Source organism: Solirubrobacter phytolaccae (assembly GCF_027587195.1).
Classification (GTDB): Bacteria; Actinomycetota; Thermoleophilia; order Solirubrobacterales; family Solirubrobacteraceae; genus Solirubrobacter; species Solirubrobacter phytolaccae.
The window spans coordinates 1-43,825 of the sequence record NZ_JAPDDP010000068.1 but is presented as its reverse complement, the minus strand read 5'-3'; the positions used below and the strand labels follow the sequence as shown (position 1 = coordinate 43,825).

The 43,825-nt window shown below is 69.9% G+C and carries 51 protein-coding genes and 1 riboswitch; of the genes, 14 read left to right on the top strand and 37 right to left on the bottom strand.

Annotated elements, in window-relative coordinates; genetic code table 11:
• The 4 genes from OJ997_RS27705 to OJ997_RS27690 all read right to left on the bottom strand — a co-directional run.
• Nucleotides 1–387, bottom strand: a 387-nt coding sequence (locus OJ997_RS27705; RefSeq protein WP_270028552.1) for a fructosamine kinase family protein, incomplete at its 3' end; no start/stop codon positions are given.
• The gene (locus tag OJ997_RS27700) at nucleotides 371–850 is read right to left on the bottom strand and encodes a low molecular weight protein-tyrosine-phosphatase (RefSeq protein ID WP_270028551.1); all 480 of its coding nucleotides are present in this window, start codon (nucleotides 848–850) and stop codon (nucleotides 371–373) included. The genes OJ997_RS27700 and OJ997_RS27705, both read right to left, overlap by 17 nt.
• 78 nt (nucleotides 851–928) lie before the next feature.
• Complete coding sequence (locus OJ997_RS27695) at nucleotides 929–2,101, bottom strand: tyrosine-type recombinase/integrase (protein ID WP_270028550.1); 1,173 nt, start codon at nucleotides 2,099–2,101, stop codon at nucleotides 929–931.
• 1,095 nt (nucleotides 2,102–3,196) lie between these two features.
• Entirely contained in the window at nucleotides 3,197–3,778 is a 582-nt protein-coding gene (locus OJ997_RS27690) for a hypothetical protein (protein WP_270028549.1), read from the bottom strand.
• A 338-nt stretch (nucleotides 3,779–4,116) separates the two neighbouring features.
• Here OJ997_RS27690 and OJ997_RS27685 point away from each other — a divergent pair, with 338 nt between their 5' ends.
• Nucleotides 4,117–4,692, top strand: a complete 576-nt coding sequence (locus tag OJ997_RS27685; protein ID WP_270028548.1) for a hypothetical protein — start codon at nucleotides 4,117–4,119, stop codon at nucleotides 4,690–4,692.
• Nucleotides 4,693–4,710: 18 nt separating this feature from the next.
• On the opposite strand, the gene OJ997_RS27680 is transcribed toward OJ997_RS27685, so the two are convergent.
• Complete coding sequence (locus tag OJ997_RS27680; RefSeq protein WP_372517943.1) at nucleotides 4,711–5,406, bottom strand: LamG-like jellyroll fold domain-containing protein; 696 nt, start codon at nucleotides 5,404–5,406, stop codon at nucleotides 4,711–4,713.
• Nucleotides 5,407–5,525: 119 nt separating this feature from the next.
• Here OJ997_RS27680 and OJ997_RS27675 point away from each other — a divergent pair, with 119 nt between their 5' ends.
• Nucleotides 5,526–6,035: a hypothetical protein gene (locus OJ997_RS27675; RefSeq protein WP_270028546.1), complete on the top strand. Its 510-nt coding sequence runs from the start codon at nucleotides 5,526–5,528 to the stop codon at nucleotides 6,033–6,035.
• Here OJ997_RS27675 and OJ997_RS27670 read toward each other — a convergent pair.
• The 12 genes from OJ997_RS27670 to OJ997_RS38185 form a co-directional block, all read right to left on the bottom strand.
• Nucleotides 6,022–6,969: a hypothetical protein gene (locus OJ997_RS27670; protein ID WP_270028545.1), complete on the bottom strand. Its 948-nt coding sequence runs from the start codon at nucleotides 6,967–6,969 to the stop codon at nucleotides 6,022–6,024. The two genes, OJ997_RS27675 and OJ997_RS27670, sit on opposite strands and share 14 nt — an antisense overlap.
• Before the next feature lie 47 nt (nucleotides 6,970–7,016).
• A complete protein-coding gene (locus OJ997_RS27665; protein ID WP_270028544.1) occupies nucleotides 7,017–7,658 on the bottom strand; it encodes a phage tail protein in 642 nt (213 codons plus the stop codon).
• Nucleotides 7,655–7,834, bottom strand: a complete 180-nt coding sequence (locus OJ997_RS27660) for a hypothetical protein (RefSeq protein ID WP_270028543.1) — start codon at nucleotides 7,832–7,834, stop codon at nucleotides 7,655–7,657. The genes OJ997_RS27665 and OJ997_RS27660 overlap by 4 nt, the downstream gene beginning before the upstream one ends.
• Before the next feature lie 35 nt (nucleotides 7,835–7,869).
• Entirely contained in the window at nucleotides 7,870–8,271 is a 402-nt protein-coding gene (locus OJ997_RS27655; RefSeq protein WP_270028542.1) for a hypothetical protein, read from the bottom strand.
• Nucleotides 8,258–8,638, bottom strand: coding sequence for a hypothetical protein (locus tag OJ997_RS27650; RefSeq protein ID WP_270028541.1), 381 nt, complete (start codon nucleotides 8,636–8,638; stop codon nucleotides 8,258–8,260). Before OJ997_RS27650 ends, OJ997_RS27655 begins: the two co-directional genes overlap by 14 nt.
• Nucleotides 8,635–8,952, bottom strand: coding sequence for a hypothetical protein (locus OJ997_RS27645; RefSeq protein WP_270028540.1), 318 nt, complete (start codon nucleotides 8,950–8,952; stop codon nucleotides 8,635–8,637). The genes OJ997_RS27650 and OJ997_RS27645 overlap by 4 nt, the downstream gene beginning before the upstream one ends.
• The gene (locus OJ997_RS27640; RefSeq protein ID WP_270028539.1) at nucleotides 8,949–9,653 is read right to left on the bottom strand and encodes an HK97 family phage prohead protease; all 705 of its coding nucleotides are present in this window, start codon (nucleotides 9,651–9,653) and stop codon (nucleotides 8,949–8,951) included. The genes OJ997_RS27645 and OJ997_RS27640 overlap by 4 nt, the downstream gene beginning before the upstream one ends.
• Nucleotides 9,654–9,939: 286 nt before the next feature.
• Nucleotides 9,940–10,842, bottom strand: coding sequence for a hypothetical protein (locus OJ997_RS27635; RefSeq protein ID WP_270028538.1), 903 nt, complete (start codon nucleotides 10,840–10,842; stop codon nucleotides 9,940–9,942).
• Nucleotides 10,843–10,918: 76 nt separating this feature from the next.
• Nucleotides 10,919–11,176, bottom strand: coding sequence for a hypothetical protein (locus tag OJ997_RS27630; RefSeq protein ID WP_270028537.1), 258 nt, complete (start codon nucleotides 11,174–11,176; stop codon nucleotides 10,919–10,921).
• Nucleotides 11,173–12,246 (bottom strand): phage replication protein O, encoded by a 1,074-nt coding sequence (locus tag OJ997_RS27625; protein ID WP_270028536.1) that lies wholly within the window; start codon nucleotides 12,244–12,246, stop codon nucleotides 11,173–11,175. The genes OJ997_RS27630 and OJ997_RS27625 overlap by 4 nt, the downstream gene beginning before the upstream one ends.
• A 50-nt stretch (nucleotides 12,247–12,296) precedes the next feature.
• Complete coding sequence (locus OJ997_RS27620; protein WP_270028535.1) at nucleotides 12,297–12,512, bottom strand: hypothetical protein; 216 nt, start codon at nucleotides 12,510–12,512, stop codon at nucleotides 12,297–12,299.
• The gene (locus OJ997_RS38185; protein WP_372517942.1) at nucleotides 12,496–12,717 is read right to left on the bottom strand and encodes a helix-turn-helix domain-containing protein; all 222 of its coding nucleotides are present in this window, start codon (nucleotides 12,715–12,717) and stop codon (nucleotides 12,496–12,498) included. The genes OJ997_RS27620 and OJ997_RS38185 overlap by 17 nt, the downstream gene beginning before the upstream one ends.
• On the opposite strand from OJ997_RS38185, the gene OJ997_RS27615 reads away from it, so the two are divergent.
• Nucleotides 12,716–13,261, top strand: coding sequence for a hypothetical protein (locus OJ997_RS27615; RefSeq protein ID WP_270028534.1), 546 nt, complete (start codon nucleotides 12,716–12,718; stop codon nucleotides 13,259–13,261). The two genes, OJ997_RS38185 and OJ997_RS27615, sit on opposite strands and share 2 nt — an antisense overlap.
• A gap of 48 nt (nucleotides 13,262–13,309) precedes the next feature.
• On the opposite strand, the gene OJ997_RS27610 is transcribed toward OJ997_RS27615, so the two are convergent.
• Nucleotides 13,310–13,486 carry a hypothetical protein gene (locus tag OJ997_RS27610; protein ID WP_270028533.1) on the bottom strand — a complete coding sequence of 59 codons (177 nt, stop codon included), beginning with the start codon at nucleotides 13,484–13,486 and terminating at the stop codon, nucleotides 13,310–13,312.
• Between the two features lie 205 nt (nucleotides 13,487–13,691).
• Between OJ997_RS27610 and OJ997_RS27605 the strand changes: the two genes are divergently transcribed.
• Both OJ997_RS27605 and OJ997_RS27600 read left to right on the top strand, forming a co-directional pair.
• Nucleotides 13,692–14,291: a hypothetical protein gene (locus tag OJ997_RS27605; protein ID WP_270028532.1), complete on the top strand. Its 600-nt coding sequence runs from the start codon at nucleotides 13,692–13,694 to the stop codon at nucleotides 14,289–14,291.
• Nucleotides 14,292–14,350: 59 nt separating this feature from the next.
• The gene (locus OJ997_RS27600; protein WP_270028531.1) at nucleotides 14,351–14,683 is read left to right on the top strand and encodes a hypothetical protein; all 333 of its coding nucleotides are present in this window, start codon (nucleotides 14,351–14,353) and stop codon (nucleotides 14,681–14,683) included.
• 83 nt (nucleotides 14,684–14,766) lie between these two features.
• Here the strand turns inward: OJ997_RS27600 and OJ997_RS27595 are convergent, their stop codons facing one another.
• The 5 genes from OJ997_RS27595 to OJ997_RS27575 all read right to left on the bottom strand — a co-directional run bounded on the left by OJ997_RS27595 (nucleotide 14,767) and on the right by OJ997_RS27575 (nucleotide 18,406).
• On the bottom strand, nucleotides 14,767–15,009 hold the full coding sequence (locus tag OJ997_RS27595; RefSeq protein WP_270028530.1) for a hypothetical protein: 243 nt from the start codon (nucleotides 15,007–15,009) through the stop codon (nucleotides 14,767–14,769).
• A 19-nt stretch (nucleotides 15,010–15,028) separates the two neighbouring features.
• Nucleotides 15,029–15,736 (bottom strand): RelA/SpoT domain-containing protein, encoded by a 708-nt coding sequence (locus tag OJ997_RS27590; RefSeq protein WP_270028529.1) that lies wholly within the window; start codon nucleotides 15,734–15,736, stop codon nucleotides 15,029–15,031.
• Between the two features lie 237 nt (nucleotides 15,737–15,973).
• A complete protein-coding gene (locus OJ997_RS27585) occupies nucleotides 15,974–16,801 on the bottom strand; it encodes a carbohydrate kinase family protein (RefSeq protein ID WP_270028528.1) in 828 nt (275 codons plus the stop codon).
• Nucleotides 16,798–17,682: a pseudouridine-5'-phosphate glycosidase gene (locus OJ997_RS27580; protein ID WP_270028527.1), complete on the bottom strand. Its 885-nt coding sequence runs from the start codon at nucleotides 17,680–17,682 to the stop codon at nucleotides 16,798–16,800. The genes OJ997_RS27585 and OJ997_RS27580 overlap by 4 nt, the downstream gene beginning before the upstream one ends.
• A 43-nt stretch (nucleotides 17,683–17,725) precedes the next feature.
• Nucleotides 17,726–18,406: a PadR family transcriptional regulator gene (locus tag OJ997_RS27575; protein ID WP_270028526.1), complete on the bottom strand. Its 681-nt coding sequence runs from the start codon at nucleotides 18,404–18,406 to the stop codon at nucleotides 17,726–17,728.
• A gap of 111 nt (nucleotides 18,407–18,517) precedes the next feature.
• Between OJ997_RS27575 and OJ997_RS27570 the strand changes: the two genes are divergently transcribed.
• Nucleotides 18,518–19,888 (top strand): ABC1 kinase family protein, encoded by a 1,371-nt coding sequence (locus tag OJ997_RS27570; protein ID WP_270028525.1) that lies wholly within the window; start codon nucleotides 18,518–18,520, stop codon nucleotides 19,886–19,888.
• Here OJ997_RS27570 and OJ997_RS27565 read toward each other — a convergent pair.
• Genes OJ997_RS27565 through OJ997_RS27555 form a run of 3 tightly spaced genes read right to left on the bottom strand, consistent with a single transcriptional unit; the run spans nucleotide 19,885 to nucleotide 22,052 of the window.
• Nucleotides 19,885–20,214, bottom strand: a complete 330-nt coding sequence (locus OJ997_RS27565) for an ArsR/SmtB family transcription factor (protein WP_270028524.1) — start codon at nucleotides 20,212–20,214, stop codon at nucleotides 19,885–19,887. The two genes, OJ997_RS27570 and OJ997_RS27565, sit on opposite strands and share 4 nt — an antisense overlap.
• 28 nt (nucleotides 20,215–20,242) lie before the next feature.
• Complete coding sequence (locus tag OJ997_RS27560) at nucleotides 20,243–20,881, bottom strand: metallopeptidase family protein (RefSeq protein WP_270028523.1); 639 nt, start codon at nucleotides 20,879–20,881, stop codon at nucleotides 20,243–20,245.
• A 10-nt stretch (nucleotides 20,882–20,891) separates the two neighbouring features.
• Complete coding sequence (locus OJ997_RS27555) at nucleotides 20,892–22,052, bottom strand: acyl-CoA dehydrogenase family protein (RefSeq protein ID WP_270028522.1); 1,161 nt, start codon at nucleotides 22,050–22,052, stop codon at nucleotides 20,892–20,894.
• A 47-nt stretch (nucleotides 22,053–22,099) separates the two neighbouring features.
• Here OJ997_RS27555 and OJ997_RS27550 point away from each other — a divergent pair, with 47 nt between their 5' ends.
• Nucleotides 22,100–22,321, top strand: a complete 222-nt coding sequence (locus tag OJ997_RS27550; protein WP_270028521.1) for a DUF6458 family protein — start codon at nucleotides 22,100–22,102, stop codon at nucleotides 22,319–22,321.
• A gap of 6 nt (nucleotides 22,322–22,327) precedes the next feature.
• Here OJ997_RS27550 and OJ997_RS27545 read toward each other — a convergent pair whose 3' ends face one another.
• Nucleotides 22,328–22,972, bottom strand: coding sequence for a peptidoglycan-binding domain-containing protein (locus OJ997_RS27545; protein WP_270028520.1), 645 nt, complete (start codon nucleotides 22,970–22,972; stop codon nucleotides 22,328–22,330).
• A gap of 118 nt (nucleotides 22,973–23,090) precedes the next feature.
• Nucleotides 23,091–23,260: riboswitch (cyclic di-AMP (ydaO/yuaA leader) on the bottom strand.
• Nucleotides 23,261–23,313: 53 nt separating this feature from the next.
• Here OJ997_RS27545 and OJ997_RS27540 point away from each other — a divergent pair.
• Nucleotides 23,314–24,507 carry an amino acid deaminase/aldolase gene (locus OJ997_RS27540; protein WP_308213593.1) on the top strand — a complete coding sequence of 398 codons (1,194 nt, stop codon included), beginning with the start codon at nucleotides 23,314–23,316 and terminating at the stop codon, nucleotides 24,505–24,507.
• A 111-nt stretch (nucleotides 24,508–24,618) separates the two neighbouring features.
• Nucleotides 24,619–26,415: a glycerophosphodiester phosphodiesterase family protein gene (locus OJ997_RS27535; protein WP_270028518.1), complete on the top strand. Its 1,797-nt coding sequence runs from the start codon at nucleotides 24,619–24,621 to the stop codon at nucleotides 26,413–26,415.
• 1 nt (nucleotide 26,416) lies between these two features.
• Here the strand turns inward: OJ997_RS27535 and OJ997_RS27530 are convergent, their stop codons facing one another.
• Together OJ997_RS27530 and OJ997_RS27525 are read right to left on the bottom strand one after the other, a co-directional pair.
• The gene (locus OJ997_RS27530; protein ID WP_270028517.1) at nucleotides 26,417–26,881 is read right to left on the bottom strand and encodes a cupin domain-containing protein; all 465 of its coding nucleotides are present in this window, start codon (nucleotides 26,879–26,881) and stop codon (nucleotides 26,417–26,419) included.
• 4 nt (nucleotides 26,882–26,885) lie between these two features.
• Complete coding sequence (locus OJ997_RS27525; RefSeq protein ID WP_270028516.1) at nucleotides 26,886–28,151, bottom strand: D-arabinono-1,4-lactone oxidase; 1,266 nt, start codon at nucleotides 28,149–28,151, stop codon at nucleotides 26,886–26,888.
• A 25-nt stretch (nucleotides 28,152–28,176) separates the two neighbouring features.
• Between OJ997_RS27525 and OJ997_RS27520 the strand changes: the two genes are divergently transcribed.
• The 3 genes from OJ997_RS27520 to OJ997_RS27510 are packed head-to-tail and all read left to right on the top strand — an operon-like array spanning nucleotide 28,177 to nucleotide 31,429.
• Nucleotides 28,177–28,503 carry a rhodanese-like domain-containing protein gene (locus OJ997_RS27520; RefSeq protein WP_270028515.1) on the top strand — a complete coding sequence of 109 codons (327 nt, stop codon included), beginning with the start codon at nucleotides 28,177–28,179 and terminating at the stop codon, nucleotides 28,501–28,503.
• On the top strand, nucleotides 28,446–29,903 hold the full coding sequence (locus OJ997_RS27515; protein ID WP_270028514.1) for a PQQ-dependent sugar dehydrogenase: 1,458 nt from the start codon (nucleotides 28,446–28,448) through the stop codon (nucleotides 29,901–29,903). The genes OJ997_RS27520 and OJ997_RS27515 overlap by 58 nt, the downstream gene beginning before the upstream one ends.
• On the top strand, nucleotides 29,900–31,429 hold the full coding sequence (locus OJ997_RS27510; RefSeq protein ID WP_270028513.1) for a PQQ-dependent sugar dehydrogenase: 1,530 nt from the start codon (nucleotides 29,900–29,902) through the stop codon (nucleotides 31,427–31,429). The genes OJ997_RS27515 and OJ997_RS27510 overlap by 4 nt, the downstream gene beginning before the upstream one ends.
• On the opposite strand, the gene OJ997_RS27505 is transcribed toward OJ997_RS27510, so the two are convergent.
• Both OJ997_RS27505 and OJ997_RS27500 read right to left on the bottom strand, forming a co-directional pair.
• On the bottom strand, nucleotides 31,426–32,760 hold the full coding sequence (locus tag OJ997_RS27505) for a DUF2252 domain-containing protein (RefSeq protein ID WP_270028512.1): 1,335 nt from the start codon (nucleotides 32,758–32,760) through the stop codon (nucleotides 31,426–31,428). The genes OJ997_RS27510 and OJ997_RS27505 overlap by 4 nt on opposite strands.
• 167 nt (nucleotides 32,761–32,927) lie before the next feature.
• Nucleotides 32,928–34,454 carry an NAD(P)/FAD-dependent oxidoreductase gene (locus OJ997_RS27500; RefSeq protein ID WP_270028511.1) on the bottom strand — a complete coding sequence of 509 codons (1,527 nt, stop codon included), beginning with the start codon at nucleotides 34,452–34,454 and terminating at the stop codon, nucleotides 32,928–32,930.
• A 90-nt stretch (nucleotides 34,455–34,544) separates the two neighbouring features.
• Between OJ997_RS27500 and OJ997_RS27495 the strand changes: the two genes are divergently transcribed.
• Both OJ997_RS27495 and OJ997_RS27490 read left to right on the top strand, forming a co-directional pair.
• Complete coding sequence (locus OJ997_RS27495; RefSeq protein WP_270028510.1) at nucleotides 34,545–35,243, top strand: response regulator transcription factor; 699 nt, start codon at nucleotides 34,545–34,547, stop codon at nucleotides 35,241–35,243.
• Nucleotides 35,240–36,745, top strand: coding sequence for a sensor histidine kinase (locus OJ997_RS27490; RefSeq protein ID WP_270028509.1), 1,506 nt, complete (start codon nucleotides 35,240–35,242; stop codon nucleotides 36,743–36,745). Before OJ997_RS27495 ends, OJ997_RS27490 begins: the two co-directional genes overlap by 4 nt.
• Here the strand turns inward: OJ997_RS27490 and OJ997_RS27485 are convergent.
• From OJ997_RS27485 to OJ997_RS27460, 6 genes are read right to left on the bottom strand one after another with little or no spacing between them, the layout of a single operon-like run.
• Nucleotides 36,690–38,270, bottom strand: coding sequence for a glycosyltransferase family 39 protein (locus OJ997_RS27485; RefSeq protein ID WP_270028508.1), 1,581 nt, complete (start codon nucleotides 38,268–38,270; stop codon nucleotides 36,690–36,692). The genes OJ997_RS27490 and OJ997_RS27485 overlap by 56 nt on opposite strands.
• Before the next feature lie 3 nt (nucleotides 38,271–38,273).
• The gene (locus OJ997_RS27480) at nucleotides 38,274–39,662 is read right to left on the bottom strand and encodes a hypothetical protein (protein WP_270028507.1); all 1,389 of its coding nucleotides are present in this window, start codon (nucleotides 39,660–39,662) and stop codon (nucleotides 38,274–38,276) included.
• A gap of 45 nt (nucleotides 39,663–39,707) precedes the next feature.
• Complete coding sequence (locus OJ997_RS27475) at nucleotides 39,708–40,634, bottom strand: alpha-glutamyl/putrescinyl thymine pyrophosphorylase clade 3 protein (protein ID WP_270028506.1); 927 nt, start codon at nucleotides 40,632–40,634, stop codon at nucleotides 39,708–39,710.
• Nucleotides 40,635–40,643: 9 nt separating this feature from the next.
• On the bottom strand, nucleotides 40,644–41,792 hold the full coding sequence (locus OJ997_RS27470) for a cytochrome P450 (RefSeq protein WP_270028505.1): 1,149 nt from the start codon (nucleotides 41,790–41,792) through the stop codon (nucleotides 40,644–40,646).
• 26 nt (nucleotides 41,793–41,818) lie between these two features.
• Nucleotides 41,819–42,985: an ABC transporter permease gene (locus OJ997_RS27465; RefSeq protein ID WP_270028504.1), complete on the bottom strand. Its 1,167-nt coding sequence runs from the start codon at nucleotides 42,983–42,985 to the stop codon at nucleotides 41,819–41,821.
• Complete coding sequence (locus OJ997_RS27460) at nucleotides 42,982–43,728, bottom strand: ABC transporter ATP-binding protein (RefSeq protein ID WP_270028553.1); 747 nt, start codon at nucleotides 43,726–43,728, stop codon at nucleotides 42,982–42,984. The genes OJ997_RS27465 and OJ997_RS27460 overlap by 4 nt, the downstream gene beginning before the upstream one ends.
• Nucleotides 43,729–43,825 lie beyond the last annotated feature (97 nt).

Here is a 43,825-nt window from a genome sequence, read left to right as displayed (position 1 = left end):
CGACCCGTCGCCGCCCCGCGCGGCTTCCCCGGCCGTCGCCGGCGGCGGCGTGCCCCAGTCGTCGGCACCCGCCGCGTGGATCGCCGCGAGGCCGGCGCCGAACGCGGCCGCGTCACCGCGGCGCCCCTCGTCGACCCAGTCGAGCACGAGCAGCTCGTCGGAGACCCCGAGCACGTCCGGGACGCGCAACGTGCCGGGCTCGGCGAGCCAGCGCAGGCCGGCGGCCTCGGCGGCGTACTCGCCCGGGTGCACGTCCGGCCGCGTCTTCACGAACGCGAACGACTCGTCCGCGAACTGGACCTTGAAGGCCTCGTTGATGTCGCCGCCGCCCACCCGCCGCAGGTCGCGGACGGCGCGACCGGTCAGCTGCTCAACCGCGGATCTCATCCAGCAGGCCGCGGCACGCGGCCTCGACCTGATCCAGCACGGTCTCGAAGCCGTCCGGGCCGCCGTAGTACGGGTCGGGCACGTCGAGGTCCGGCGCGCCCGCCGAAGCGGGGTCGAACTCGCGCAGCAGCCGCGCCTTCCCGGCCGCCTCCTCGTCGGGCGCGATCGACCGGATGCCCTCGAGGTTGTCGCGATCCATCGCCAGCAGGTAGTCGAAGTCCTCGAAGTCGTCGACCGTGATCTGCCGCGCCGCGCCCTCCAGCACGACGCCACGGGCCCGAGCGGCCTGGGTCGCGCGCCGGTCGGGCGGATCGCCGGCGTGCCAGTCGCCGGTGCCGGCGCTGTCGATGACGATCTCGTCCTCTAGCCCGGCCTCGCCAACGAGGTGGCGCATCACGCCCTCGGCCGTGGGCGAGCGGCAGATGTTGCCCATGCAGACGAACAGGATCGTGGTTGGCTTCACAGCGTGGATTCCTGGCGGGTCGCGATTCTCACGGGACACTAAACGGGACAGAAGGCCCGCGAGAACGGTATCCAGTGATTAGGCCGCGCCGCCGAGCTGCGCGACACGAGCGGCCGTGTCGGCACGCGCAAGGTAGGCGTCGAGCAGCCCCGCCGCTTCGTCCTCATTGCCGGGCATCAGGTGCCCGTACAGGTCGAGCGTGATGACGATGCTGTGGTGCCCCATGTACCGGCTGAGCGCTTTCGCGTTCACGCCTGCGGCGATCATCATCGACGCGAACGTGTGACGGCACTCGTGCAGCGTGATCGGCGCGAGCCCGGCCGCCTTCCATGCCTTCGCCGCGCGCTTGCTCAGCGTGTCGGACACGAACGGGTCGCTCGCAGTCCGGCCGAACACGAACCCGCGGTCGCGGCCCTCGCGCATCCGATGCTCGACGAGCACGTCGCGCAAGACCCCCGCCACAGGGACCGTCCGCCGGCCCTCGCGGCTCTTGGGTGCGATCTCGCCCTCGACATCATCCCAGCCGCTCTCCACGCGCAGAACGCCAGCCGCGAGGTTCACGTTCTCCCACCTCAAGGCACGCAACTCTCCTCGGCGCAGGCCCGCGTACATCGCCGTCGCCCAGGTCGCGCGCTCGGTGGCCGGGAGTGCGGCGAGCAGGGCAGCCGCTTCAGTCGGGTCGGCGATCCGGTCGCGGCGAGACCGCACGGCGGGCAGGTCCAGGCCGGTGCACGGGTTGACCGCGACTTCGCCTCGCTGGATCGCGCGCCGGTAGATCGCCCGCAGCGGCAGCAGGGAGCACTGCACGCTGCTCGCGCTCAGCCCGTCCCGCCCGAGGCGGTCGACAAAGTCCTGGACGTCGTTGCGGGCGAGATCAGACAGGCGCCGCGACCCGAACGCGGGCAAGACCCGCAGCCGGAGCTCCTTCTCGTACGCGCGGATCGCGCTGGGCTTGTATGGACTTCCGGACCGGTTGCGGATCGATCCCTCGCGCGCGCCCTCTAGCCACGCCGCGGCTGCCTCCTTGACCGTGACGGTCTTGACCGCGCGGAGCTCGCCCTGCCGGAGGGCGACGAGCGCGTCCTGTCGCCAGGACTTCGCCGCGGCGCGTGTCGGGAACGACTTGCGAAGTCGTCGGCGATCTCGGTTGCTCCACACGCTCGCGCGGTACGTCGGCTTGCAGTTGCACCGTCCGCCGTCGTGCGAGCGGCACGCCTTCTCGTGGCGGACTTCGATCCCTTCGTCGGCCATCAGTTCATTCTCCTACGGCTAGATGGGATTGCGTCTGCCATCGCGCTTGAGTTCTCGTCGAGCCAGCGCTCGAGTTCGCGGATCGAGACGATCCTGCGCCGGCCCCGGCGGACGATCTTGATCTCGGGAGCGATGTGCTCAGACCAGAAGTCCCAGCTGACCCCGAGAGCTGCACAGGCCTCCTCGACGTTGAGCGCCAGGCGCCCTCCGCCGACTGCACGGCCGCTAGACGCCATCCGACGACGAGATCGACGCCAACGCTCGCTCTCCCCGCGCTGGCAATTGCCATGCCCTCCGCATGCTGCTCCTCCGCTCCGCAACGGCCACTTCCCTCCATAGGCCGTCCCCGCCAAAGTTCGCCCCCTCCCCCTGCTCCCGCACCACATGCTCGTCAACACGCCAGCCCTCGTCCGTAGCGCTCGCCTCCGCCTCCGTACCCAGTCCTCTCTCTGCTCTCCCGCCTCGCCCCGTTCCCTCCAACCGACACTCCACTCGATTCCGTCCCTGTCTTGGTCCACCACCACTCTCCGCGCCTCCGTCCTGACCCCACCTTCTCGGTTTTTTCGCGTTGGGAAGGTGGGGTCAGGACGGAGGCGCGGAGACGAACTGCCACCAACCCCTGCCGTACAGCCAAATCAGAGCGTGGAGCGTTCGCGCCGTGCCCGCACGCCATGCGAGGCCGCTCGCGAACCCGTTCGCTAACGACGTGTCGTTGTGAGCGCCGTCGGCCCTGCGCGGGCGGCGGTTGCCCGTAAGCCGAATTGGATAGTCCGGCCGTAGCGGATCGACCATGCCCGGCAGTGCCGCTCCAACCGCCACGGAGTGCCGTGGCGGTTGGACGTCTGCCTTTGAGGTGAGGGATCAGCGCAAGCTCCGACGGCTAAGGGCCTCTTCGTATGTCATTGCGTTAGGTCGGACTCCGCTCGACCGCTGCTATGGCGGCCACCCGGTCGAGGCAAGTGGAATCCGAGACGCGCGGCGGAAGCCCTTGGGCAAGGCGACTGCGCTCCACTGCCTCGCGCGCCATGTCCCGCATTGACGGTCGGAGGGACCGCTCTGCCTGACCCGGTCGCGGTTCAGGCCCTTGTCTCTCAGTCACGGGGCTTCGCCTGCGTGCCGCTGTTCGAACAGCTCAGGACGCCCTTCCCTAAGGAGTGCGTCGACGGCGTCGAGGTCCGCGCGCATCGTTTCGATGTAGCCCCTGAGGTCTGCGCGCTGAATCTCGTCCAGCTCGTCACCTCCGTCGCGTGCGTCCTCGAGCTTCGGGCGGCCAACGTCGAGGGAGCCGAGGGCCTGTGTCAGCTGCGCGTATCGCAACGTTGCGAGAGTCGTGCTCTTAACGACACCGACGAGACCGCCTCGCGGTGGAGAGGTGGAGGACATCGGAGCCAGCGTGGGTGCGCTGGCGTTGACCGGCCGCAGGGCCTCGATCTCAGCGTCCGTCGCGGTGCGAATCTTCGCCAGCGAGGGGCCTGCTCCCCTGGCCAGCTTGACCGCGCCGGCGACCTTGTCGTAGCAGCCGTGCTCGTCGTCAGTGTGGTAGTGACCATCCACCCAGTCGAACGTTCCGGCGCCATCGCGGCGGGACTCGTCCGGGAAGCGGCCATGGACGCGGACCGTGGCCCTCAGGTCATCGAGCGGTTCGCCACAGTAGTCGCAGACGTATGTGAGGCTCATGACGTCGCCCCGGTGGCACGGCGCCCGTCCTTGATTGCTTTCAGCACCGCGTCGCGGTTACGATCGCTACTGGCCATGGAGCTGTACCTCCTGGTCTGGGCCCGGGGGCGTTGGAGCGCTGCCGGGCCCGCTTTCTTTGGCTTGTCGCTCGCATTGTTACCGCCGAAGTCCGCGGGTTGCAAGCCCATTGAGGAGACTTTCCTTTGCGTTACGCAACATGACGCGCTACTTCGCGTTACGCAAATCCTGAACACGCAAACCGGACCTCCCCCGGGCGCCCCTCCCCATTCGATCAGGGATCGATTGACGATCCTGAAGCGGTGCGTGAAGCTCGCGTCATGGGTGTCTGCAACGGCTGTCTCCGACCGATAGATCCCGCGTTCGATGCGGTGACCCGCGATGACCGCGAGCGCGAATGGCACACCCCGTGCTTCACGGCCAAGTACTCCGGTTCCGGCCCTCACGCCACCGCGTTCGACGTCGTGCTGTGGCTCATCTGCTGGCCGTGGGCGCTGGCGCGACTCGTCGGCCGTCGGCGCCGATGGACGGCGCTCAAAGCGAACGGAATCGGCGTCCTTGTCGCGTTCCTGGTTGTTGGAGCCGCGGCCGGCGTGTTCGCAACGATCGACTCGGCTGCGATCCCCCCGGATGCTGGATCTCTCGCCGCATCCGTGAGCACCGAGGTCGTGGCCAATCTCGAGGCCGCACTCCCGCTCGGCACCACCCTGGCCGCGACCGGCGCGCACTGCGGTGACATCGCGACGGGCTCGGCGCGATGCGTCGTGAACCTCGACATCACCGACGGGGCGGAACATCAAGCAGGAGCCGTATACGTCACGGTCTCGGAGTACCAACGCGACGGCACGTTCCGTTGGCTGCAGACGGGCACGACTGGCCCGGCATTCGAGCAGTAAGCCGTCCATTGCCTTCGCCTAGTAGTTCGCCGCGCGATTGACGGCGTAGGACGGACCGAATGTCTGGAGCGGGGACAAGATCGGAGGCGCCCCCCCTGGGCCGGGGACGAACGAGCCGCCCGTGAACGTCATCGTGTTGCCGTTGACGCCGTTCCCGTTGGAGATGAGCGCCCAGAAGTCGTACAGGTCCGCGGTGCGGATCGTCGCTGGGCCGACGCCGGCGAAGAAGTCGGAGCGCTCCCCAGAGGAGAGTGGCGCATCCCAGAGCGCGAGGCCTTCGACGTCGACCTCGGCGTAGCCGGTGCCGGTCGCGCCGCGACCGAGCACAAGCTCCGGCGTGCCGTACCCGAGGTGAGCGGTCGTTACGGCGACGGGCGTGCTAGCTGTTCCGTCCCGGTAGAGCGTGAGGTTCGTGCCGTCACCGACGAGAAGCCACCGTTCGTACGTGTTCACGGTGGCCGCGAGAGAGCCCGTCTCCACCTCGGAACCGATGTAGACCATGCCGGTCGTGCCCGAGCTCGGATAGAGCCTCACGGAGTGGTCCTGGGTGCCTGAGCCGGGATCTTCGGCGAACGTGACGACTTCGCGAAAAGGGCCGCTCGAGGGGAGCGCCGGGGCGCGCATGGTGAACCCGAGCGAAAACTGCGCCATGTTGGCGACGGGGGCCGCACTGTGGTCGCCGGTTCCGCCTCCTGGATTGTGTCGTCGAGCCATTAGGTCACCTCGTCGTCGTGCAGCACGTACCGTGCCACAGGTTTAGTTCTACGTGGATGATCAAGATTTCTCCAAAGTAGAGTGTTTATGGTTCGCTCATGGTTCGAGCGACCCTTGTTGTGTCCGTAGTGCTGTCGTTGACCGGCACGGCGAGCGCGTCCGTCCGTGCTGACTGGGGCGGCCACGCTGCAGCGGCGGCTGCTCTTGATGTGCCGCTCCCGCCGTCGGTCTACATCCACCTGGGCGGATGCCCGGAGGCGGGCGCGGAGCAGCTCGCCTGCTCGTCGCCCGTGTCCGATCAGGTCTGGATTCCGCGCGAGGACGCGACGGACTGGTTCACGCTCGGGCACGAGATTGGCCACCAGTTCGACCGGCAGGTCCTCACCGAGGACCTCCGTTGGTGGCTGCGCGGGCTCATGCGCGCGGACGGTCGCGGCGAGTGGTTTCGCGAGAAGGGTCCGAACGAGTGGTTCGCCGACTTCTACGCCCTCTGCGCCATGGGGTTCGACCGCCGGCCACGCAACGAGGCGCACATGGCGTACCTCACGGAGGACCCGTCGCCGCGGCGCCTTCGACGCGTGTGCACCGCGATCCGCATGATCGGGCTCGCCACCTCTACGCGCTCGTAGCATTGTTCTGCGCGCTGGGCCGGAGGTCTTCTTCTATCGAGACGAAGAGCGGCTTGTCGCTGCTCCCGTAGATGAACGAGGTCGAGCCCGAGGCTTGGGCGACGGCGAAGCCGAGCACATGGCTCCCTGCCGAGGGCGTGAACGTCATCTCGAAGTTGAGGATGGTGCTGCCCGTCGTTTGCTCGGTCTGCCCGGCGACCGTCGCGTCGCCAACGCTGGGCATGCCGTTCACACCGACACCATCGACCACCGCGGAGACGTAGAGGAAGCTCCCCGAGAGCACGCGCCACGTCCCGGACACCCGCATCCGCACCGGGGCGCCGGAGCACTCGATCCGTGGGGTCAGCGCGGAGTCGAGAAGCCCGAACACGCTCCCCGACGGGGTGACGCTGCCGGCAGTCCGGACCCCGCTGAAGTGGGCGCCGCGCGCCCACTTGCGCCGGTCTCGAATCTGCGCGTTCGCGATGGTCGTATCGATCGCGGGCACGTGCACGTCTGCGAGGTGCAGCGCGTCCGAAGGAATCGCCGCGCCGCCGTGGGAGCCGTCACGCGCGTTGTCGATCGTCGCGCCCGAAGTTGCCGTGCCGGTGATGATGCTCACCACGCCGGCCATGCTCACAACGACGGCGTCAACGCGCGGGAGCGTGGCATGCGCAGTCGCGACCGTGACGGTGGTCTTCGCGGCGGTCGGCGGGACGTAGTAGCGGGCGATCCGCGCGGGACTGAGTCCGTCGTCGTCGACGAACGCGCCGCCGCCAACGTTGCTCGCGACGTCGAGGATCATGCCGGCTCCGCCAGAAGCCTGCGTGACCGCGAAGCTGCCGGCGTCGATGACGCCTTCTTGAAGTGGCGCCGCGGTGCTGGCGATCTCTCGCTGCGCATCCTCGGCGAGGTAGCCGATGTCGCGTGGGGGGTTCGGCGTGACACCTGTCATGGGCGGGATGCGCAACCCGAGTGGTGTGGTGGCTGGCATTCGGCCTCCTAGAGGTCAGGGTCGTTGTCTTCGAGGTGCTGGTAGTCGCTGAACGCGGCGACGATGGACGCGTAGTCCGGGTAGGTCGGAGTGCCGATCGTGTACTCGTCACCGACGCGCGTAGCGATCAGCGTCGGGCCGAGCACGAGGTAGGACCATTCGGAGGTGAGCGCGCGGGACCAGAGCGTGAACGCGGGGTTCTGCCGTTCGATCGCGGCGTCAATCGCGGCCGTGTCAGAAGTCTCGGCGTCGATCGTGCCGACGGCGTAGGACCACCGGTCCGGGGACTGGAACGCCATGATCACGGTCTTCGTGCCCGTGAGCTCGAGCTGGACCTCCTCGACGAGCGCGCGTGGCGTGCCTCGGTAGCGGCCGGCGGCTTGCTTGATCCGGTAGCGCTTGTCCGCTGGGGTGATCGCGCTTGGTGGGAGCACGATGCCGTTCGCGATGGCGAGCCAATCGAGGAGGTCTTCGGGGCACGTGTCGGGGTCCCAGAGCGCTTCCCACGCGATCAGTTCGCCTTGGTCGCGGGAGATCTCCGCGATCTCGACCGGGTGCATGAACGCGACGCTGAGGTTCTCGAGGGTGCCGTCCCCGTCGTCACCTTCCAGCGGCGCTAGCCGCGCGTAGAACCGGGCGCCCGCGGTCACCCGGTTCCTTCCTCTTCGAGAAGGTCGGCGTAGGAACTGTGCGTCGCGGCGAGGTCGCCGTAATTGCCGTGCCGCGCAAGCACATCGGCATAGGCCTCGACCGGCCCGCCGGCAAGCTGTTCGCACGACTCCACGCTCCCTGCGACGTCCGCACACGTGGCGTGCTCAGCGAGCACGTCCGCGCACGTTCGCGTTGGCTTGTCGGCGCCCATCACACGGTCCCGGGGTCGGCGGAGAAGGAACGCCGGGCCGCGACGGCACCGTCGAACGCCTGCCGGACCGCGCCGATCGCCCGGCTCATCTGCTGAGCCGTGTCGTCGACCGGGTTCGCGAGCCGGTACGCGTTGACGAGCGCTTCCATCTCGGCGAGGGCAGGGCCCATCGTCGCGAACAGCTCGTCCAACACGGCCGGCGCGCCTTCGTTGACCTCGCGCAGGATGCCCTCGGCGAACTGCTGCAGATCCGTGGCCGCCCACTGGGCGATGACGTAGAGCAAGCTGGAGGCCGCGACTTTGGTGTCGTGACGCATCTTCGGACCGGCGTGGTAGATCGTGTCAGCGATCTCGGAGGGCGCCTGGTCCCCGATCGGTCGCAGGTGGTCAAGCACTGACATCGAGGTCCGTGCCTTGTTCGAGGTGAGCCAGCTTGTTGCTGAGTTGCCGTCGGGTGTCGTCGATCTGCTGACGGGCGTCTCTGATCTGTTCGAACGCCGCGTCAGCGTCCGCGTAGGCGCGCTCGGCCTCCTCCAGCTCGCGTCGCATCCGCTTCGCTTTGGGCGCGAGTTGCTTGACTCGCTGGAGTCGAGCCTGCTCGGCCTGTTCGGTCGCCTGCTGGCGCGCCGCACGCTTGAGGTCCTGCTGCTCGGCGAGTTCCCGCCAGGTGGGTACGGGCCGCGGCTGGAGTCGCTCGGCGCGATCGCGCGCGATCTCCTGCCGCACCAGATCGAGCACCCGCTCGGACTCGGCGTCTTGAACGCTCATGTGTTCCTTCCGGTGTTGGTGGCGGACGCGTCCGCGGGCGGGTCGGGGTCGTATTCGGGTAGGTCGTGGATCGCGTTGAACTGCCGGTCCGTCGCCAGCAGGTCCTCGAAGTACGCGAGTGCCGCGTCGACCGACATGCCCTCGTCGTCGATCAAGACGACGACCGCGAGCATCTGGCCGGCTTGCGCACGGGCCACGATCGGGAGCGTCTCGTCGTCGACCATCCGCTTCGCTTGTTCGCGAAACGCGCTGCGAGCGGGATCGTCGGTTGGGAACTGCGCGACGCGCTCGCGAAGGTCGAACGGCTCGCTCATCGTGCCCCCCTCAGGGCCTCGATCTCGAGCCGGGCTCGCACGAGCGGGTCGCTCGACGGCGCCGCCGGACGCGTGCGGCCGCCCAGTCGGAGCAGGTCGAGTTCCTGCCGTGCGCGGGTCGTGAAGTCCGGGATCTCCCCAGCGCGACGTGCGTTCTGCGCGCGCATCTCTGCGGTGGCCGCCGGATTGGCGCCCTGATTGACCACGCTCACGTCACCGCGGTGCAGGTCGACCGTTTTCACGACGCGTTCGCTGTAGTCGTCGTTCCAGGCGTCACCGCCGGACGGAACACGGAACGCGAAGCTCATCTGGTCGATGTCGCCGCGCTTCATCTTGCCCCTCAGCGAGCGTGCGTCCGGGTCTTCGGGATCGAGGCGCGCCTCGATCCACAGGCCTCGCTGGCGCTCTTCGAGAGTGAGCGTGTTGGAGCGTGTTCTGGCGAGCGGCATGCCGCTGTGGTTGATGAGCAGCTGGACGTCCGGGTCCGCGCTGAGGGTGTCGCGGAATGCACCGCGAGCGATGCGCTCGCGGTACCAGCCGACGGTGTACCAGCGCTCGACGATCGACGCGTATCCGGTCAAGAGCCATGTGCCGTCGCCGGTCTCCCGGATCTCCAGGTCGCCGGCCGCGAACTCGCGGTGCTCGACCGTTGATCCGAGTTCGTGCGCCTTGCTGCGCCGCCATGCCGTGGTTCCGCTCATTGTCGAACTCCGTTCGTCGTCCCGCCGCCAGGCGGGCCTGATGTGGTCGCAAGGGGGGTGGCCTGGCCTGTCGCGACGACCGACCGTCGGGCCTCTGAGGCGGTTCGAACGGCGCCCAGGGCCACTGTGGGCCCGATCACCGTGAAAGGCCTGCAAATCGCCTTGAAATGGACCGGAGAGGGAAATGCCGTGACAGTGCCGCGCCTTCTGAGTTCCGTCAGACTTTTGAAGGGCACGCCCCCTAAGTCCTGGACCATGAGTCCTCCGCTCTCACGTGGGTCTCGGCTCATGCGTCTTCCGCCGTCGCCGTGACCTGCGTCCCCTGGGTCACACGGGAGTAGTAGGCCCGACCCCGGGCGCGATCGCACACCTTGCATCGATTCATCCGGCCGTCTCGGCGGCTCCGGTCGATCCCGAAGTCGTCGACGGGCTTGGTGGCACCGCATGGACGACAAAACTTCGTCGGCTCAGTCTCATCGCTCGGGACGCTCGCTGGGCGGCGTAAGACGGACCGATCAGCGTGGCTCGAAGCGGCAAGACTACGCCCGGATCCGCGCCCGTTCAGCGTGAGGACCCCGCACGTCCACGCGTCAGCCGCGGACGCGGTTGCCGTGTACTGCAACGCGGTTGTTGCGCTCACGATCTGGTACGCCGTCTGCAGCGTCACGGAGCCTTGCGCGAAGTCGGACAGCTCGGTCCAGCCAGCACCTGGCACGTATGTCGCCGTGGCCGCGCCGGCCACGATCCCGATTGCAATCTCGTCGGCTTGACCGAGCGTGCCCGTCGAGTTCGAGGCCGCGTTGACGTTCACGCCGCCGGAGTGCTGGGTCGGAGCTGGCGCCGCGTCGACGACAGCGGACGTAGCAAGTCCGTTGAGCCGGTGCACGACGATCTGCCGGTTGCTGAAGGCACTGTCAAAGAAGGTGCCGACGACGTTGCCGGTGAACCCGCTCGTCACTAGGCAGATGCCGACGGCGAAGCCGGTCGAAGCGGCGGAGTGGTCGATGTCGAGCACCGTCGTCCACGAATTGCCGCCTGCATCCGAAAAGGACGCTCCGGCGGTGTAGGAACTGCGCGAGATAGCGGCAACGAGAACGTCACCGGCCGCCGCCGTCACGGCGAGCTGTGTGATCGTCTGGCTCGTGCCGAAGTCGCCAGTGGGGCCGTAAGTGGCCGTAACGGTGATCATGTCGCCTCCCAAGAAGAACTCTCATTGGCTCTGCCGCGCAGCCTCGCGGCGTCGAAGAGCCGAGCGGAGAAAAGGGTCATGCCGGCTCTCCGGTTTCGATCTCGTCGATGGCGGCGAGCTCGGCGCGCCAGTCAGGCGGCCGCAGCAAGAACACGCAGCTGTTGTCGGTGCGCTTGAGAACCGTCCCGCGCACCGCGCACAGGTCTACGGCGCGTCGAGCATCCTCCTCGTGCATCCCGAAGCGCACGAGCTCGCTCACTTCATGCTCGAGGTCCAGCCGACCGTACGTGTTCACACGGCGTGCCACGCGGTGCGCACCTTCGATCACGGTCACGCCGCTGCCCCCCGACGGCCATCGTGCTCGTCCTTCGACGCAAGACGAGCCCGCACCCCCACGCTCTTCGCCCACTCCAGCATCGGACCGGTGAACCGCCGAGAGGCCCACCGCCAAGCCGCGTCCGGAGCGTCAACCACAAGAACGCCGTCAGCGTCCACGCCGACGAGCGCCATCTCCGAGACGTGAGCCGCAGCCTGCGCCTCCTGGCAAGCCCCTTCGAGTGCTGGGTGCAGCCTTGCCCAGTCGGAACGCTCCACGTCACCGGGATCACTCAGCGCCCCAGCCGCGACTTGCGCTCGCTCGACCGCAGCTCGCTTCTCTGCGATGTCCGCAACCTCCGGGGTCGCCATCGCACGAGCCAGCAACTGCGCGAAGTGCTTCCGCAGCAGGGCCGGCGACTGAATACGCGGACGCCAGAAGTCGTCGCCCTCGACGAAGCTCAACGCCGTCTCGACCTCCTCCACCGTCCGGTCGTCCTCGTCGAGCAGCGCCGTCGCCGCCGCGATCCACTCCGCGCTCGCCTTCGCAGGGCGAGCCTTCATGTCCGCTCGTAGGAGCTGATCCGCGAGCAGTGTGCAGATCCGGGATGCATCCTCTCTCTCAGAATCGGCTGCGCCCGGAGAGGGAGATGGTGCTCGTGGAAGTGCTAGTGAAGGGGAGGGTGGTTCCGCAATTCCTTCCCCCAACGACTCGGCGAAGCCTTCAATCAAGCCTTGCCGGAAGCGTTCGCAGCCGTCGCCACCGATTTCCACGCATCGCCGATACAGCCGCCCCAGTAGTGGGGTTTGCGGCAGTTCACGGAGCGCCTTGACGGCCGCCTTCACGGCGTTGCCGTGGGCTGGCGCTTGCCACACCAGAGCGTCGACAAGCAGGCAGACGTCGGCTGTCCGGTCGTACTCGACAAAGCCATGCCGCAACAGCTCCGACAAGGCTTCGCCAAAGCGTTCAGGCGTCCACCCGAGATCAGCGCTCGCGTAGGCACCCGGCAGGAAGAACAAACCCTCCGACGTTCGGTGCGTACACGTCATCAGGTAGAAGGCCGCGACGCGCGCGTCGTCACTGGCCACGCGAAACCATGCCTCACGCCAAAGCGCTACCGGAACGCGTTGATAGCGACTCACGCGCCCTCCAGCACGCGCTCGGCGTTCTCGTCCAGCCAGCGCTGCAGCTCGGTTATGGCGATGAGCTTCTTACTCCCGCGTCGGACGATCCTCAGATCCGGCGCTACGTGCGCGTTGAAGAAGTCCCACCCGCAGCCGATCGCCTCGCACGCCTCACTGACGGACAGGGCGAGCCGAGGAACTCTGGCCGTCCGATCAGTGATCGTGGCCATGCGCGGCGCCCTCCGAGCCGTCGGCCGTCAAGGCGGCCTCGATACGTCCAAGAACGGCGCTCGGGCCTTCAGGTCGGTAGCCCGACTCGACGAGTCGAACCATGCTGACCGAGCACCCAGCACGAGTTGCGAGTTGCTGCTGAGAAAGCCCTGCGGCCCGACGCTGCTCTCGAACGCCGCTGGTGGACGTATCGTTAGCGCTCATGGGCCGGAGCCTGGAGACGAGCGCGCAGCGCGGTGTGACACTTAACGTCGGGCCGCCGCTGCCGCCGACTCCGAACCTCATCGACGTGCCGCTCGAGAGCGCGATCAGCGACCTTCGCGTCGGACTGCTACGGCACGTCGTCGTGCGTGACGCCCTGCTCGCGCTCGCCGACCTGCGGCTCGCGGATGACCAGCTTCGCTACGGACGATGCGTGCTGATGACGGCAGAGTCCCTGAAGGTCTTCACATTCGACGAGATCGACTTCTTCGCCTCCATCATCCGCCAACGCCTGGAGAACGGGCTCTGGGGCGTCATGGCCCCGGTCGGCGGGAATCCCCGGTATGGCCGGCGCGGGGAGCGAGCGCGCGGTCCAAACCCTGCGACGGTCTCGCTCGCTGTCGAGGCGCTCGCTCACCGACTGGGTTCGGCGCGCCGCGGTGAGCCCGCGAGCACCCTAGTGGCCGACGATCTCGGCTACTCATGGGCATACATCCGGAAGCTGGTGGAACGCCTGCCTGCCCTGGCTAACTACGCGCCGGGCTAGCTGTACCTTGGGAACCTAGGCAGCTAATCGCGCCCCCCGCCGCGAACGCTAACCGAGGTCGCCTCTCGCAAGAAATGCGGCGACACGCTCAATCGTGCCCTCCACATCCTCTCGGGGGCCAAGCTCATCTAGCGCTGCCGCCGCGGCGCCGATGATGTCCAAGGGCCAGTCAGGGTGTCGTCTCGCAACCGCCACCGCTGCATCCACAACATCGTCGAGTTCCATGCCGGCGATGATCACCCGCCAACCTCGCCGCCGGCATCCTGCAAGTAGGGGATTCGCTAGGGGACCCGGCGTCATCACTCGAGCCGCTTTCCCAGCATCACGCGGCCGTCAACCCGGGCGTCACACTTACGCGTACCGTTCGGCACGCCACCGCATCGTCTAGTACGCAATGACTTCCCAGTCGAGGTCTGATATTTGATCCCGTATGCCGGAGCTATCGCAGGCCGAGTTCACGCGGGCCGCCCGGGGGGCCCACATCACGCCGGGCGTCGCGCCCAACGTCGAGCCGGTGATCATGGGGCTGTCGTCCGTCGCTCACTGCGCCCTCAGGAAGGTTCACCGCGATCCGCCGGGGCACGCGCTGGTGTACTTCGACCGCAAGGTCGCCAAGTATGCGGGCGGGCCAGCGTGGCCCGTAGCCAGAGCGCTCCGGAAAGCACTTGAGCGCTACATAGCTTGGGACGCCGCCGCGGGGATGCCCCCACGAGTCGACGGAATCGACGTCAAGCTCACCGTGCCATTCGGCCCGGGGCATGGTGTCCGCGCGATCTCGCACGCCGTCGTCGATGATGGCGCCGGCGGCTCAGAGGCCAGGATTGTCCTGTGGGACGAGCTTCGACTGAGGCAGTCGTCTGCCGAGATGATCGCTCTCCCGATCCTTGAAGCAGCGGACGCGCGCTACGGCTCGGGCAGCACGACCCTGGTCAACGTGTGGCAGGTAACTCAGAACCAGCCCTTTCCGGTCGCGCCTACCCACGCCCGCGGTCGCCTGACGGACATCCGCGCCCTCTTTGCGCGCATTTAGACCGATCCACGACTTTCTGGGGGCGTAAAGTCTTGGCCTACGGGTTAGGATTCCTGAGCATGGATCACCATGCGCGCATTCTCAGCACCGCGGCCGCTGAGGCGGTCGGAGAACCGGACGTGATCGCCCGGAGACCTGAGGTGATCGAGATGCTGCGAGAACTTGCCAGCGACCCGGAGCTGCCAAGCGCGGTCGCGCGCGTAGTTCCCGAGGTGTTCGCCAACATCCGCGGAGAGCTAGAGCAGCTCGCCGACGAACTCGAGCCGTACCGTACCGAGCCGTTGGACGACTCTCCAGAGCTTGTTGAGCGGCTTGCGCTGATCGCATGGGCGCTGCAACGTGCCAACGATACGCAGGCCACATCGGAATTCTCCGCCCTTGCTCACGCCTAGCGGAGGGTCTGCGACGAACGACCGGGGCCCGCGACCAAGGGTCACGGGCCCCTGAACTCGGGCGTAGGGCTTGGGTTAGCTGCTTAGACGCCGGCGAGGTACGGCGACGTCGACTCTCCGGCCTCGTCACCGAAGTAGTGCGCGTGAGTCATCTTCAGGGTCGCGAGCGAGTCGGCCCCTACGAGGACGATCTCACGATCGGGATCGCCAGCGTTCTTTCGCTCGGCGTGCACGTACGCGCGGCCAGCAGCAGCGCTGTCCGCGAAGGTCTTGAGCTCCGTCACCCGGCCCTCCACCAGGTTGAACGTGAGCAAGAAGTGCTTCATGGGTTGGTGACCTTGCGCATCATTCTGTGGCCTCGCCGGTCGGGTACCTGAAGAAGTGTCGCACGCGCTCGCGGGCTTCGGCAAAATCATCTAAGAACCCTTTATCGGGCTGCTGCCCTGATTCCTCAAGCGCAAGGCCGCGAGCCGCCAGCTCAAAGTACCGGAGTAGGTTGGCATCGCCCCCTCCCTCTTTGAGGGGCATCCGCAGCCGCAAGCCTGTACGTTCGACGACCGTCGCCCACTCGTGCTGCCGAGGGGTGCGCAACTGGATCTCGATCCGATGATTGTCGCGCATCACGTTGATGTGCACCGCCCGATATCCCGAAGGCTGGGGATTGACGGTGTAGTCGTGGACCTCTCCTAGGACTTGCCATCGATGCTCAATGCGAGCGCGCACGCCAGCGACTTCAGCGGAGTTCGACAAGATCGCTCGACACCCGCCGATGTCCTGCATACGACTGAGCTTCATTCCCGGGTAACGGCCCAGCTTTGTGATGATCTGAGGCACGCGCTTGAGCCGTTGTCCCACCGGCGGACGCTCGCCTGCCACAAGTCCGCACTCAGACTTCACGAACGAGCGCAGGCCGTTGGCCACCTTCGAGAGAGGACGCTGGAAGCCCTCACGCCATCCGAACAGATCCCACAGGCCCTGGATGAGAACCTCATCCTCGATCGGGCCAGACCCGTCCGCCAACCACTGACGCATCGCCTTCCCCGCGCGATCCATCCGCGCATTGGAGATCTCGTGGGCTCTCAGTAGCTCGGGTGGCACGGAAGGGTCGCGAGTCTAAGAGATCGCTACGCGACGTGCTGTCCCGCGGGACAATCACGGGGCAACAACCCCTCGACTCCCCCGGACCCAGCCGGACCCCAGCGGAGTTGCATCGGTGCCCTAGAGCCGAAAGCGCCTGCCCAGCGTGGTCCCCGGCAGATGTTGCCCATGCAGACGAACAGGATCCGGGCCTCAGGCATCGCGCGATCCTATGCGGGACACCGCTTTGGCCGCGCACTTGGCGCCCGCCGCGAGCGCGTCGGCGGCCATGCCGTGCGGCCAGACGGAGAGGAAGCCGGCGGCGAACGCATCACCCGCGCCGGTGGTGTCGACGACCTGGTCCACGCGCACCGCACGGCCGACGACGGTCTCCACCCCGTTCGTCCAGCGGGCGCCGTTGGCGCCGAACTTGACGACGAGCTCCGGGACGTCGATCTGCGGGCCGAGCACGGCGGCCTCGTCGGCGTTCGGGAGCAGCAGGTCGATCGGCGCGATCCGCTGGAGGAAGACGGGGTCGTTGCTGAGCGGGGCGGCCGAGGCCGGGTCGACGCTGATCTTCATGCCCGCTTCCCGCGCGCGCTCGATCGCGGTCAGCGCCGCCGCGCGTGAGCCCGAGCGCAGGAGCGCGTAGCCGGAGACGTGGAGGACGTCGCCCTCCAGGAGGGGCAGGTCGCTCACCGCCAGCGCGTCGTTGGCGCCGGGGTCGGGGAGCATCGTGCGCTCACCGCCGGGTGCGACGAGCACGACGCAGGTGCCGGTGGCGTGCAGCGGGTCGTGGACGACCTGGAGGTTCACGCCGTCCAGGCCGCTCAACGCGACGGGCGCGAGCGCGTCCTTGCCGACGCGGCCGATCAGCGTCACGTCCACCCCCGCCCGGGCCAGCCACGCGGCGACGTTCGCGCCGCCGCCGCCGGGCCGCAGGGACACGCGCGCGGTGGTGTCGCTGCCGAGCGCGAGCGACGTCTCCTGGACGGCGACGACGTCGACGTTGAGGTCGCCGAGGACGACGACCCTGGTCACAGCGCCGCCGCGATCTCCGCGGCGAGCGCGGCGTTGCGCAGCACGAGGCGGACGTTCGCGCGCAGGCTCTCGCCCTCGGTCTGCGAGTGGAAGCGCTCGAGCAGGAACGGGGTCACGTCGCGGCCGAGGATGCCCTGCTCCGCGGCGGCCGCCAGGCCTTCCTGCAGGACGCGGTCGTGCAGCGCCGCGTCCATCGGCTCGTCCAGCGGGTTGGCGACGACGACGGAGCCGGGCGCGCCGACCTCGTCCCGCGCGACCAGCACCGCGGCGACCTCGGCCGGGGAGTCCACGCGCCAGGTGATCGGCACGCCGCTCGACTGCAGGTAGAAGGCCGGGAAGGTGTCCGTGCCGTAGCCGAGCACGGTCACGTTGAGCGTCTCCAGCCGCTCGAGCGTGGCCGGGATGTCGAGGATCGACTTCACGCCCGCGCAGACGACGCAGATACCGACGCGCGCGAGCGTGCCGAGGTCGGCCGACTCGTCGAACGTCGAAGCCGCGCCGCGATGCACACCGCCGAGCCCGCCGGTGGCGAATACGCGGATGCCGGCGCGCTCGGCCAGGTGCGAGGTGGCGGCGACGGTGGTCGCCCCGTCCTCCCCGCGCGCGAGCACGGCGGGCAGGTCGCGCACGCCGCACTTGGCGACCTCACCCGAAGCGGCGAGGGCCTCGAGCGCGTCCTCCCCGAGACCGATGTGGACCTCGCCGGCGAGGATCGCGATCGTCGCGGGGACGGCGCCGTGCTCGCGCACGGTCGCCTCGATCTCGCGCGCGACGCGCAGGTTGTCCGGCCGCGGCAGGCCGTGGGCGATGATCGTGCTCTCGAGCGCCACGACCGGCTTGCCGGCCGCGAGCGCCTCCTGGACTTCGGGATGGACGCGCACGGGCAAGACGTTAGCCCGTGCGCGTCCCCCTCCCGGGGAGGATCTAGCTGTCGCGGTCCTCGTTCGGGTCGTCCTCGGCGAGGATCTTGTAGAGCGCCCGGCGAGCGTCGGCGAGGATCTTCTTGGCCTCGTCGGTGTGGCCGGCGGCGGCGACCTGCATGGCCGCGGCGCCGACCTGGAAGAGCACGCCGCGGAGGTCCATGACGTTCTCGTCGACGCCGCCCGTGGCGGCCTCGAACGGATCGCCGAGCTCCTCGCGGTTGCCCTCCACGTAGGCGCGGCCCTCGTCGGTGAGCTCGAAGGCGCGCTTGCCCTCGAACTCGACGGCGCGGACCAGGCCCTCGTCCTCGAGCTGCTGGAGGGCCGGGTAGACCGAGCCGGGGCTCGGCTTCCACAGGCCTTCCGTGCGCCGCTCGATCTCCTGGATGAGCTGGTAGCCGTTCTGCGGGCCACCCTCGATCAGGAGCAGCAGCGCCGCGCGCACGTCGCCGCGACGGGCACGCCCGCCGCGACGGCCGCCGTGCGGGCCACCGCGATGCCCACCCGGGCCGCCCGGCCCGAAGAACATCGCCTTGAACAGGCGCGGATCGCCCCACGGGGGACCTCCGCGGCCACCGCCGGTCATGAACGCGATGAACTCGTCGAGCCCACGCGGCCCACGGCCACGGTGGTGGTGATGGCGGTCCCGAGGACCGCAGATGTCGGAAGCAGATGCTGCGTACATGGGTTCTCATTCCCTTCTTCGATGTGTTCCGATGCATCAAAGATATATCGCGATAGTCATTCTGTCAAGTGGTCTGAGCGGACCAGCGCGTCCGTAGGCTGTTGAGACCCCATGGCTGAGAACCCACCCACCTCCCGCATCGCCCGCACGCGCCGCTTCGGCGGCCTCGTCGCGGGTCAGGGCATCCGCTGGGCGGGCACGCGCGCCGCCAACGCGCTCCGCAGCGACGAAGCGGCCGACGCGGCGACCGGCGACCGCGCCGCCGCGACCGCGCGCGAGCTCGTCAAGCAGCTCGGCCAGATGCGCGGCGCGGCGATGAAGATCGGCCAGGTGCTCTCCACCGTCGAGTTCACCGCGATTCCCGAGTCCGAGCGCGAGGAGTTCAAGGCGACGCTCGCCTCCCTGCGCGACGACGTCCCGCCGCTGCCGTTCAAGGCGATCGAGAAGCTCATGCAGGAAGAGCTCGAGATGCCGGTCGCGCAGGCCTTCGCCGACTTCGAGCCCGAGGCGTTCGCGGCGGCCTCGATCGGCCAGGTCCACCGCGCGACGACCAAGGACGGCCGGCTGGTCGCGGTCAAGGTCCAGTACCCGGGCATCGCGGAGGCGGTCGAGACCGACCTGCGCAACATGCAGATGCTGTTCCCGCTGATCCGGCGGCTCGCGCCCGGCCTGGACGTGAACGCGCTCGCGGGCGAGCTGCGGGAGCGGATCGCCGACGAGCTCGACTACGAGGTCGAGGCCCAGCACCACCGCGCGATGGAGCGCGGCTGGCGCGGTCACCCGCTCGTGTTCATCCCGCCCGTCGACACGGCCCTGAGCCGCCGCCGCATCCTCGTCACCGAGTTCATGGCCGGCCGCCGCTTCGACGTCGTCAAGACGCTCCCGGACGCCGACCGCGACCGCTTCGGCGAGATCGTCTTCCGCTTCTTCTTCGGCACGCTCAACCACCTGCGCCGCGCCGCCGGCGACCCGCACCCCGGCAACTACCTCTTCCTCGAGGACGGCCGCGTCGGCTTCCTCGACTTCGGCCTGATGCGCGTCGTCGACGCCGACTACCTCGCGGGCGAGCGCGCGCTGGCGCAGGCCATCACGCGCGGCGACGCCGCGGAGGTCAAGGCCGGACTGGCCCGGCTCGGGTACCTCCCCAACCCTGAGGAGTTCGAGCCCGACCTGCTGCTCGGCCAACTGCGGATGGCCGCGTCCTGGTACCTGGAGCCAGGCTTCCGGCGGCTCACCTCGGCCGACGTCGCGGCGATCATCGAGGAGGGCTCATCCCCGCGCTCGCCGTACTTCGCGCAGATGCGGCGCCAGACGATCCCGCCGCAGGCGCTGTTGATCCGGCGGATGGAGAGCCTCGTGTTCGCGACGCTCGGCGACGTGCGCGCGGGCGCCGACTGGCACGCGCTCGGTTCCGAGTTCTGGGGCGACGCCGCGCCCAGCACGCCGCTGGGCGAGCAGGACGCCGCGTTCTGGGCGCGCTAGGCGGGGACCGCGGTGAGGCCGGCTTCGGCCTCGGCGGCGGCCAGCACGGCCACGAGTAGACCCGGGAACCGCGACTCGACCTCGTCGCGCCGCAGCGCCACGAGCCGGTGCGTGCCCTCGGCGCGCGTGCGGGTGAGGCCCGCCTCGCGCAGCACCTTGAAGTGATGCGAGCGCGTCGCCTTCGACACGCCCACGTCACACGCGCCGCAGCTCGATTCCCCGCGCACCGCCAGCTCGCGCACGATCGCGACCCGCACCGGGTCGCTGAGCGCGGCCATGATGGCGGCGAGGGAAACGGCTTCGAGATCAGGCTCTTCGAAGTGCATGTTCGACGTCCATCGTACCTCGGACTACCTAAAGGCCCATTTCACGAACGCCGAGCTCGTCCGCGCCGAGGTGGTGCGCCAGCTCGTGACGCACCGTGCGGGTGACCTGGTCGCGCAGGAGGTCCGGGTCGTGCCCGAAGTCCCGCAGCAGCGTGTCGCGGAAGATGATGATGCGGTCGTGGTAGTTGTCGCGCGCCACGGTGTCGCCCTGGTAGAGCCCGTACGCGCGGGCCTTGTGGCCCTTGTCGGAGATGACGACCGGGACGCGCTCGAGCGCCTTGATCAGCAGGTCCGGGAGATCGTCCAGGGCCTCCTGGACGAGCGTCTCGAAGTCCACCGGGTTGAACGGGTCCAGTTCCATGAACTCGCCCTCGTCCGGCTCGGCCGCCAGGTTCTCGCGCGCCAGCCGCTCCGAGCGGATGACGATCTGCTCGAACTCGGCCTCGCTCTCGGGGTCCTGGTAGTTGGCCATCCGCGAGACGATCAGGCCGATGATCAGGGCCGCGACGCCGCCGGCGGTGATGACGACGCCGAGCACCTCGAGCGCGCGCAGCCAGCCCTTGTTCGAGAGCCCGTCCTGGACGAACACGGTGACGGTGAGCGCCACCGCGATGCAGATGACGAAGGAGAAGGCGATCCGTCGCCCGGCCGGCAAGCGCGAGAGCATGAGATCCAGGCTACCGGAGGCTGCGCGCGATCACGAGACGCTGGATCTCGTTCGTGCCCTCGTAGATCTGCGTGATCTTGGCGTCGCGCATGTAGCGCTCGACCGGGTACTCGGTCACGTAGCCGTAGCCGCCGAGCACCTGCACCGCGTCGACGGTGACCGCCATCGCCGTGTCCGAGGCGAACAGCTTGGCCATCGCCGAGTACTTGCCGCGGTCGGCCTCGTGGCGGTCGATCTTGGCGCTCGCGCGGTACAAGAGCTCGCGCGCGGCCGCCGTGCGCGTCTCCATGTCGGCGAGCTTGAACTGGATGCCCTGGAACTCGGAGATCGCCTGGCCGAACTGCTTGCGCTCGTTGGCGTAGGCGACGGCGTGGTCGATCGCGCCCTGGGCGATGCCGACGGCCTGCGCGGCGACGCCGAGCCGCGAGTGGTCGAGCGTGCCGAGCGCGACGTTCATGCCCTTGCCCTCGACGCCGATCAGGTTGCTCGCCGGGATGCGCACGTCGTCGAAGATCGGCGAGCCGGTCGGCGAGCCCTTGATGCCGAGCTTGTGCTCGACCTTGCCGGTCGAGAAGCCGGGCCGGTCGGCCTCGACGACGAACGCGCTGATCCCGCGCGAGCGGCCCGCGGTCGTGTCCGTCTTGGCGAAGACGATGTAGAAGTCCGCGATCCCGAGGTTCGAGATCCAGTTCTTGGTGCCCGTGATGACCCACTCGTCGCCGTCCTTGACGGCCTTGGTGATCATCCCGCCCGGGTCCGAGCCGGCCTCCGGCTCGCTCAGGGCGAACGCCGGCGACCACTCGCCGGACGCGCACTTGGGCAGGAAGCGCTGCTTGAGCTCGTCGGAGCCGAACAGCTTGATCGGCAGCGTGCCGAGGTCCTGGAGCATCAGGATCAGCGCGCTGGAGGCGCACGCCTTCGCGACCTCCTCGATCGCGACGCTGAGCATCAGCGCGCCCGTGCCCGTGCCGCCGTATTGCTCCTCGAACGGGAGCCCCAGCAGGTCCTGCTCGGCGAACAGCTTGCGCAGGTCCCACGGGTACTCGGCCTTGGCGTCGATCTCCGCCGCGCGCGGAGCGACCCGCTCACGCACGATCTGGCGGATCATGTCCCGGAAGTCGACCTGCTCCTGGGTCAGCGAGTAGGTGTCAACGTCTGTTGTCGGCGGCATAGCCACCTAGTTTGGCGCGCGGAGGCCTTGGGGATCCACATTCCGACATGGGAATCGGATCCTCACTTTTTCTGATCGCCGTTGGCGCGATCCTCTACTTCGCCGTCGACGCTGATGTCTCGGGCCTCGAGATCTCGACCGTCGGAATCATCCTGATGATCATCGGGATCATCGGCCTCGTGATCACGCTCTTCTTCCTCGGCGGTTGGCGTCGCAACCGGACGGTCGTCGAAGAACGTCCGGTCGCGAGAGGCCGCGAGTACTACTAAGCCGAGTTAGAGACCTTCGGGGTGGCGGACGGTGAACCCGTCCGTCGGCCGCATCTTCTCCGACCACTTCGGGCCGGAGGAGGACGAGTCGTTGTAGCCCGTGTCGAAACGCAGGCCGGCGACCACGAGGAAGGAATGCCCGCCGTGGGCATAGCTGGTGATCCACTGGCCCTCGCCAGGCTCGCCCCACGACATGAACTCGGAGGAGTTCAGGGGCCGACTGACCAGGTCGGCGCCGTGTAGAGCATAGGACTCAGAGCCCGAGCAGTCGTAGCCGGAATCTTCCCAATCCCCGTGGCCGCCGCCGTACTTGTACGGCTTGCCCACGATCTCGTTGGCGGCCGCGATGACCGCGACCACCTCGGGCGGCGCGCCCACCGGCGCGATCGCCTTTCCGTCGGCCCCCAGCGTGGCGTTGGCAGTAGGTGCGGGGGCGGGAATGGACTGCGTGCCCGCAGTCCCCTGCGCGACCTGCATGCGCAGCGTCGACGCGTCGGTCTTCGGCACCTTGCCGTCGACGGGGAGCTTGGACTTGCGCTCCCAGCGCTTGACGTTCGACGTGGTCGCCGGGCCGTACTGGCCGTCGACCTTCGTCTTTACGCCGGCCTTCGTAAGGAAGTCCTGCAGGACCCGAACGTCGGTCCCGCGCATGCCCTGACGCAGATCTCGCTCACCAAAAGTGACCCGACGAGCATCTGCCGCGGATACCGGCAGTGCAAAAACAGCTAAGAGCAAGCCCACGCACAGCGTGCGACAGCGTGACAAGACGATCTCCTCTTTCTAATCGCCTACGGGGTTAGCTGTCGGGCTCGCGCGGAAAGCGTCGCGCTACACCGCATCGTGCGGTGATTCGCCCCCGGAGCAGTGACCCCTGCTCCAAACCTTGGTTCCCCCGTCCCGAATCAGCCTGAGCCAATTCGGGTTCGGCGTTATGTCCCGTGTTCCGGCGGGCACTCTAGCTCATCTCGGAGCGGATAGCGTCCCCGATTCGGGTGAACTTGCTCCAGAGACCAATCCAAAGCGTGTTGCAAAACGCCACATTTGGCTTGGACGCGCCGTTTGCGGTCATCGACCTCGACGCGTTCGACGCCAACACCACCGATTTCATGAGAAGAGCGCGGGGTGTTCCGCTGCGCCTGGCCTCGAAATCCCTGCGTGTGCGCACACTGCAAGCCAGGGCGTTGAAAGCCGGGTTTCGCGGGCAGCTGTGCTTCACATTGCCCGAAGCACTGTGGCTCGCATCACTGGGATGGGACGACCTCGTGGTCGGATACCCCACCGTGGACCGCGGTGCGCTCCGCAGGCTGGCCGAGGATCCCGAGGCGCGAGCCCGGATCACGGTCATGGTCGACTGCGCCGAGCACCTGGACCTGATCACGGCCGCCAAGCCGGGCGGCCCCGTCAAGGTCTGCATCGACGTGGACGCCGGCTGGCGGGTTCCCGGCGGTCTTATGACGCTCGGGCCGAAGCGCTCGCCGCTGCACGATCCGTCCCAGGTCGAGGCGTTCGCGCGGACGATCGTCGCCCGCGAGGACCTCGAGCTCGACGGGCTGATGGCCTACGAGGGCCAGATCGCCGGTGTCGGCGACCGGCCGCCGGGCCGCCCGCTGATGCGGCTCGCGCTGCCGGTGCTGCAGGCCCTGTCGGCGCGTGAGCTCGCGCGCCGGCGCGCGGAGGTCGTCGACGCCGTGCGCTCCGTCGCGCCGCTGCGGTTCGTCAACGGCGGCGGCACGGGCTCGATCGAGCGCACCGCCGCCGAGCCGGCCGTGACCGAGGTCGCCGCGGGCTCCGGGCTCTACGGGCCGACGCTGTTCGACACCTACCGCGCGTTCCGGCCCACGCCGGCGGCGTTCTTCGTGCTCCCGGTCGTGCGCAAGACCACGCCGAAGCTGGCCACGGCGCTCGGCGGCGGCTACATCGCGTCCGGCGCGCCCGGGAAGGACCGTCTCCCCCGCCCGGTGCTCCCGGCCGGACTGAAGCTCGACGCGCTCGAGGCCGCCGGCGAGGTCCAGACGCCGCTGCTGGGCCGTGCGGCGACGGAGCTCCAGGTCGGCGACCAGGTGTGGTTCCGCCACGCCAAGGCCGGCGAGCTGTGCGAGCGCTTCGACGAGGTCCACCTCGTGCAGGGCGACAAGGTCGTCGACACCGTCCCGACCTACCGCGGGGAAGGCAAGACGTTCTTGTAGACGCCGCGTGAACAGGCCGTTACGAGGCGACCTGGCGCGGCGGCGCTCCCGATATACCGGCGCGGCAAACCGGACCGAAGTCCCCACTTTGGTCCACAGAGAAAGGGTCCCATGTCGCGTCTCCCCGGCGGCCGCACTCCGGCCGTCCTCCTCGCGCTGCTCGCCGGCGCGACGACCGCGCTCGCCGCGGCGCCTTCCGCGTCGGCCGACGTCCGCTCGCTGTTCGCCCAGCACGGCCCGGACGCCCCGATCATGGTCGCCGCGCACCGCGCCGACTGGCGCTCCGCGCCCGAGAACTCGCTGCCGGCCGTCGAAGCCGCGATCAAGGCCGGCGTCGAGGTCATCGAGATCGACGTCAAGCGCACCAAAGACGGCCAGCTCGTGATCATGCACGACGACTCCGTCAACCGCACGACCAGCGGCACCGGCAACGTCTCGGACCTCACGTTCGAGCAGGTCCGCGGGCTGCGTCTGCGCGAAGGCCTGGGCAACGGCTCCGCGGCGCTGACCGACGAGCGCGTGCCGACGCTCGAGGAGGTCATGCGCGCCGTCAAGGGCAAGGCGCTGATCAACCTCGACAAGGCCTGGGGCTACCGCGACCAGGTCTACGACGTGCTGGTCGCGACCGACACGGTCGAGTACGGCATGTTCAAGAGCAACGCGCCGGTCGCCGAGGTGCAGGCCTTCCGCGCCAAGGACCCGCGGATCATCTACTCGCACATCGTCGAGGACGGCAACAACGGCAGCCCCGCGCAGTTCGGCGACGACCAGCCGGAGGCGTACGAGCTGATCTTCGACAACCTCCTCGACGCGCAGGCGCAGCCGCCCTACGCCGCCAACCTGGCCAAGACGAGCCGCGTGTTCATCAACACGATGTGGAAGGGCCTGGCCGCCGGCTACACCGACGAGGCCTCGCTGCGCAACCCGCGCTTCGGCTGGAAGGCCGTGATCCAGGACCACTCGGCGACGATCATCCAGACCGACAACATCCCCGAGCTCCAGCGCTATCTGGCCGGCGCCGACGTGACGGCGCTTCCCGATCCCGCCACGCAGTTCCGCGTGCAGGCCGAGGACTACGCGGCCGGCAAGGGCACGGGCTACTGGGACAGCGACGACAACAACATCCCCGGCCAGTACCGCCCGTACGAGGGCGTCGACGTGTGCGACCAGCAGGGCGCGCTGGTCGTGTGTTACACGCGGCAGGGCGAGTGGCTGCGCTACGACATCGACGTGCCGCAGTCCGGCACCTACAAGGTCTACGGCCGGATCGCCGTCAACGCCCCCACCGGCCGCGTCTTCCTCGACTACGGCAACGGCGTCACCTCCACGCCGGTGAACATCCGGAACACGACCTCGCACGACGCGTTCAACCTGCAGCTGCTCGACTCCGAGCGCAAGCTGAGCGCCGGCAAGCAGTCGATCTGGTTCCGCATGGACGGCACCGGCACGCAGAACTTCAACCTCGACTACCTGCGCTTCGACCGCACCGCCGACGGCCCGACGATGACGTTCCCGACGCCGGTCGGCGGCACCGTCCCGGCGACGCTCGGCCTCACGCTCGCCGGCAACCTGAGCTTCGGCACGTTCGTGCCCGGCGTCGCGCGGGACTACGACGCCGCCACGGAGGCCACGATCACCTCCAGCGCGCAGGACGCGGCGCTCACCGTCACGGGCGGCAAGCTCGCCAACGGCAGCCGCACGCTCGCCTCGCCGCTGCAGGTCAAGGCCGGCGCGACGATGCCGCTGACCCCGCTCGACGGCACGCTCGCCCTGCAGTCCTGGACGGGCCCGGTCAGCCGGGAGGTGACGCCGATCGCGGTCCGCCAGTCGATCGCCGCCAACGACCCGCTCGCGACCGGCACCTACGCGACGACGCTGACCTTCACCCTCAGCACCACCCAGCCGTAGCTCAGACCTCGCCGAGGTAGTAGTCGACCTCGGGGCCCAGCTCGTGGCGCCTGCTCTCCGCACCCTCCGCGAAGAGCAGGACCTTGTCCGAGTCGGGGTAGATGCAGTAGCCCGCGCGGTCCTTGGTGGACCACATCAACATCCGCGCGGGCTCTGAGCCCTGGTTGGAGGTCTTGTGCGCGCCGGACGGGTTGTCCGGGAAGGCGACGACGTCGCCAGCCTTCAGCACGGTCTCGCCGTCGGGGTGGCGCAGCGTGATCTCGCCGGAGAGCACGAGCAGCCACTCCTCCTCGGTCTCCCAGTGGTACGGGCACAGCGCCTGGCCCGGCGGGAGCTCGTAGACGGTCGCGCCCATGCGCCGGCCGTCGAGCTCCGGCCCGAGGCGGTGGTATCCGCCCTTGTAGCCCTCGGGGTCCTCTTCGTCGTGCTGGAGCTTGACGTCTTCGAAGATGTTGAAGGACTTCATCGCGTCATCCCAGCACGTTTCGCAGCCACGCGTTCGCGAACCGGCCGTCGGGGTCGAGCTCGCGGCGGAAGGCCTGGAACGCGTCCCAGCGCGGGTAGAGAGCGGCCAGATCGGTTGCGGTGAGGAAGGAGCGCTTGCCCCAGTGCGGGCGCCCGCCGAACGCGCTCAGCGCGGCCTCGACGTCCCGGAACGCCGGCTCGTACGCCATCGAACGGAACACGTGTACGGCGACGAACGTGGACGCGCGGTCGTGCGCGGGAGAGAGCAGCGCATCGTCGCCGGCGCTGAAGCGCAGCTCGATCGGGAAGCTCACCGGGTGGCGCTCGAGCGCGGCCTTCGCGGCGCGCACCGCGTCCACGGCCGTTTCGCGTGGCAGCGCGTACTCCATCTCCTCGAAGCGCACGAGCCGCGGCGAGGCGAAGATCCGGTAGGACCAGTCGACGCGCTCGCGCTGGGAGGCGGCGCCGGCCATGACCCGGTTCAGGCGCGGGATCTGGCCCGGGAAGCGCCTGGCGACCTCGCTCAGGGCGCGGAAGGCGTGGTTGTCCATCAGCACGTCGCTCGCGTACCGGCGCGCACGGCCCGGGACGCTGCGCGCGTCCTCGGTCTCGTCGAGCGTGCGCACGAGGGCGATCTCGCTGTGCGGGAACGACCAGAACTCGAAGTGGTCGTGCTCGTCGGCGCGCACCTGCAGCGTGTCGAGGACCTCCCCGAGCGGCTCCGGGCGATCCACGATCCGCAGCCGGAAGGCGGGCACGCAGCGGATCGTCGCGGCCACGATCACGCCGAGCGCTCCCAGCGACACCCGCGCGGCCCTGAGCGCCTCCCCGCCGGCGATCGTCCGCTCGCTCCCGTCGGCCAGGACCAGCTCGAGCTCGACGACCTGGCCCGCGAGGTTCGGGAAGCGCGTGCCGGTGCCGTGCGTGCCGGTCGACAGCGCGCCCGCGAGCGACTGCGCGTCGATGTCGCCGAGGTTGGGCATCGCCAGCCCGCGCGCGTGCAGCTCGGCGGAGAGCGCCTTCAGGCGGATGCCGGTCTCGACGCGGACGAGCCCCGTGGCGGCGTCGGCGTCGAGCACGCGCGACAGGTGGTCGAGGCTGATCAGCGTGCCCTCGGTGGGGACGCCGCCGCTGAACGAATGCCCGGCGCCGACGACGCGCACCGGGGCGGGGCCGTCGACGATCGCCTGTGCCAGCTCCCGCCGGGTGCGGGGCGCGAGGTAGCGCGCCGGCGCGCAGCGCTGAGAGCCCGACCAGTTGACCCACTCCATGCCCGCGGACGGTACCGTCCAGGTGATGGAGATCGAAGCTGGGAAGGTCGCGGAGCTCGTGCGCGAGGGCAAGGTCCAGCTCATCGACGTCCGTGAGTCCTACGAGTGGGACGAGGGCCGCATACCTGGTGCGCGCCACCTCGAACTTGGTCAGGTGACCGCGCAAGCGGACACGATCCACCGTGAGACGCCTGTCGTCTTCTATTGCCGGGTAGGTGGACGGTCGGCCATGGCCGCGAACGCGTTTCGGCAGGCGGGCTACGACGCGTACACGATGACCGGAGGACTGCTGGAATGGGACGCACAGGGCTTGCCGCTCGAACCCGACGGTGGGCATGTGGCGGATCACTGATCGCGGCGCTCGCGGTCTGCGGCACCGCTGAGGCCGCACCGTCGCTGTCCAAGCTCGGCGACTTCGCCGAGCCCGTGTTCGCCGCCGGCGCGCCCGGCGACGGCGCGCGTGTGTTCGTCGTCGAGCGCAAGGGCAAGATCCTCGTCGCCAACGGCGCCGCGACGCAGACGTTCCTCGACCTCACCTCGGAGACGTTCTCCGAGGGCTCCGAGCGTGGGCTGCTGTCCCTCGCCTTCTCGCCCGACTACGCGACCTCCGGACGCTTCTTCGTCTACCTGACGGTCGCGGGCGGGGACATCCAGGTGCGCGAGTACCGGCGGGGCGGGTCCCCGGACGTCGCCGACCCGGCCAGTGGACGCGTGCTGCTGACGGTCCCGCACCGGGAGGCCGAGAACCACAACGGCGGCCAGCTGCAGTGGGGCCCGGACGGGCTGCTGTGGCTCGGCACGGGTGACGGGGGCAGCGGGGACGACGCGTTCCGGCATGCCCAGGACCCGGCTTCGCTGCTCGGCAAGCTGATCAAGCTCGACGTCAACACGGGCGCGGCGACGATCGCGTCGGTCGGGCTGCGCAACCCGTGGCGGTTCTCGTTCGACCGCGCCAACGGTCAGATCGTGATCGCCGACGTCGGGCAGGGCGCGCGCGAGGAGATCAACGTCGGGCTGGCGTCGAACTACGGGTGGCCGTGCCGCGAGGGCGCGATCGCGGGTCCGCGCCAGGACGCGACCTGCGCGTCCGGCACCGCCGGTCCCGTGCTCGACAAGACGCACGACGGCGACGGGTTCTGCTCGATCACCGGCGGCTACGTCGTCCGCGACCCCGGCCTGCCGACCCTGAACGGGCGGTACATCTACGGCGACTACTGCGCCACCGGCCTTCGCTCGGTCGACCTGGGCAACCCCCGCTCGGACGCCGCGCTCGGGCTCTCGGTGCAGGGCCTGAGCTCGTTCGGCGAGGACGCGTGCGGGCGGATCTTCGTGGTCTCGCTCAACGGCCCCGTGTGGCGGCTCGTCGACGGCGCCCCGTCGGCCTGCGACCTCGGCTCGCCGCCCGCGACGGTGGTGCCGGACACGCGCGCGTGCTCGCTGGCGCTGCGCGCGACGGGCGTCCGCAGCGTGCGCAAGTACAGGCGGCTGACGGTCGCGCTGCGCACCGACGAGGGTTGTCGCGCGACGGTGAAGGCGTCGATCAAGGGCATCGCGCAGTTCCGCTCGACCAAGACGTCTTTGACGGCGGGCAAGCGCGCGGTCGTGCGCGTGAAGCTGACGGCGCGGGGCGTGCGCGCGGTCCGGAGCGCGCTGCGCCGCAAGGCCTCGCTGCGCGTCGCCGTTCGCGTCACCGCGGTCGACGCGGTCGGCAACGTCCGCACACTCAGTCGCGCTGTCAAGATTCGCGGATGATCCGGTTCGCGGCGGCTGCGTTCGTCCTCGGCCTGGCGTTCGCCGCACCCGCCGCGGCGGCACCGACGCTGGAGCCCGTCGGCACGTTCATCCAGCCCACCTGGGCGGGTGCCGCGCCGGGTGACAAGGGCCGCGTGTTCGTCGCCGAGCGCTCCGGCCGGATCAGCACCGTCACGTCCGCCGGCACGACGACGTACATGGACATCACGGGCACCGTGCTGTCGCAGGGCAGCGAGCGCGGCCTGCTGTCGGTCGCGTTCCCGGCCGACCACGCGACGTCGAAGAAGCTCTACGTGTACGTGACCGCGCAGCCCGCCGGCGCGCTCGAGGTGCGCGAGTACACCGACGGCGACCCCGCGAGCGTGACGGTGCTGGCGTCGATCCCGCACACCGACAACTCCAACCACAACGGCGGCCAGCTCCAGTTCGGGGCCGACGGCCTGCTGTACGCGGGGACGGGCGACGGCGGCGGTTCCAATGACGAGTACCACCACGCCCAGGACCCCGGCTCGCAGCTCGGGAAGCTGCTGCGGATCAACGTCGGCAGCGGCGCGATCGAGCAGGTGAGCGTCGGCCTGCGCAACCCGTGGCGGTTCTCGTTCGCGCCCGACGGGCAGATCGTGATCGCCGACGTCGGCCAGAACGCGCGCGAGGAGATCAACGTCGGCCTCGCGGGCAACTACGGCTGGCCGTGCAAGGAGGGGACGATCAACGGTCCCCGGTCGGGCGACACGCGCTGCGCCACCGGCACCCACGTGCCCGTGCTCGAGAAGACGCATGGCGCCCCCGACAACTTCTGCTCGATCACCGGCGGCTACGTCGTGCGCGACCCCGGCCTGCCGACGCTCGCCGGACGCTACGTCTACGGCGACTTCTGCAACTCGGCGCTGCGCTCGGTCGACCTCGCGAACCCGTCGACCGACGCCGCGCTCGGCATCAACGTGAGCGCGCTGGCGTCGTTCGGCGAGGACGCCTGCGGGCGGGTGCTCGTCGTGAGCCAGAACGGGCCGGTCTCGCGGCTCGTGGACGGCACGGCGACGCCGTGCGACGCGGTGGAGCCGACCCCCACGCCGACCGTCACCCCCACCGTCACGGCGACGGCGACCGCCACCGCCACGGCCACCGCTACCGCCACCGCCACCGCCACCGCCACCGCCACACCGACCGTGACGACCACGCCGACGGCCACCGAGACCGCCTCCCCGACCCCGACCCCGCCCGTGATCGCCGCCGTGGCCACGCCCACCCCCACGCCGGTCTTCGCGCCCGACGCGCGCCCGTGCCTGGCCGGCCACCGCGTGACGGGCGAGCGCTCGCTCGCGCGGCGCGGCTACGTCTCGGTCGCGATCCGGACGAACAAGGCCTGCCGCGTCACCGTGTCCGCGCCGGGCTTCAAGACGCTGACGCGGTCGATGACGGCCGGCGAGCGCGCGGTCCTGAAGCTCCGCCGCACCCGGGGCACGGCGAAGCGCTTCACGGTCACGGTCCGGGCGGGCAGCGAGCGCGCCACGACCCGCGTCCGCTAGTCGGCCTCGACGCCCGGGATCATCCCGTTGCGGAAGGCGTCGACGAACCGCCGGTGGTCCTCGCGCGTGAGCGCGCCGTACTCGGCGCCGAAGCGCGCGAGGTCCTGGGCGAACTCGTCGTGGCGGCCGCCGATGACGTCGGTGATCTTGGCCTCGACCTCGATGTCCACGAGCGGGTGCTCGGAGCCGGAGTCGGACACGCAGTGGACCTTGGCGGTCGCGCGGCCGAGGTCGTGCACGAGCGGCAGCATCTCGTCGACCTCGGTCACGACGTCCCAGTCGAGGTCGGCCTCGTAGGGCGAGACCTCCTTGATGATCTGGCCGACGCCGTCGAGCTCGCACCAGCCCACCCACGGGTCGGCGTGCGCCTGCAGCGCCTGCTGGGAGACCGCGGTGCGGTGCCCCTCGTGCTCGAAGTAGGCGCGGATCTTCTCGTCGGTCACCACGCGTGAGACGGCCGGCGTGCCCGCCTGCTTCATGGACAGCACGACGTCGTTCTCCAGCGCCTGCGTCCGGCCCTCGACGAGCAGCGTGTAGACCTTCAGCCCGGCCGAGCCGATCCCCACGCCCGCGCGGCCCTTGACGTCCTTGACGGCGTACGAGAGCGACTGCTGGCGCTTGGCCTCCGGGATCGTGTCCAGGTACTGCTGGTACGCGGCGAGCACCGCGTCGCGCTCGGCGTCGTCGAGGTCACGCGCGCCCCCGCCGCTCGCGAGCCGCCGGTCCACACCGTCGAAGGCTGTCAGCGCGTCCAGCAGCCGCACGCGGGTCTCGGCCCGCGCCACCTGCAGCACGCCCAGCAGCGGGCCCTCGGTGTTGTCGAGCGTGAGCCGGAAGTCGCGGTCGACCTCGGAGGTCGCGAACAGCCGGACGGTCTCCACGTAGGCCTTGCCGTAGGTCTCGATCAGCGCCGTGATCGAGCCGTCGCTGAGCGCCTTGCGGAACCCGAGCAGCGCGAGCGACGCCGCCATCCGCTGCAGGTCCCAGGTGTAGTGGCCGAGGTAGGCCTCGTCGAAGTCGTTGACGTCGAACACGAGCACGCCCGCCGAGTCCATGTACGTGCCGTAGTTCTCCGCGTGCAGGTCGCCCTGGATCCACACGCGCGAGGTCGCCTCGTCCACCCACGGGTCGTCCAGCTGCGCCATGTCGGAGTAGAACAGCGGCGCGCTGCCGCGGTAGAACGCGAACGGGTCCGCGGCCATCTTGCGGAACTTGCCGCGGAAGGCGCGCGGGTCGCGTTCGATCAGGTCCGCGAAGGCGTCGACGAGGACGTCGACGATGTGCGTCTGGCGCTCGGAGTCGGATGCGGCAAGGTCTGCGATGGAAGGCATCGCGACGAATCGTCCCTTAACGACAAACGGCCGTGTCGTAAGACACGGCCGTTCTCGGCGAATCCGTCCGCTCCCCCTCCGTGAGGTGCAACTCTTCCGTCCGAACGCCCTCCAAAGCGTGGGATCAGAATGGCATCGCACCCGGAAGGGGCCAATCGGACATGCGTCTAGGCGGCGGCCTCTTCCTTGGTCTCGACGAGGGGCTCGTCGACGTACTGGGTCTTCGGAACGCGCTTGTACGGCTGCGAGGGCTCCTGCTGCTCCTCGTGGTACGCCGACTCGGCGTTGATCGCCCACAGGTCATGCTTCGAACCGGTCATGATGTTGTCGACCGCGCGCATGGCGGTGAGCATCGAGTGGTCCGAGTTGTTGTACCGATGCAGGCCGTTGCGACCGACCTGCTGGAGGTTGGAGATGCCCTCGAGCCAGCCCTTGATGGAGTCGACGCGATCGGAGTAGTCGGCGTCGTACATCGGGTACGCCTTCGGGACGCGCGTGACGAAGCCGCGCTCGACCTTGGAGGCCTTCGCCAGGCCGAGCTTCTCGATCTCGCGCTTGGCGAGCTCGACCAGCTCCTCGTCCGAGGACTCCCAGAGCTCGTCGCCCTTGAAGCAGAAGTACTCCATGCCGATCGAGGCCTTGGACTGGTCCGGGACCATCCACGGCGACCACGAGCGGAAGTTCTGGATGCGACCGACCTCGACGCCGGGCTCGTGGATGTAGATCCAGTTGTCCGGGAACAGGTCGTCGCCGTCGATGATCAGGGCGACCGTCAGGAAGTCGCGGTAGCGCAGGCCCTGGGCAGCGGCCTGGACCGAGCCCGGAGCGGCGGCGCCGGCCATGCCGACCGTCGCGCGCAGCGGCAGCGACGAGATGACCTGCGACGGCTCGATGCGCTCGCCACCGGCCTCGAGGGCGACGACGTTGCCGTCCTTGACCTCGATCGCCGTGATCGGCGTGTTCATCCGGACCTCGCCGCCGTTGGCGATGATCTCGTCGGCCATCGTCTCCCACATCTGCCCCGGGCCGAAGCGCGGGTAGTGGAACTCGTTGATCAGCGACTTGATCTTGTTGCCTTTGTTGCCGAAGAACGCGGCCTTGGCGGCCGAGAAGAACGACAGGCCCTTGATCCGCTGCGCGGCCCACTCGGCGCGCACCTCGGAGGCCGGGACGCCCCACACCTTCTCGGTGTAGGACATGAAGAAGTGCTGGTAGAGCCGCTTGCCGAAGCGGTTCGATACCCACTGCTCGAGGTTGTCCTCACGGCCCTTGGGCGTGATGGCCGCCCACATGTAGGAGAGAAGACAACGCGTCAGCTCGACCGGGCCGAGCTTCTTGATGACGTCCTGCCCGTTCAGCGGGTAGTCGAGGAACTTCCCGCGCCAGTAGATGCGCGACATGCGCGGGCGCTTGAGGAACTCCTCCTTCATCACCTCGTGCCAGAGGTCGTCGACCTCTTTGACCTTGGTGAAGAAGCGGTGGCCGCCCAGATCGAACCGGTAGCCGTCACGAACCTCGGTCTTGGCGATGCCGCCGACCTGGTCCTCCGCCTCGAACACGATGACGGGACGCCCCTCCTTCGCCAGGAGGTACCCGGCCGTGAGTCCGGCGGGGCCGCCGCCGAGGACGGCGACCGGCTTCTCGGGCCGGGACTGACGCGGAGCGTCAGCCGGCGTGATGTCAACGGTGGACATGCCCCTCACCATGCCCGCGCCTCATCGATTTCACGGCGGATGCTAAAGGCCGCTAACAGGCCTTAAGCCCAGGCTCTAACCTCTCCGGCCGTGCAGCCGAGCAGTGCTTTGGACATCCTGCTGGTCGACGACGACCGCCCGTTGCGGGAGATGCTCACGCGCTCGTTCGAGCGCGAAGGTCACCGCGTGACCGCCGTCGGCGACGGCGACACCGCGCTCGACGCCGCCGCGGAGCGCGCGTACGACGTCGTCCTGCTCGACGTCGCGCTCGGCGCGGGCCCCACCGGATACGACGTCGCTCGCGCGCTGCGTTCCCGGCGCGATGTGGTCCCGATCATCATGCTGACCGCGCTGGACAGCGAGGCGGACGCCGTCCAGGGCCTGGAGGCCGGCGCGGACGACTACGTGACCAAGCCGTTCGGCCTGGCCGAGCTGCGCTCGCGCATCCGCGCGGTGCTGCGGCGCGCGCAGGGCCGCGTCGTCGAGGGCAACGTGCGCGTCGGCCCGATCACGCTGGACCGCGATCTGCGCCGCGTCACGGTCGGCGACGATCCCGTGCGGCTGACGTTCAGCGAGTTCGAGCTGCTCGGCTGCCTGATGAGCCGTCCGGGCTACGCGTTCAACCGCCAGGAGCTGCTGCGCGCCATCTGGGGCGACTCCGCGTACCGCGACCCGCGCGCGATCGACGTGCACATCCGCCATCTGCGCGAGAAGCTCGAGGCCAAGCCGGAGGAGCCGAGCCTCATCCTGACCGTCCCCGGGCAGGGCTACCGCTTCCGCGAGGCATGATCCGGACGGCACTGCGTGGGCTCCGAGGCCGGCTGCTGCTGGCCTTCGTGGCCACGAGTGCCGTGACGCTCGCGATCGCGGTCGCGATCACGCTCGGCCCGCTCCAGGACCAGCTGCGCGACCAGAACCGCAAGCAGCTGCAGACCGCGACGGAGAACCTCCGCATGAAGTTCGGCGACGCGGTGCGCGCCGGCGCCGACAAGGGCACCAAGCGCGGGAACCTCGTCACGAGCCGGCTCGAGAACCGCTACACCGAGCTCGTCGAGCCGGGCTACGACCTGCGTGAGCGGACCGGCGCGCGCGTGCTCGTCACCGACAACCAGCTCACGAGCACGAACGGCAAGTCCCTGTTCCTGTTCGACACCGACCCGACCGTCGACGAGTCCGCGGCGCTCGCGATCGCCCTCCGTGCCCGCCGCGAAGGCCTCTCGCAGACGGTCCTGCGCGACGACACGCTCACGTTCGCGATGCCGCTCTTCGACGACGACGAGATCGTCGGCGTCGCGGTCGCCCAGCGCAGCCTGGCCGACGTCGCGAGCACGGTCGCGCTCGTGCGCAACCGCTTCTTGATCTCCGCGGCCGTCGGGCTCGCGGTGGCGATCGGGCTCGGGCTCGCGCTCTCCGGCACGCTGACGCGCCGGCTCAAGCGCCTGCAGCGCGCCGCCTTGCGGATCACGGCCGAGGGCCCGGAGGCGCCGCCGCCGATCGACCGCGGCCGCGACGAGGTCGGTGACCTCGCCCGCGCGATCAACCGCATGCAGGACGAGCTACGCCGCCAGGAGGCGGCCCGGCGCTCGTTCGTCTCCACCGCCTCGCACGAGCTGCGCACGCCACTGACGATGCTCCAGGGCACGATGGAGCTGCTCGACGAGGACCTGCGCGAGGGTGGGGACCTCACAGACGCGCAGGAGCAGGTCGCCAGCGCCCGGCGCGAGCTGCGGCGCCTGTCCGTGCTGGCGAGCGAGCTGCTCGACCTCAGCCGGCTCGACGCCGCGGTGCTGCTGCGCTCCGAGCCGGTCGAGCTGGGCGAGATCGCACGGGCGGTCGCGGCCGAGTTCGAGCTGCACGCGTCCGAGCGCGGGACGGTGCTCGACGTCGAGTCGCCGGGGCCGTGCTGGGCGCTCGGCGATCCCGCCGCCTGCGCGCGGGTGGTGCGCATCCTGATCGACAACGCGCTGCGCTACGCGCCGGCCGGCGAGCCGATCCTGATCTCCACCAGCCACCGCCACGACACGGTGATCCTGCGCGTCGCCGACCGCGGGCCGGGCGTGCCGGCCGAGGAGCGCGACCGGATCTTCGAGCGCTTCCACCGCGGCAAGGCCACGAGCGAGGTCTCCGGGTTCGGGCTCGGCCTGGCGATCGGCCGCGAGCTGGCCGAGCGCATGGACGGCACGCTGGGCCTCGAAGACGCCGACCAGGGCGCGCAGTTCGCGCTGACGCTGCCGGCTAGCGCGTCTTCACGTAGACCGTCGCCTGCACCGGGTTCGGCCGCGGCGGCGTGAAGTTCGTCGGCTGGATCGAGGCGACCTCCATCGTGGGGTCGTTCGAGAGCGCCTGCGACCACTCCTTCGAGCGGATCCGGATCAGCTTCGTCCACGGCGCGCGCCAGCGGTTGAGCGTCCACACGATCGGCTCCACGAGCACGACGCGGGTGCCCGGCTCGAGCGAGGCGATCAGCGGCGCGAGGTCCGTCTCGGCGCTCGTCGCCTCCAGCCGCTCGACGCCGTCGCGCCAGTCCCAGACGCCGAAGTCGGTCTCCTCGCCGGTCAGCGTCGCGTAGCGCAGCCCGTCCGGCAGGTAGTAGTGCAGCAGCGGGATCGTCTCGGGCTGGGTGGAGATCACGAGGTCGCCGGGCGCGAGGCTCGGGCCGATCGTGTGCGCGATCGAGCGCACGTTGCTCTTCTCGACCGGCGCGCTGTCCTGCGCCCACATGACCACGACGAGCACGAGCCCGAAGACGCCGAGCCGGCGCGCGTGGGCGAGGCCGCCCGTGGCCAGCAGCAGGAACGGCGCGACGGCCACCGCGAGGTAGCGGTTGGCCCAGGCGGGTGAGCTCTGCGAGAGCGCCCAGGCGAGCGTCGGGGTGAGCACGCAGATGATCAGCAGCGCGATCGCGGCGCGGCCGTGCTGACTCAAAGGCCGCGTGCGCAGCAGCGCGATGATCCCCGCGCCCGCGCAGATCAGGAAGACGATCTCCGGCAGCCGGCCGAGGATCACGCCCGGCACGCCGAGCAGCGAGCTGAACGCGGGCGCGTCGGCCCACGGGGCGCCGGTGTGCTGGGCCTGGTAGAGCGTCGTCGGCACCCACGGCAGGTACAGGACGGCCGCGCCGCCGAAGCCGAGCAGCGCGTCGCGGAAGAGCTCCTTCCGGCGCGGGCGCTCGGCGATCGCGAACAGCACGATCCAGGCCGCTCCAGCCGCGGCGCCGAAGAAGATCGGCCAGTTGTGGGTGTAGAGCGCGACCGCCTCCGAGACCGCGAAGCCGATCACCCACGGGCGCCGGCTGGAGGTGTCCAGCGCGTAGGCCCGCAGGAAGCAGACCGTGACCGGGATCGCCAGCAGCGCGACCATCGCGTACATGCGCGCTTCCTGGGCGTACTGGCTCAGGAACGGGTTGAAGGCCATCAGGATGGCCGCGATCCAGCCCGCCTTCTGCGTGCCCCAGATCTTCAGGCCCGCCCACCACGCGACCGGGATCGCGAGCAGCGCGCACATCAGGCTGAACGAGCGGACGCCCTCTTCGGAGTCGCCCGCGATGCCGAGCCAGAAGTGCAGCAGCATGTAGTACAGGGGCGGCGAGCCGTCCTTGCGCAGCGCCGCCGGGATGTCCCCGAGCGGGCGGTCGGCGATGCCGACGGACAGGCCCTCGTCGATCCAGAAGCCGATCTTGAGCTCCGCCGTGCGGACCGTCAGGGAGAGCGCGATCAGGACCGCGAGGCCGATCGGCACGGCGAACCAGCTCGTGCTGAGCGCGCGGGCGTGGCGCGCGAGGGCGAGCGGGCGGCGGTGGGCGGCGAAGGTGGCCATCGATCAGCGGGCGCAGGAGGAGCCGATGACCCACTTTCGGGTCTTGGCGATCCGCGGGAAGCGGGGGTCTTTGGACAGGGCCGAGTAGGACGGGGCGATCGTCGTGCCGGGCGGGAAGGCGAAGATCTCCGACTCCATCTCGTGCAGATGCATGTACCACGCGACGGCCTGCGTCTGGAAGGCCCCGGTGTAGACCGTGCCGCAGGCCATGAGCTTCTCGCGCCCGCCGGCCGCCTCGATCGCCTCCGGGACCGTGCCGTACAGCTGGGCCTCCTGGTCGATCCGCCACGCGGCCTCGTCGAGCTCGCGCACGTCGGCGATCACGTACGGCGCGGACGCGGCGGCGATCACGACCGCCAGCGCGGCCGCGGCGACCGTGCCCGCGCGCTTGTTGGTGGTGCGGACCAGCCACACCCATCCCGCACCGGCGAGCACGCACACGAGCGCGGCGGGCAGCGCGACGTAGCGCAGGTTGCCGGCGAACCCGGCCTGGGTCATGCCCGCGACCGCGACCATCAGCACCGTGCCGATCGCGGCCATCGCGAGGTAGAGCCCGTCTCTTCGGAAGATCGCGACGAGGAAGGCGATCACGCCGCCGACGTACACGGGCAGCGAGAGCACGGACGCGCTGCGGTTGAAGACCTCGATGAACGGGTGCGCGGCGAACGCGGCCGAGTCCGGGTTGGGCTGGCGGGCGCGGTTGGCGGCGCGCAGGAAGTCGCCGGAGCCGATGTACTCGGGGACGAACCACAGGACCAGCAGCGACAGGCCACCGCCGCCGACCAGCAGCAGCGTGCTGAGCTTGCGGTCCGCGATCAGCAGGTAGAGGCCGTAGAGCGCGATGAACGGCCACACCTCGGGGCGCAGCAGCGCGGCGCCGAGGCCGAGCAGGAACGCGTCGCGCCGGCGGCCGTCGAGGTGGCGCTCGAGCGCCCACAGGCACAGCGCGACGAGGATGCCCTCGGAGTTGCCGCGGAAGAAGTTGCGGATGAACTCGTCGGCGAGGAACAGCGAGCTCGCGGCGATGATGCCCGCGAACGGGCCCGCGAGCCTCGCACCGAGCCGGTAGGCCATCGCGAACGCGAGGATGCCGCCCGCCCGCGCGACGGTGAGCCACAGCAGCGGCGCGCCGTCGTCACCCGCGAAGCTGAACGGCGTGGTGAAGATGACCGGCAGCGGCTTCCAACTCGGGCCGGTCGTCGTCACCAGGTCGCCCTGGGCGACCTCGCGGCCCCAGATGATCCACGCCCACGGGTCGTAGGTGGGAACGCTCGGCAGGAGCAGGCTCAAGCCCGCGAGCGCGAAGCACGCGAGCAGGAGCAGCTTCCACGGACGCGCCTTGGGCGGCGGCGCGTCGACCGGTTGCGGCGGCGGGGCGAGCCGCTCCAGCACACGCGAGGCGCTTGGCGCGAGAGCTGAGAGCGGCGTCAGGGCCAATTAACCGATGCGCAGGGCGGACGCGACTCCAGGGAGCGGGTCCGCGGTGAGATCGACGTGCTCGCCGGGCGTGGCCCAGACCTTCAGGCCGTGGTCGAGCGCGGCGATCGGCAGGTCGGCGGCCTCGGCGAACTCGCGGGCGCGCCGCTCGAGCAGCGTGCGGTCGCCCGAGACGAACAGGCGCTTGGCCGCGAGCGTCGTCGCGTCGTCCTCGACGAACTGCGGCGACTGCGCGTCGAGCGGGTAGCGGCCCGCGGAGCCGAGCGTGGTCAGCAGCTCGTAGCGCGCGGTGCGACCGAAGCCGGACAGCGCGAGCCGCTCGAACACCCGGTCGAAGCGACGGGCCGGCGTCCAGCTGTCCTCGCCCATGATCGCGGCCTCCTGCGAGCCGGCGCGCTCCACCCACGCGAGGTAGGCGTTCGCGGCCTTCTGCTTGGCCTCGGGGAGCGCGGAGATGTCCTTGTCCGCCCAGCGCGGTTGCGCCGCGGTCAGGGCCTCCTCGAGCTCCGGCGCGAGCGCGATCAGGAACGCCAGCCAGGTGGCGTCGTTGAGATCGGCGATCTCCGCGATCACGGGGTGCGGGCCGGGCGGCTGCAGCCGCTGCACGGCCTGGGTCAGCGCGCCCGCGAGGCGCTCCGCATCGGCCGTGGCCTTCATCCCCTGGACGAGCGGGTTGCGGTAGCCGTCATCCGCGGCGCGCACGAGCTTGCGCGTGACGACGCGGTTCGTGCTGCTGGAGCCCCGCGAGGACGAGCTGCTCGAGCTCGAGCCGGAAGCGGCGCGCGAGCGTGGCTCCGGCTTCGTCCCGGGCTTGCGCACGGTGACGTACTTGATGGGCGCCTGGTTGCGGAGCTTCTCGTCGAGCTCACGCGAGCAGATCGAACACTTGGAGGTAGGCCGGTTATGACGGCAGAAAGACCCGGACATCGCGCCGACTCACGCTAGCGGGTTCGCGATGATCTCCGCTCCGCGTGCGGGAGCGAGGGTGATGCTGCGGCGGCGCATCCGCTCGCCTTCTGCGCTCACGGGTCTGAGGCTGAACCGCTCGCTCACGGCTCGTAACACCTCGCGGAGCTCGAGTTGGGCGAACGCGGCGCCGACGCACCGTCGGGTGCCGCCGCCCCACGGGATCGGCCGCCCGCGGCGGTTGGCGAGGTAGATGCAGGGCGCGACATAGACGCCTTCCGGGAGCGTGTAGCCGCCGAGCTCGTAGGGCTGGAGCGTCTTGCGGGCGGTGATGGAGAGCACCGGGCGGGTGCGCAGGACCTCGTCGATGAACGGGTCCGGGTCCTGCGTGAGGTCCGTGGGGTGACGCGCGAGGCGTTCGAGCGCCCAGGCCAGCGCGGTCGCGGTGGTCTCGTGGCCGGCGGCGAGCAGGGTGACGAGCTGGTCGCGGAGCTCTGCGCGGGTCGCTCCGGAGTCTCTGAGGAGGTCGAGGATCGAGTCGCCGGTGGAGGGCTGGTCGATGCGCGCGTAGACGAGCTCGTCGATCCGCTCGACGGCTTTGAGGAAGCGGCCGTACGGGCCGATGTCGCGTTGGATCAGCGACATCGCGATCAGGTTCGTGGTGCTGCCGGTGAGGTCGAGCGCGGCCCGCAGCGCCTGCTTGAGCTCGGGGTCGCGGGTGCCGAAGATCACGCGCTCGATCACGTCGAGCGTGAGCTCCTGCATCTTCGGCAGCGCTTTGAACGGCGTGTTGACGGGCCACGTGTCGAGCTGCTCGTGGGTGATCGCGCGGATCTGCTCGGTCCAGCGCTTGAGCGCCTGCCCGTGGAAGGGCGGCAGGACGAGCCGCCGTTGCCGCAGGTGCTCGTCCCCATGCAGGATCAGCAACGACTTCGCGCCCACGAACGGCTCCATGAACGCCGCGGCGTCGCCGCCTTGGAGCACGTCGGGCGGCGCGGCGTACACCCGCTTGATGGCGTCGGGGTCGCTCGTGAGCACCATCGGCGCGTCCCAGTACGCGGTGCGCAACGTGAACGCGTCGCCGTACCGCGCCTCGGCGTCCCGCAGCAGCTTGGTCGGCCGCACGATCCACTCGACGGTCTGCACGGCGGCGGGCGCCTTCGGTCCGGGCGGAAGCACTCCCCGAACATAAAGCCCCAGGTCCTTTAACTTCGCAACGCCTCCGTCGGGGAGAGGCGGGCGGCTCTCAGCGCGGGGTAGAGGCCCGCGACGCCGCCCGCGACGACCGAGACGAGGACGCCGCCCGCCAGGGCGATCAGCGGGACCGCGACGAGCCAGCCCTCGTGGGTGGCGTAGCCGAACGTGACCAGCGCGCCGAGCGCCGTGCCGACCACGCCGCCGATCGTGGCGAGGATCAGCGACTCGGACAGGAACTGCACGCCGACGTGGCGCTTGGTCGCGCCGAGGGCGCGGCGCAGGCCGATCTCCGAGCGGCGTTCCAGCACCGAGATCACCATCACGTTCGCGATCCCGACGCCGCCGACCAGCAGCGCGACCGCGCCGAGGCCGAGGAACAGCGACGTGAACGCGGTCTTGGCGGCGGCGCGGGCCTCGAGCGCGTCGGACGGGCGCTCGACGCTGACCTCCTCCGGGTGCTCCGGGTTGGCGCTCGCGCCGAGCAGCTCGCGCACCGTGCTGACCTGCTCCTGGTCGGCGCGCACGAACACCGTCGACGGGTTCGGGTCGAGGTCGAAGATCGTCTTGGCGGCCGCGAAGCCGATCAGCGCGGCCGTGTCGAGGTTCGAGGCCAGCGCGACCGGGTCGAGGATGCCGATGACCGTGAACCAGCGGCCACCGATCCAGACGCGGCCACCCGCGTCGTCGAGGCCGAGCGTGGCCGCGGCCTCCGCGCCCAGCACGACGGTCGGGTAGCGGCCGGTCGCCGCGTCGAGGAAGCGCCCGCGGCGCAGGGTCGCGCCGACGGCCTCCTGCAGCGCCGGGTCGGCCGCGGCGACGCCGATCCCGCCCGTCTCGGCCTCGTCCACGTACGGATTCCGGCGCACGGTGGCCTCCCCCACGCCGGCGATCGCCGCCACGGACTCGACGCCGCCCACCCGCCGCAGCATCGCGGCCGCCGACTCCGGCAGCACGGACGCCTCCCCCATGAACGACTCGCCGGGCGCGACCTGCAGCAGGTTCGTCCCGAGCTTGTCGAGCTCGGCCAGCAGGTCGGCCTTGGAGGACTCGCTGATGCCGAGCACGGCGACCATCGCCGCCACGCCGATCGCGATCCCCAGCGCCGACAGCGCCGCGCGGGCCCGCCGCGTGCGCAGCCCCAGTGCGCCGGTGCGGAGCACGTCGCCGGCGGTCATGACGACACCGTCCGTTCGACAGCCGCGGCGTGGGAACGAGCCCCTGGGCGAGTTCCCACCGAAGCATCCGAGCGCGCAGCGCGAGCTGATGCGACCCCATCGGTGATTGACACCCGGCGCGGGAACGCGTCGGCGACCGCGGGGTCGTGCGTGATCGTCACGATCGTCGAACCGGCCGCGTGCAGCTCCCGCAGCAGCGCGAGGATGCCCGCCCCGGTGCGGCTGTCCAGGTTGCCGGTCGGCTCGTCGGCGAACAGGATCGCCGGCCGCCCGACGAGCGCCCGCGCGATCGCGACCCGCTGGCGCTCGCCGCCCGAGAGCTTGGACGGCGGATGGCTGAGCCGGTGCTCCAGGCCGACCGCCGTCAACGCCTCCCGCGCCCGCACCCGCCGCTCGCCCGGCGCCACGTCCGCGTACAGCAGGCCGGTGGCGACGTTGTCGAGCGCGGTCATCCCATCCAGCAGGAAGAACTGCTGGAACACGAACCCGATCTCGCGCGCCCGGAGCGCCGCGAGCGCGCGTTCACCCAACCGCGCCGTGTCGTGTCCCGCGACGAACACGTCCCCGGACGTCGGCCGCTCGAGCGTGCCCATCACGTGCAGCAGCGTCGACTTGCCCGAGCCGGACGGCCCGACCACGGCGACCGCCTCCCCCGCCGCGACCGTGAGCGACACGCCGCGCAGCGCCTCGACGCCGCCCGGATAGGTCTTGACGACCTCGACGAGCCGCAATACGGCCGCCACGTCGGTGCGCGCCGCCCCGGCCGCGCCAGCCGGCGCCACCCCGGAGCGCGCCGCGCCCTCGCCGGCCACCTCGACGACGCGGCCGGTGTGCGGGAGG

What these genes read in the sequence shown, in the direction of transcription:
- OJ997_RS27695 (WP_270028550.1), bottom strand. Translation starts at nt 2,101, where the DNA reads ATGGCCGACGAAGGGATCGAAGTCCGCCACGAGAAGGCGTGCCGCTCG.
- OJ997_RS27690 (WP_270028549.1), bottom strand. Translation starts at nt 3,778, where the DNA reads ATGAGCCTCACATACGTCTGCGACTACTGTGGCGAACCGCTCGATGAC.
- OJ997_RS27685 (WP_270028548.1), top strand. Translation starts at nt 4,117, where the DNA reads ATGGGTGTCTGCAACGGCTGTCTCCGACCGATAGATCCCGCGTTCGAT.
- OJ997_RS27680 (WP_372517943.1), bottom strand. Translation starts at nt 5,406, where the DNA reads ATGGCTCGACGACACAATCCAGGAGGCGGAACCGGCGACCACAGTGCG.
- OJ997_RS27670 (WP_270028545.1), bottom strand. Translation starts at nt 6,969, where the DNA reads ATGACAGGTGTCACGCCGAACCCCCCACGCGACATCGGCTACCTCGCC.
- OJ997_RS27655 (WP_270028542.1), bottom strand. Translation starts at nt 8,271, where the DNA reads ATGTCAGTGCTTGACCACCTGCGACCGATCGGGGACCAGGCGCCCTCC.
- OJ997_RS27650 (WP_270028541.1), bottom strand. Translation starts at nt 8,638, where the DNA reads ATGAGCGTTCAAGACGCCGAGTCCGAGCGGGTGCTCGATCTGGTGCGG.
- OJ997_RS27645 (WP_270028540.1), bottom strand. Translation starts at nt 8,952, where the DNA reads ATGAGCGAGCCGTTCGACCTTCGCGAGCGCGTCGCGCAGTTCCCAACC.
- OJ997_RS27640 (WP_270028539.1), bottom strand. Translation starts at nt 9,653, where the DNA reads ATGAGCGGAACCACGGCATGGCGGCGCAGCAAGGCGCACGAACTCGGA.
- OJ997_RS27635 (WP_270028538.1), bottom strand. Translation starts at nt 10,842, where the DNA reads ATGATCACCGTTACGGCCACTTACGGCCCCACTGGCGACTTCGGCACG.
- OJ997_RS27620 (WP_270028535.1), bottom strand. Translation starts at nt 12,512, where the DNA reads ATGGCCACGATCACTGATCGGACGGCCAGAGTTCCTCGGCTCGCCCTG.
- OJ997_RS27615 (WP_270028534.1), top strand. Translation starts at nt 12,716, where the DNA reads ATGGGCCGGAGCCTGGAGACGAGCGCGCAGCGCGGTGTGACACTTAAC.
- OJ997_RS38185 (WP_372517942.1), bottom strand. Translation starts at nt 12,717, where the DNA reads ATGAGCGCTAACGATACGTCCACCAGCGGCGTTCGAGAGCAGCGTCGG.
- OJ997_RS27610 (WP_270028533.1), bottom strand. Translation starts at nt 13,486, where the DNA reads ATGGAACTCGACGATGTTGTGGATGCAGCGGTGGCGGTTGCGAGACGA.
- OJ997_RS27605 (WP_270028532.1), top strand. Translation starts at nt 13,692, where the DNA reads ATGCCGGAGCTATCGCAGGCCGAGTTCACGCGGGCCGCCCGGGGGGCC.
- OJ997_RS27600 (WP_270028531.1), top strand. Translation starts at nt 14,351, where the DNA reads ATGGATCACCATGCGCGCATTCTCAGCACCGCGGCCGCTGAGGCGGTC.
- OJ997_RS27595 (WP_270028530.1), bottom strand. Translation starts at nt 15,009, where the DNA reads ATGAAGCACTTCTTGCTCACGTTCAACCTGGTGGAGGGCCGGGTGACG.
- OJ997_RS27590 (WP_270028529.1), bottom strand. Translation starts at nt 15,736, where the DNA reads ATGGATCGCGCGGGGAAGGCGATGCGTCAGTGGTTGGCGGACGGGTCT.
- OJ997_RS27575 (WP_270028526.1), bottom strand. Translation starts at nt 18,406, where the DNA reads ATGTACGCAGCATCTGCTTCCGACATCTGCGGTCCTCGGGACCGCCAT.
- OJ997_RS27570 (WP_270028525.1), top strand. Translation starts at nt 18,518, where the DNA reads ATGGCTGAGAACCCACCCACCTCCCGCATCGCCCGCACGCGCCGCTTC.
- OJ997_RS27565 (WP_270028524.1), bottom strand. Translation starts at nt 20,214, where the DNA reads ATGCACTTCGAAGAGCCTGATCTCGAAGCCGTTTCCCTCGCCGCCATC.
- OJ997_RS27560 (WP_270028523.1), bottom strand. Translation starts at nt 20,881, where the DNA reads ATGCTCTCGCGCTTGCCGGCCGGGCGACGGATCGCCTTCTCCTTCGTC.
- OJ997_RS27555 (WP_270028522.1), bottom strand. Translation starts at nt 22,052, where the DNA reads ATGCCGCCGACAACAGACGTTGACACCTACTCGCTGACCCAGGAGCAG.
- OJ997_RS27550 (WP_270028521.1), top strand. Translation starts at nt 22,100, where the DNA reads ATGGGAATCGGATCCTCACTTTTTCTGATCGCCGTTGGCGCGATCCTC.
- OJ997_RS27545 (WP_270028520.1), bottom strand. Translation starts at nt 22,972, where the DNA reads ATGCGCGGGACCGACGTTCGGGTCCTGCAGGACTTCCTTACGAAGGCC.
- OJ997_RS27535 (WP_270028518.1), top strand. Translation starts at nt 24,619, where the DNA reads ATGTCGCGTCTCCCCGGCGGCCGCACTCCGGCCGTCCTCCTCGCGCTG.
- OJ997_RS27530 (WP_270028517.1), bottom strand. Translation starts at nt 26,881, where the DNA reads ATGAAGTCCTTCAACATCTTCGAAGACGTCAAGCTCCAGCACGACGAA.
- OJ997_RS27525 (WP_270028516.1), bottom strand. Translation starts at nt 28,151, where the DNA reads ATGGAGTGGGTCAACTGGTCGGGCTCTCAGCGCTGCGCGCCGGCGCGC.
- OJ997_RS27520 (WP_270028515.1), top strand. Translation starts at nt 28,177, where the DNA reads ATGGAGATCGAAGCTGGGAAGGTCGCGGAGCTCGTGCGCGAGGGCAAG.
- OJ997_RS27515 (WP_270028514.1), top strand. Translation starts at nt 28,446, where the DNA reads ATGGGACGCACAGGGCTTGCCGCTCGAACCCGACGGTGGGCATGTGGC.
- OJ997_RS27510 (WP_270028513.1), top strand. Translation starts at nt 29,900, where the DNA reads ATGATCCGGTTCGCGGCGGCTGCGTTCGTCCTCGGCCTGGCGTTCGCC.
- OJ997_RS27505 (WP_270028512.1), bottom strand. Translation starts at nt 32,760, where the DNA reads ATGCCTTCCATCGCAGACCTTGCCGCATCCGACTCCGAGCGCCAGACG.
- OJ997_RS27500 (WP_270028511.1), bottom strand. Translation starts at nt 34,454, where the DNA reads ATGTCCACCGTTGACATCACGCCGGCTGACGCTCCGCGTCAGTCCCGG.
- OJ997_RS27490 (WP_270028509.1), top strand. Translation starts at nt 35,240, where the DNA reads ATGATCCGGACGGCACTGCGTGGGCTCCGAGGCCGGCTGCTGCTGGCC.
- OJ997_RS27485 (WP_270028508.1), bottom strand. Translation starts at nt 38,270, where the DNA reads ATGGCCACCTTCGCCGCCCACCGCCGCCCGCTCGCCCTCGCGCGCCAC.
- OJ997_RS27475 (WP_270028506.1), bottom strand. Translation starts at nt 40,634, where the DNA reads ATGTCCGGGTCTTTCTGCCGTCATAACCGGCCTACCTCCAAGTGTTCG.
- OJ997_RS27465 (WP_270028504.1), bottom strand. Translation starts at nt 42,985, where the DNA reads ATGACCGCCGGCGACGTGCTCCGCACCGGCGCACTGGGGCTGCGCACG.